45 protein-coding genes, 1 tRNA gene and 1 pseudogene (1 of these 47 only partly in view) are annotated in these 52,530 nt (G+C 67.8%); 20 read left to right on the top strand and 27 right to left on the bottom strand.

What is annotated here, in order from left to right; genetic code table 11:
* The 6 genes in view from mnhG to AC50YC_RS16735 are tightly spaced (each overlapping or abutting the next) and all read right to left on the bottom strand, a layout consistent with a single transcriptional unit that may run on beyond the window.
* Nucleotides 1-226, bottom strand: the 5' portion of a protein-coding gene (gene mnhG, locus AC50YC_RS16710; protein ID WP_494954422.1) for a monovalent cation/H(+) antiporter subunit G. 191 nt of this gene lie to the left of the window's left edge; the window shows 226 of its 417 coding nt (coding positions 1-226); it begins with the start codon at nt 224-226; its stop codon lies beyond the left edge, outside the window.
* Nucleotides 216-494, bottom strand: a complete 279-nt coding sequence (locus AC50YC_RS16715; RefSeq protein WP_494954423.1) for an MrpF/PhaF family protein — start codon at nt 492-494, stop codon at nt 216-218. Before AC50YC_RS16715 ends, mnhG begins: the two co-directional genes overlap by 11 nt.
* Nucleotides 491-1,036, bottom strand: coding sequence for a Na+/H+ antiporter subunit E (locus AC50YC_RS16720; protein ID WP_494954424.1), 546 nt, complete (start codon nt 1,034-1,036; stop codon nt 491-493). The genes AC50YC_RS16715 and AC50YC_RS16720 overlap by 4 nt, the downstream gene beginning before the upstream one ends.
* Entirely contained in the window at nt 1,033-2,646 is a 1,614-nt protein-coding gene (locus AC50YC_RS16725) for a Na+/H+ antiporter subunit D (protein ID WP_494954425.1), read from the bottom strand. The genes AC50YC_RS16720 and AC50YC_RS16725 overlap by 4 nt, the downstream gene beginning before the upstream one ends.
* Complete coding sequence (locus AC50YC_RS16730) at nt 2,643-3,218, bottom strand: Na(+)/H(+) antiporter subunit C (protein WP_494954426.1); 576 nt, start codon at nt 3,216-3,218, stop codon at nt 2,643-2,645. Before AC50YC_RS16730 ends, AC50YC_RS16725 begins: the two co-directional genes overlap by 4 nt.
* A complete protein-coding gene (locus AC50YC_RS16735; RefSeq protein ID WP_494954427.1) occupies nt 3,215-6,280 on the bottom strand; it encodes a Na+/H+ antiporter subunit A in 3,066 nt (1,021 codons plus the stop codon). The genes AC50YC_RS16730 and AC50YC_RS16735 overlap by 4 nt, the downstream gene beginning before the upstream one ends.
* A gap of 152 nt (nt 6,281-6,432) precedes the next feature.
* Between AC50YC_RS16735 and AC50YC_RS16740 the strand changes: the two genes are divergently transcribed.
* Genes AC50YC_RS16740 through AC50YC_RS16750 form a run of 3 tightly spaced genes read left to right on the top strand, consistent with a single transcriptional unit; the run spans nt 6,433 to nt 9,559 of the window.
* The gene (locus AC50YC_RS16740; RefSeq protein ID WP_494954428.1) at nt 6,433-7,836 is read left to right on the top strand and encodes an MFS transporter; all 1,404 of its coding nucleotides are present in this window, start codon (nt 6,433-6,435) and stop codon (nt 7,834-7,836) included.
* A 39-nt stretch (nt 7,837-7,875) separates the two neighbouring features.
* Nucleotides 7,876-8,358, top strand: a complete 483-nt coding sequence (locus tag AC50YC_RS16745; protein ID WP_494954429.1) for a cation:proton antiporter regulatory subunit — start codon at nt 7,876-7,878, stop codon at nt 8,356-8,358.
* A gap of 4 nt (nt 8,359-8,362) precedes the next feature.
* Entirely contained in the window at nt 8,363-9,559 is a 1,197-nt protein-coding gene (locus AC50YC_RS16750; protein ID WP_494954430.1) for a cation:proton antiporter, read from the top strand.
* Nucleotides 9,560-9,630: 71 nt separating this feature from the next.
* On the opposite strand, the gene dcd is transcribed toward AC50YC_RS16750, so the two are convergent.
* From dcd to AC50YC_RS16770, 4 genes are all read right to left on the bottom strand, one after another.
* Nucleotides 9,631-10,206, bottom strand: coding sequence for a dCTP deaminase (dcd, locus tag AC50YC_RS16755; protein ID WP_494954431.1), 576 nt, complete (start codon nt 10,204-10,206; stop codon nt 9,631-9,633).
* Between the two features lie 64 nt (nt 10,207-10,270).
* Nucleotides 10,271-10,714 carry an SRPBCC family protein gene (locus AC50YC_RS16760; protein WP_494954432.1) on the bottom strand — a complete coding sequence of 148 codons (444 nt, stop codon included), beginning with the start codon at nt 10,712-10,714 and terminating at the stop codon, nt 10,271-10,273.
* 186 nt (nt 10,715-10,900) lie between these two features.
* Nucleotides 10,901-12,211, bottom strand: a complete 1,311-nt coding sequence (locus tag AC50YC_RS16765) for an MFS transporter (protein WP_494954433.1) — start codon at nt 12,209-12,211, stop codon at nt 10,901-10,903.
* A 141-nt stretch (nt 12,212-12,352) separates the two neighbouring features.
* A complete protein-coding gene (locus AC50YC_RS16770) occupies nt 12,353-14,152 on the bottom strand; it encodes a thiamine pyrophosphate-binding protein (RefSeq protein ID WP_494954434.1) in 1,800 nt (599 codons plus the stop codon).
* 80 nt (nt 14,153-14,232) lie between these two features.
* On the opposite strand from AC50YC_RS16770, the gene AC50YC_RS16775 reads away from it, so the two are divergent.
* Entirely contained in the window at nt 14,233-14,682 is a 450-nt protein-coding gene (locus AC50YC_RS16775) for an acyl-CoA thioesterase (protein ID WP_494954435.1), read from the top strand.
* A gap of 67 nt (nt 14,683-14,749) precedes the next feature.
* Here the strand turns inward: AC50YC_RS16775 and AC50YC_RS16780 are convergent, their stop codons facing one another.
* From AC50YC_RS16780 to AC50YC_RS16800, 5 genes are all read right to left on the bottom strand, one after another.
* Nucleotides 14,750-17,131, bottom strand: a complete 2,382-nt coding sequence (locus AC50YC_RS16780) for a bifunctional salicylyl-CoA 5-hydroxylase/oxidoreductase (protein WP_494954436.1) — start codon at nt 17,129-17,131, stop codon at nt 14,750-14,752.
* A 10-nt stretch (nt 17,132-17,141) separates the two neighbouring features.
* Nucleotides 17,142-18,791 carry an AMP-binding protein gene (locus AC50YC_RS16785; RefSeq protein WP_494954437.1) on the bottom strand — a complete coding sequence of 550 codons (1,650 nt, stop codon included), beginning with the start codon at nt 18,789-18,791 and terminating at the stop codon, nt 17,142-17,144.
* 84 nt (nt 18,792-18,875) lie between these two features.
* Entirely contained in the window at nt 18,876-19,748 is an 873-nt protein-coding gene (locus tag AC50YC_RS16790) for an acyl-CoA thioesterase (protein ID WP_494954438.1), read from the bottom strand.
* Entirely contained in the window at nt 19,745-20,194 is a 450-nt protein-coding gene (locus AC50YC_RS16795) for a cupin domain-containing protein (RefSeq protein WP_494954439.1), read from the bottom strand. Before AC50YC_RS16795 ends, AC50YC_RS16790 begins: the two co-directional genes overlap by 4 nt.
* Nucleotides 20,195-20,239: 45 nt before the next feature.
* Nucleotides 20,240-21,121: a fumarylacetoacetate hydrolase family protein gene (locus AC50YC_RS16800; protein WP_494954440.1), complete on the bottom strand. Its 882-nt coding sequence runs from the start codon at nt 21,119-21,121 to the stop codon at nt 20,240-20,242.
* Nucleotides 21,122-21,360: 239 nt separating this feature from the next.
* Between AC50YC_RS16800 and AC50YC_RS16805 the strand changes: the two genes are divergently transcribed.
* Complete coding sequence (locus AC50YC_RS16805) at nt 21,361-21,789, top strand: RidA family protein (protein ID WP_494954441.1); 429 nt, start codon at nt 21,361-21,363, stop codon at nt 21,787-21,789.
* Here the strand turns inward: AC50YC_RS16805 and AC50YC_RS16810 are convergent.
* On the bottom strand, nt 21,786-22,706 hold the full coding sequence (locus AC50YC_RS16810) for a PaaX family transcriptional regulator (RefSeq protein ID WP_494954442.1): 921 nt from the start codon (nt 22,704-22,706) through the stop codon (nt 21,786-21,788). The two genes, AC50YC_RS16805 and AC50YC_RS16810, sit on opposite strands and share 4 nt — an antisense overlap.
* Nucleotides 22,707-22,819: 113 nt before the next feature.
* Entirely contained in the window at nt 22,820-22,951 is a 132-nt protein-coding gene (locus AC50YC_RS16815) for a hypothetical protein (RefSeq protein WP_494954443.1), read from the bottom strand.
* A 158-nt stretch (nt 22,952-23,109) separates the two neighbouring features.
* On the opposite strand from AC50YC_RS16815, the gene AC50YC_RS16820 reads away from it, so the two are divergent.
* From AC50YC_RS16820 to AC50YC_RS16830, 3 genes are all read left to right on the top strand, one after another.
* A tRNA-Gly gene (locus tag AC50YC_RS16820) sits at nt 23,110-23,183 on the top strand.
* Between the two features lie 115 nt (nt 23,184-23,298).
* Nucleotides 23,299-23,448: a hypothetical protein gene (locus AC50YC_RS16825; protein ID WP_192815748.1), complete on the top strand. Its 150-nt coding sequence runs from the start codon at nt 23,299-23,301 to the stop codon at nt 23,446-23,448.
* Between the two features lie 8 nt (nt 23,449-23,456).
* A complete protein-coding gene (locus AC50YC_RS16830; RefSeq protein ID WP_494954444.1) occupies nt 23,457-24,605 on the top strand; it encodes a N(5)-(carboxyethyl)ornithine synthase in 1,149 nt (382 codons plus the stop codon).
* An 82-nt stretch (nt 24,606-24,687) separates the two neighbouring features.
* Here AC50YC_RS16830 and AC50YC_RS16835 read toward each other — a convergent pair whose 3' ends face one another.
* Nucleotides 24,688-26,043, bottom strand: a complete 1,356-nt coding sequence (locus AC50YC_RS16835) for an MFS transporter (RefSeq protein WP_494954445.1) — start codon at nt 26,041-26,043, stop codon at nt 24,688-24,690.
* Between the two features lie 139 nt (nt 26,044-26,182).
* Here AC50YC_RS16835 and AC50YC_RS16840 point away from each other — a divergent pair, with 139 nt between their 5' ends.
* Both AC50YC_RS16840 and AC50YC_RS16845 read left to right on the top strand, forming a co-directional pair.
* Nucleotides 26,183-27,037 carry a LysR substrate-binding domain-containing protein gene (locus AC50YC_RS16840; RefSeq protein ID WP_494954446.1) on the top strand — a complete coding sequence of 285 codons (855 nt, stop codon included), beginning with the start codon at nt 26,183-26,185 and terminating at the stop codon, nt 27,035-27,037.
* A 259-nt stretch (nt 27,038-27,296) separates the two neighbouring features.
* Nucleotides 27,297-27,593 carry a hypothetical protein gene (locus AC50YC_RS16845; protein WP_494954447.1) on the top strand — a complete coding sequence of 99 codons (297 nt, stop codon included), beginning with the start codon at nt 27,297-27,299 and terminating at the stop codon, nt 27,591-27,593.
* A 110-nt stretch (nt 27,594-27,703) separates the two neighbouring features.
* On the opposite strand, the gene AC50YC_RS16850 is transcribed toward AC50YC_RS16845, so the two are convergent.
* The gene (locus AC50YC_RS16850; protein ID WP_494954448.1) at nt 27,704-31,225 is read right to left on the bottom strand and encodes a bifunctional proline dehydrogenase/L-glutamate gamma-semialdehyde dehydrogenase; all 3,522 of its coding nucleotides are present in this window, start codon (nt 31,223-31,225) and stop codon (nt 27,704-27,706) included.
* Between the two features lie 222 nt (nt 31,226-31,447).
* The gene (locus AC50YC_RS16855; RefSeq protein ID WP_494954449.1) at nt 31,448-32,911 is read right to left on the bottom strand and encodes an amino acid permease; all 1,464 of its coding nucleotides are present in this window, start codon (nt 32,909-32,911) and stop codon (nt 31,448-31,450) included.
* A gap of 142 nt (nt 32,912-33,053) precedes the next feature.
* Here AC50YC_RS16855 and AC50YC_RS16860 point away from each other — a divergent pair, with 142 nt between their 5' ends.
* The 4 genes from AC50YC_RS16860 to AC50YC_RS16875 all read left to right on the top strand — a co-directional run bounded on the left by AC50YC_RS16860 (nt 33,054) and on the right by AC50YC_RS16875 (nt 36,703).
* Entirely contained in the window at nt 33,054-33,965 is a 912-nt protein-coding gene (locus AC50YC_RS16860; RefSeq protein ID WP_494954450.1) for a LysR substrate-binding domain-containing protein, read from the top strand.
* A 64-nt stretch (nt 33,966-34,029) separates the two neighbouring features.
* Complete coding sequence (gene panD / locus AC50YC_RS16865; protein WP_197410622.1) at nt 34,030-34,458, top strand: aspartate 1-decarboxylase; 429 nt, start codon at nt 34,030-34,032, stop codon at nt 34,456-34,458.
* Nucleotides 34,459-34,590: 132 nt separating this feature from the next.
* Nucleotides 34,591-35,517: an AEC family transporter gene (locus tag AC50YC_RS16870; protein WP_494954451.1), complete on the top strand. Its 927-nt coding sequence runs from the start codon at nt 34,591-34,593 to the stop codon at nt 35,515-35,517.
* 55 nt (nt 35,518-35,572) lie between these two features.
* Nucleotides 35,573-36,703, top strand: a complete 1,131-nt coding sequence (locus AC50YC_RS16875; protein WP_494954452.1) for an FAD-dependent oxidoreductase — start codon at nt 35,573-35,575, stop codon at nt 36,701-36,703.
* A gap of 81 nt (nt 36,704-36,784) precedes the next feature.
* Here AC50YC_RS16875 and AC50YC_RS16880 read toward each other — a convergent pair whose 3' ends face one another.
* Nucleotides 36,785-37,111, bottom strand: coding sequence for a hypothetical protein (locus tag AC50YC_RS16880; RefSeq protein WP_494954453.1), 327 nt, complete (start codon nt 37,109-37,111; stop codon nt 36,785-36,787).
* A 103-nt stretch (nt 37,112-37,214) separates the two neighbouring features.
* Here AC50YC_RS16880 and AC50YC_RS16885 point away from each other — a divergent pair.
* Nucleotides 37,215-37,559, top strand: a pseudogene (locus AC50YC_RS16885) (HNH endonuclease family protein); the annotation flags it as partial.
* Between the two features lie 46 nt (nt 37,560-37,605).
* On the top strand, nt 37,606-37,875 hold the full coding sequence (locus AC50YC_RS16890; RefSeq protein ID WP_494954454.1) for an excalibur calcium-binding domain-containing protein: 270 nt from the start codon (nt 37,606-37,608) through the stop codon (nt 37,873-37,875).
* 32 nt (nt 37,876-37,907) lie between these two features.
* On the opposite strand, the gene AC50YC_RS16895 is transcribed toward AC50YC_RS16890, so the two are convergent.
* The 3 genes from AC50YC_RS16895 to AC50YC_RS16905 form a co-directional block, all read right to left on the bottom strand.
* On the bottom strand, nt 37,908-40,535 hold the full coding sequence (locus tag AC50YC_RS16895; RefSeq protein WP_494954455.1) for a trehalase-like domain-containing protein: 2,628 nt from the start codon (nt 40,533-40,535) through the stop codon (nt 37,908-37,910).
* A 321-nt stretch (nt 40,536-40,856) separates the two neighbouring features.
* Nucleotides 40,857-41,846 (bottom strand): LLM class flavin-dependent oxidoreductase, encoded by a 990-nt coding sequence (locus tag AC50YC_RS16900; RefSeq protein WP_494954456.1) that lies wholly within the window; start codon nt 41,844-41,846, stop codon nt 40,857-40,859.
* Nucleotides 41,847-41,986: 140 nt separating this feature from the next.
* Nucleotides 41,987-42,796, bottom strand: coding sequence for a glycoside hydrolase family 25 domain-containing protein (locus tag AC50YC_RS16905; protein ID WP_494954457.1), 810 nt, complete (start codon nt 42,794-42,796; stop codon nt 41,987-41,989).
* A 96-nt stretch (nt 42,797-42,892) separates the two neighbouring features.
* Between AC50YC_RS16905 and AC50YC_RS16910 the strand changes: the two genes are divergently transcribed.
* The 4 genes from AC50YC_RS16910 (at nt 42,893) to AC50YC_RS16925 (ending at nt 47,326) form a co-directional block, all read left to right on the top strand.
* Nucleotides 42,893-43,762, top strand: a complete 870-nt coding sequence (locus AC50YC_RS16910) for an aldo/keto reductase (protein ID WP_494954458.1) — start codon at nt 42,893-42,895, stop codon at nt 43,760-43,762.
* Nucleotides 43,763-43,813: 51 nt separating this feature from the next.
* The gene (locus tag AC50YC_RS16915; protein ID WP_494954459.1) at nt 43,814-44,515 is read left to right on the top strand and encodes a type 1 glutamine amidotransferase domain-containing protein; all 702 of its coding nucleotides are present in this window, start codon (nt 43,814-43,816) and stop codon (nt 44,513-44,515) included.
* Nucleotides 44,516-44,578: 63 nt separating this feature from the next.
* Entirely contained in the window at nt 44,579-46,261 is a 1,683-nt protein-coding gene (locus tag AC50YC_RS16920; protein ID WP_494954460.1) for a helicase HerA-like domain-containing protein, read from the top strand.
* 72 nt (nt 46,262-46,333) lie between these two features.
* Nucleotides 46,334-47,326, top strand: a complete 993-nt coding sequence (locus AC50YC_RS16925) for a hypothetical protein (protein ID WP_494954461.1) — start codon at nt 46,334-46,336, stop codon at nt 47,324-47,326.
* Nucleotides 47,327-47,438: 112 nt separating this feature from the next.
* On the opposite strand, the gene AC50YC_RS16930 is transcribed toward AC50YC_RS16925, so the two are convergent.
* From AC50YC_RS16930 to AC50YC_RS16940, 3 genes are all read right to left on the bottom strand, one after another.
* On the bottom strand, nt 47,439-49,400 hold the full coding sequence (locus AC50YC_RS16930; protein WP_494954462.1) for an NHL domain-containing thioredoxin family protein: 1,962 nt from the start codon (nt 49,398-49,400) through the stop codon (nt 47,439-47,441).
* Nucleotides 49,397-51,475, bottom strand: a complete 2,079-nt coding sequence (locus AC50YC_RS16935) for a bifunctional copper resistance protein CopD/cytochrome c oxidase assembly protein (protein WP_494954466.1) — start codon at nt 51,473-51,475, stop codon at nt 49,397-49,399. Before AC50YC_RS16935 ends, AC50YC_RS16930 begins: the two co-directional genes overlap by 4 nt.
* 229 nt (nt 51,476-51,704) lie before the next feature.
* Nucleotides 51,705-51,992 carry an HU family DNA-binding protein gene (locus AC50YC_RS16940; RefSeq protein WP_066436531.1) on the bottom strand — a complete coding sequence of 96 codons (288 nt, stop codon included), beginning with the start codon at nt 51,990-51,992 and terminating at the stop codon, nt 51,705-51,707.
* Nucleotides 51,993-52,530: the final 538 nt, after the last annotated feature.

A 52,530-nucleotide genomic window follows, 5' to 3' on the forward strand; every position in this document is an offset into this window, starting at 1 on the left:
CCAGCACCGGCCACACCCACCAGGTGCGCATCTGCAGGCCCAGCGCGAAGAGCAGCAGGAACAGCCCCAGCACCTGCGGCTTGGTGGCTGCGTGCATGCGGGTCATGAGGTCCGGGAAGCGGAGCAGGCCCAACGCCGCGGCGAGGGACATCAGGGCGCCGACCACCATAAAGACCGCCGAGACAGCGTCGATCACGGTATCGGCGGAAAATGTCTCAGGATTCACTGGTCTTCTCCCGACGGTCGGCAACGAAGCGGGCGACCGTGACGGAGCCGACGAACCCGATGAGGGACACCGCCACCAGCAGCATGAGGCTGTTCAGGTGCCGGTTCGCAGCCATGTCGATGCACAAGGCGGCGCCCACGATCGCCAGCAGCACGTCCGCGGCGAGCACCCGGTCCAGCAGTGACGGGCCGCGCGCGATCCGGATAATGGCGCCGCCGGCAGCCAGGGAGAGCACCACGGCGGTGACGGTCAGGACCAGCTGCATCATGCCGCCACCTCCTGGTTGAGTGCGGACAGTTCGGCTTTGGTGCCCATGATCCTGATCAGTCCGGCCTCCGTGTTGCGGACGTCCTTGCGCAGCTGCGCGGCGTCGGCGGCGTCGCGGATGTTGATGCCGTGGATGTAGAGCGTGGACGTGGAGCGGTCCACCTCCACGACCAGCGAACCGGGGATCAGTGCGGTGATGTGGCCGGTCGCGGTGACCAGCAGGTCGGAGTGGCTCCGGAGCGGGACGGCGACGACGGCGCTGATCACCTTGGGGCCGGTGACCACGGCCAGGTACAGGACCTGGAAGCTCGCTGCCGCCACTTTCGCCAGGAACATCAAGGCGAACGGAACTGCCCGGAGCACGTTGAAGCGCCCGCCGAGTTCCACCGGCGGCAGGTAGAACAGCCGGGCCACCAGGACGGCAATGAGGGCGCCGAAGAGCAGGTTCCCGGGGCTGAAGTCCCGCCAGAGGGCAACCCAGACAATCACAAGCCATACCAGCAGCGGGAGTTCCTGCCGCAGCGAGATCCGTTTCCGGCTCATTTGGACACCACCGGCGGCTCGGGCTGAGCGATCGCAGGAACCTGGGCTTCCTGGCCAAGGACCGCCTGGATGTACGAGGTCCGGTCGAGCATGTCCACGGCGGACTGGTCCGCCACCTTGTACAGCGGACCGGCGAAGATGGTCAGCCCGACGCCGAAGATGACCAGGCCCAGGGTGGAGCCCACCATGGTCCGCGGCAGCAGGGTGACGTTGGTCTTGCCGGCCCGGTCCCCCGTGGCCGAATCCTCGGGGGCGGCCAGCAGCACCGGATCGGGGTGTTCGGCGTCCTCGGGCTTGCGCCAGAAGGCGCGGTTCCAGACGCGCGCGATGGCCAGCAGGGTCAGCAGGCTGGTCAGCACCCCGCCGATCACGAGGGCACAAGCCAGCGGGGTTCCCAGCTGGACACCGGCCTGCAGCAGCCCCAGCTTGCCCAGGAAGCCGGAGAACGGCGGGATGCCGGCCAGGTTCATGGCCGGGACGAAGAACAGCACCGCCAGCAGCGGGGACAGCTTCGCGAGCCCGGCGACGCGGTCCATCGAGGAACTGCCGCCGCGGCGTTCGATCAGGCCGGTCACCAGGAACAGGCTGGTCTGGATGGTGATGTGGTGCGCCACGTAGAAGACGGCGGCGCCCAGCCCGGCCACCGAGGACATTGCGAGGCCGAACACCATATAGCCGATGTGGCTGACCAGGGTGAAAGACAGGAGTCGTTTGATGTCGCTCTGGGCCAGGGCGCCCAGGATCCCCACGATCATGGTCAGCAGGGCCGCGACCATCAGCGGGGTATTGAACGTGTCACCCGGGAACAGCAGTGTTTCGGTGCGGACGATCGCGTAGACGCCCACCTTGGTGAGCAGGCCGGCGAACACCGCCGTGACCGGGGCGGGCGCCGTCGGGTAGGAGTCCGGGAGCCAGAAGGACAGCGGAAACACGGCCGCTTTGATGCCGAACGCCACCAGGAGCATCACGTGCAGCAGGTTCTGCGTGCCCTGGTCCAGGTCCGCGAGCTTGATGGCGAGGTCGGCCATGTTGATGGTGCCGGTGGCGCCGTAGATCATCGCGATCGCGATCAGGAAGAGCACCGAGGACACCACGGAGACCACCACGTAGGTCACACCGGCCCGGATCCTCGGCCCGGTCCCGCCGAGTGTCATCAGCACATAGCTGGCGGTCAGCAGGATCTCGAACCCCACGTAGAGGTTGAACAGGTCCCCGGAGAGGAAGGCGTTGGACACCCCGGCCACCAGGATCAGGTAGGTGGGGTGGAAGATCGAGACCGGCGCGTCCCGGTCGCCGTCGGCCATGCCCTGCCCGGTGGCGTAAATCAGCACGGCGAGGCTCACGGAGGAGGAGACCACCAGCATCAGCGAGGAGAACTGGTCCACCACCATCACGATGCCCCACGGCGGGAGCCAGCCGCCAATGTTGACCGCCGCCGTTCCGCCGTCCCAGACGGAGGCCAGCAGCCAGCACTCCAGCAGCAGCGTCAGGGACAGCAGCGCGATGCTTACTGTCCGTTGAGCCCGTGAGTGCCGGATCAGCAGGAAGGTCAGGGCAGCGCCGAGGATGGGAAGGAGGACGGCGAGCGGGGCGAAACTGGCAATGTTCACTGTCCGCCTCCTTCCTTGGGTGGGGCAACATTCAGGGATCCGGGCTGTTCTTCCGAGGCGGCTTCCTCGGCGTCCAGCTTGCGGTCGGCGACCTTGACCGTGGCCTCGGCGCCGTCGGGAACGTCGGACACGGCTTGGCCGTCCGAGCCGATCATGGTCAGGGGGAACTCGGAGGTCTCCACCGGGATCACGGAGTCGTCCTCGACGTCGAAGCTGGGAGTCTTCGCGACACGGCGGTCCTCGGCGTCGTCCTGGATCTCATCCTCGCGGGCCAGCACCCAGGTCCGGTAGATGATGCCGAGCATAAATGCCGTGACGGCGAAGGAGATCACGATCGAGGTGAGGATCAGGGCCTGCGGCAGCGGATCGTTGTACTCACCCGCGGCGGTGTCCTTGCTGTACATCGGTGCCAGGCCGGCGTAGCCGCCGGTGGCGAGGATCAGCAGGTTGGTGGCGTTCGCGAGAAGCATCAGGCCCAGCAGGACCCGGGTCAGGCTGCGTTCCAGGATCAGGTAGATGCCGCACGCGTAGAGGGCGCCCATGACCGTCAGCAGGGTCAGGTTGACGCTCATGCTTGCCCCCCGGCTGTGGTTTCGGCCGGAATCCCGCCGGTTTCCTGCCCGTCGGCCTGCCCGTCGGTCTGCTCGTCGGCATGTACCTCCGGGTGTTCCTCGAAGTGTTCGTCGATTTCGGCGCCGAGGCTGCGCAGCACGTCCAGCACCAGGCCGACGACGACTATGTAAACGCCGATGTCGAAGATCGTGGAGGTGACGAACTTGACGTCGCCGAAGACCGGCAGCCAGAACTCGATGATGGCGCTCTGGAACACCTGGCCGCCGAGCAGCAGCGGCACCAAACCCGAGGCGGCCGCGGTGGCGAGGCCGAAGCCCAGCAGGGTGCCGGCGCTGATCGGGGTGGCTTCGCGCAGCTCGAACCGGCCGCCGGCGAGGTAGCGGACGGTGAGCGCCAGCCCGGCGGTGAGGCCGCCGGCGAAGCCGCCGCCGGGGGTGTTGTGGCCCGCCAGCAGCAGGTAGATGGAGAAGACGATGATGGAGTGGAAGACCAGCCGTGTGACGACTTCGAAGATGATGGAACGGCGCTCCGGCGCCATGGTCCGGCCGGCTACGAGCCAGGCGTCCCGGCTGGAGGCCGCGAACCGGCGGCTCATGGCCAGTGTGGCATCGTCACGGGTGTTCCCGCGGCCGGTAGCGGCGTTTCGGCGTCCGACGGTCCCCTCGGCCACGGTGGAGGAGGCCCGGATCCCCTCGCCGCGGCCCCGGACGAAGATCAGGCTGGCGACGCCGGTGGCCGCCAGGGCCAGCACCGCGATCTCCCCGAAGGTGTCCCAGGCGCGGATGTCCACCAGGGTCACGTTCACAATGTTCAGTCCGCCGCCGCCCTCGTAGGCCAGCTTGGGGAATTCGAGCGATACGGGCGTGGCCACCCGGGCGCCGAGGGCGTAGATGGCGACAAACACCATGGTGACGCCGAAGGCGGCGCCGATGATCACACGCACCACCCGGTACTTCCCGCCGGTTCGGTCGCGCAGTTCGGCCGGGAGGCTGCGCATGGCCAGGACGAAGGCCACCAGGATGATGGATTCCACCAGCATCTGGGTCAGCGCGAGGTCCGGGGCGCCCTGCAGCGCGAACATCAAGGCAATGCCGTAGCCGGTGACGGAGACCATCAGCACGGCCAGGAAGCGCTTGTTGGCGCGGACCGCTGCCAGCGCCCCGATCACAATTCCGGCACCCACGACGACCTGCAGCGGGGAGTTGGGGTCAATGAAGTAGAGGTCCTGCGGCAGCGGTTTGTTGGCCAGCACCAGCGCGGTGAGCGGCAGGACGAACGCCACGGTGAGGATGACGGTCAGGTAGAAGTACAGCGAGCCGCGCTGGGTCCGGCCGGTGATCCAGACCGCGGCGTCGTCGAGCGCACCTATGGTCAGCTGGTAGCTGCGGTCGCCGTCGATCCAGCCGGGGACCAGCCCCTGGAGCCGGGAGACCGCGTTGCGGCCGTAGAACATGGCCAGGCCGAGGGCGAAGGTGATGGCGGTCAGTCCCAGGGCCGGGGTCAGGCCGTGCCACAGCGCCAGGTGTCCGGCGGCGTCCGCCGGGTCCTCGCCGTCGGGCACGAACAACGCCGCGTAGGGCTGGATCCAGCCGTCGGCGGGGGCCGGCCACAGCCCGTAGACGATGGTCAGGAGGCTCAGGATGGCGGGGGCGGCCAGGAACGCCGGTTTGATCGGTGTGAACGGGGTGGGCTCGACGCCGGATTTGACGGCGAAGGCGCCCCACATAAACCGTGCACTGTAGGCGAAGGTCAGGATGGAGCCCAGGACCAGGCCGAGCAGGACCACCAGCCCCCACGGGCCGGCGGCGGGCTCGGCGCTGTAGTGGACGAAGGCTTCGAAGACCGATTCCTTCGCGACGAAGCCGGCCAGCGGCGGGATGCCGGCCATCGATGCGGCGCCGACGGCGGCCACGATGGCGAGGCCGCGGGCGGAACGGTAGACGCCCGAGAGCTTGCGGATGTCACGCGTTCCGGCCTGGTGGTCAATGATCCCAACCACCAGGAAGAGGGTGGCTTTGAACAGTCCGTGGGCGAGGAGCAGGGCAAGGCCGGCCAGCGCCGCATCGGGTTTGCCGAGGCCCACCACCATGGTCAGGAAGCCGAGCTGGCTGACCGTGCCGTAGGCCAGGATGAGCTTGATATCGGTCTGCCGCAGCGCCCGGTAGCCGCCGACCAGCATCGTGGCGAGGCCGAGGCCGAGGACCACCGGCAACCAGAACGCGGTATCCGCGAATCCCGGCGCCAGCCGTGCCACGAGGTAGATACCGGCCTTCACCATGGCCGCGGCATGCAGGTAGGCGCTCACCGGGGTGGGGGCCGCCATGGCGCCGGGGAGCCAGAAGTGGAACGGGACGAGGGCCGATTTGGTGATCGCACCGATCAGAATGAGTACGACGGCGGCGCCCACGGCTCCCGCGGCGGGCCCGGTGACGAGGCCGGGCGCCAGCTCGAGGAGCATCGAGATCCGGTAGGTCCCGGCGGTGAAGCCGAGGATGATCAGACCCACCAGCATGGCCAGGCCGCCGGCGGTGGTCACGATGAGGGCCTGCAAGGCGGAACGCCGCGCTGAGAGCCTGGTCCGGGCGTAGCCGATCAGCAGGTAGGACAGGACCGTGGTCAGTTCCCAGAAGATGAACAGCAGGAGCAGGTCATCTGCCGTCACCAGGCCGAACATCACCCCGGCGAAGGCCAGCAGCTGGGCACCGAATCCGCCGAGGTAGTCGTCCTTGTCCTTGAAGTACCGGGCGCAATAGACCAGGACCAGCGCCCCCACGCCCAGGACGAGCAGGGACATAATCCAGGCCAGGGCGTCCAACCGGAAGGCAAGCTCAATTTTCAGCTCGGGGATCCAGGGCAGGACCTCGGCCAGTCCCGTGCCGGCACCACCGCCGCCCTGGGCTTCTCCAGGGCCGGAGTAGACGGCGCCGTGCTGCAGGAGCAGCCAGACGAAGGAGCCTGCGGGTACCGCCGCGAGGGCGTAAAACGAATTCCGGCCGAACTTCCGGAAGAGAAATGGCGTCACAGCAGCCACCGCAAAGTGCACGGCAAGGACTGTGATCACTGGTATCTCCGCAACGTCAGGAATTCGATTGTCAAAAAGTTGGAGCAGGCGGGGCATTCGTTAGGTTCAGTCCGGACAGTTTACCAAGCGTGGACAAATTCTTTTCGCACGGTGCGCCGAGACCTCGACGCCCTGCGGATAATATTCACGCTATGAACTCCGCTGCTGCCCCCGAGGCCATGCGTCCCGCCTCGGAACTGGAATCCGGAAGCCAGGTCACCCACAAGGGCCGCATCCTCGCGTGGGCAGCCTGGGACTGGGGCTCGGCTGCCTTCAACGCGGTCATGACCACGTTCGTCTTTACTGTGTACCTGACCTCCAATGCCTTCGGCGGCGAGGACCAGGCCTCCGCGGTCCTGGGCGGCGCACTGGCCATCGCCGGTGCCGCCATCGCGCTGCTGGCCCCTGTCACCGGGCAGCGCTCGGACACCGGGGGGCGCCGGAAGCTCTGGCTGGGGGTCAATACTGCCGCGGTGGCGCTCCTGACCGCGCTGTGTTTCTTCGTCTTCCCGCGTCCGGAGTTCCTGCTGCTCGGCGTGACGCTGATCGCGCTGGCGAATGTGTTTTTCGAGTTTGCCGGTGTGAACTACAACGCCATGCTCGCCCAGATCTCCACCCGGGAGAACATCGGCAAGGTCAGCGGCTTCGGCTGGGGCATGGGGTACCTCGGCGGGATCGCAGCGCTGCTAATTGTGCTCCAGCTCTTCGTCCAGCCCAGCTTCGACTGGTTCGGCGCCTCGACGGAGGACGGCCTGAACATCCGCCTGGTCGCGGTGTTCTCGGCCTTGTGGTTCTTCATCTTCGCGTTGCCAGTGTTGTTCGCCGTGCCGGAGCTTCCCAGGACCAAGCAGGGCGCCGGTCTGGGATTGCTGGCTTCCTACGGCCTGCTGGTGCGGCGGATCAAAGCGATCTACCGGACCAGCCCGCACACCATCTACTTCCTGCTCGCCAGTGCCGTGTTCCGGGACGGGCTGGCCGCGGTGTTCACCTTTGGCGGCATCATCGCCGCCGGCACGTTCGGCTTCGAACTCAAGGACGTCATCTTCTTCGCGATCTTCGGGAACGTCGTCGCCGCCGTGGGCGCCATTTTGGGCGGCTTCCTCGACGACCGGATCGGGCCCAAGTCGGTCATCATCGGGTCGCTGGTGGGCCTGCTGATCGCCGGGTCGATGATTCTGGTCCTTGGCAACGCGAACCAGTCCTTCTTCGGCATGGAGTGGGCGGGCACTACCACGTTCTGGATCTTCGGCCTGTTCCTGTGCCTCTTCGTGGGGCCGGCGCAGTCCTCCTCGCGGGCCTATCTGGCCCGGCTCGCCCCGCACGGCGAGTCCGGCGAGCTGTTCGGGCTGTACGCCACCACAGGCCGGGCCGTCAGCTTCCTGGCCCCTGCACTCTTCACGCTGTGCATCGCCGTCGCCGCCCCGCTGGTCGAGCCCGGCGAGGCGCAGCGTTGGGGCATCCTCGGCATCATGGTGGTGCTGCTGGCCGGGCTATTGCTCCTGCTCCCGGTCAAGGCACCGGACAAGACCGACATCGCGGTGGTCCCCGCGGCCTGAAGCTGCCCGGAAAGCCGTCCGGCGCACTAGGCTGGAGGCATGAACGTGGATGAAACGGAACTGCCGGGGCTGGGCCGGCGCAAGGATTTCATGACCGCCTCCGGGCGGCGGATCGGCGTCGTGGAATACCGCGAAGGCCAAACCGAGCTGATCGTCTCCACGTGGGACGACCCGGACACCTGCCAGGCGTCCATCCCGCTGACCGCCGATGAAGCCGCTGCGCTGGGGAACCTGCTGGGCGGCCAACGGCTGGCCATGCAGCTTTCCGAAGCCCACCGCGAGGTCCCGGGAATCGTCACCCGGCAGTTCTCCATCGGGCCCGATTCGCCCTTCCGTGGCCAGCCGATGGGCAAGGCCCGCATCCGGACCAGGAGCGGTGCCTCGATTGTGGCCATCATGCGCGAAGGCGAAGTACTCCCCTCGCCGGGACCGGACGTGGTCATGCAACGCGGCGATCTCCTCGTGGCAGTAGGAACGCAAGAAGGCCTCGACACAGCAGCCGGCATCCTGCGCAACGGCTGACGGCATGGATCCGCTTGCACTGACCCTGATTGAACTCGGGGCCGTCGTCTTTTGCCTCGGCTTGCTGGCGAGGCTGGCGGGGCGGATCGGCATGTCTCCTATCCCGTTGTACCTCGTCGGAGGGCTGTTCTTCGGTGCCGGCGGGATTGTGAAACTTGAGGGTATGCAGGAGTTCGCCCATCTTTCGAGCGAGATCGGCGTCATTCTTCTCCTGCTTATGCTCGGATTGGAATATACAGCCGCCGAGCTGGTCACGGGTCTGCGCCGCTCCTGGCAGGCCGGCGTCCTGGACCTCGTCCTGAACTTCCTGCCGGGTGCCCTGCTGGCGGTCCTGCTGGGCTGGGGGGTCGTGGGAGCGATGGTGATGGGCGGGGTCACCTACATTTCGTCCTCGGGGATCGCGGCGAAGGTGATCACGGACCTGGGCCGGATCGGCAACCGCGAGACCCCGGTGGTGCTCTCGATCCTCGTGTTCGAGGACCTGGCCATGGCGGTTTACCTGCCGATCCTGACCGCGACCCTGGCCGGCGTCAGCTTCGTGATGGGACTGCAGACCGTAGGGATCTCGCTGGCCGTCGTCACCGTCGTGCTGCTGGTGGCACTGCGCCACGGGCACCATGTGTCAAAGGCCGTGCACAGCGAGAACTCCGAGGTGTTCCTGCTCAACCTGCTCGGGGCCGCGCTGCTCGTGGCCGGACTGGCCGCGGCCATGCAGGTGTCCGCGGCGGTGGGGGCCTTTATGCTCGGAATCGCCATTTCGGGGGCCACTGCGCACAGCGCCACCAGGATCCTGGAGCCCTTGCGGGACCTTTTCGCTGCGATCTTCTTCGTGGTCTTCGGCCTCAACACAGACCCCTCCACCATCCCGCCCGTGCTGGGCTGGGCCCTGCTGCTGGCCGTCGTCACTGCCGCCACCAAGATGATCACGGGGGTCTGGGCGGCCAAGCGGGCCGGGATCGGCCGGCCCGGGCAATTCCGCGCCGGCGCCGCCCTGATCGCCCGCGGGGAATTTTCGATCGTTATTGCCGGCCTTGCTGTCGCCTCTGGCGTGGTGCCCCAGGAGCTCGCGGCCCTGGCCACCGCCTACGTGCTGATCATGGCCGTGACGGGCCCGCTCGCAGCCAAGTTCATCGAGCCGGTGGTGGCGATGCTGCGCCGGCCGGCGAAACCGCCCACGGTGCGGACCGCGGACGGCGTCTAGCTCCGCCCTGGGCCGCGGTCCCAGCGTCCGTGCAGCGCGTCAGCGCGCGCGGTATTACCGCGCCACGGGGTTCAGATGTCCGTGCGGTGGAAGTTCAAGTGGCTGCGGCTCGCCGTCGGGCCGCGCTGGCCCTGGTAGCGGTTGCCGTACTCGCCGGAGCCGTACGGGTACTCGGCGGCGGAAGTGAGCCGGAAGAAGCACAGCTGGCCGATCTTCATGCCCGGCCACAGCTTGATCGGCAGCGTCGCCATATTGGACAGCTCGAGCGTCACGTGTCCGGAAAAGCCCGGATCGATGAACCCTGCCGTGGAGTGCGTGAGCAGGCCCAGCCGGCCCAGCGAGGACTTGCCCTCAAGCCGGGCGGCGATGTCGTCGGGAAGCGTCACCGTTTCGTAGGTGGAGCCCAGGACGAATTCCCCGGGGTGGAGGATGAAGGGTTCGCCGGACTCGACCTCGACCAGGCGGGTCAGCTCGGGCTGTTCCTCTGCCGGGTCGATATGGGCGTACTTGTGGTTGTCGAAGAGCCGGAAGAATTTGTCGATCCGGACGTCAACCGACGATGGCTGAACCATGGCAGGGTCAAACGGCTCCAGAACGATCCGTTGGGAGTCAATTTCGGCACGAATGTCGCGGTCGGAGATCAGCACAGTCTCAAAATTACCGTACTCGCCGGGGACAAAAGTGCGCGGGGCGAGTGTTACAGCACTGCCGTTACGGCGCTGCCTGTTCTTCCAGCACCGACTTGAGCTGCTCCAATTGGCAGACCTCGGCCTTCATCCGGCGGCGGAGGGGGGACTTCAGCCGGGCCAGGAGCCCCCGGGGCTCGCATTCCACGGCGAAGCGGACGCGGGTGCTTCCGCCTTCCGTGCTCAGGTAGTAGCCGCCGCGCGTCCGCTCCGGCCCGCCCAGACCCCGGTACTGGATTTCCGCCCCGGGCCGCGCCTCGGTGATCTCGAAATCTCCGCAGATGGCGCGTCCGCCGGGGCCGGTGACGGTCTGCCGGTACACGGCTCCCTTGGTTCCGGCGGCGCCCGATTCCAGTTCGATGCTGCTGACACCGGCACGCCAGGCCGGCAGGTTGCGGGCGTCGAGCAGGAAGTCATACACGCTCATGGCATCCCGCTTGATGACGACGTCGTATTCTGCGATTGCCACGGAAATCCTTGCTCGGCGGACGGCTGATGGGCGTAGCCCGCTTCCCCGGAACTGCAGCTAACTCGTTCAGGATAGACAGCAAGGCCCGCCCCGCGCGGCTGCGGGGACGGGCCTTTATCGAAGAGTTATGGGACTCCCCGGATTGTGTACTGCTCTGTGACTCCGTCGCAGGGGCTGGTGCGGGGCCTACTTTTCGGTAAGTTTCGGCACCGAGAACACCACAATGGCGCCGACCACGGCGAAGGCCGCGAACATGTAGAAGTTGAGCTGCCAGCCGAAGGCCATTCCGGCGATCAGCCCGCCGATCAGTGGCCCGCAGATGGCGCCGATGCGTCCAATGCCGAGCGACCAGCTCAGGGCGGTGGCGCTCAGGGACTGCGGATAATGCGTGGCGCAGTAGCCGCCCACCAGGATCTGGGTTCCCACGGAGCCGAGCCCGGCGAAGGCGACGATGACGAGCAGCATCGCCAGCGGGAGCTGGAGGCTCAGCATGAGGATGGACACGAAGGCCAGGAGGAAGGACGCCGTCACCACCTTGCGGATGCCGATCTTGTCCGCCAGGACGGAGGCGCTGATGGAGCCGACGATCGCGCCGGCATTGAGCACCAGCAGGAATGTCAGGGCATCGCCGAGCTGGAATCCGGCCTGCCGCATGATCTGCGGCAGCCAGGTGTTCAGCCCGTAGACCAGCAGCAGTCCGCAGAAGTTCGCCATCGCGAACAGGACGGTGGAGCGGATCCACTTGCGGGTGAACAGGGTCTTCATGGCCGATTTCGGCGCTTCTGTTCCGGTCTTGACGTCCTCCGCGGTGACGATGTCCGAGTAGATCAGGCCGTAGCGGTCTGCGGTCGCTTTGGCCTCCTCGATGCGCTGCTTCCGGGCGAGGTAGGCCACCGACTCGGGCAGGAGTTTCCAGGCGATGGGGAGCAGGGTGACGAGGGGCAGCGCGCCGATGGCGTACATCCAGCGGAAGTCGATGTGCTGCAGCAGGTTGATGGCGAGGAGGGAGGCGCCGACGCCGCCCACGGAGTAGCCGCTGAACATCACGGCGTTGGCGATCTGGCGCCGCTCCTTGCGGGCGTATTCGACTGTCAGCGCGATGCAAGTGGGAACGATGCCGCCCAGGCCCAGGCCGGTCAGGAACCGCAGGAGGCCGAAGACCTCGGCGGATGGCGCGAAGGCCGTGAGCAGCATGCAGGTGGAGAACCACGCGATGCAGGCAAGCATGATACGGCGGCGGCCCAGCTTGTCGGTCAGGATGCCGACGGAGAGCGTGCCGACGAGCATGCCGACCAGGGCGAGGCTGCCGATCAGGCCGGCCTGCGCGGGGGTGACGCCCCATTCCTGGAATTTCAGGATCGTGGGGACGGTGGACCCGTAGACCACCAGGTCATAACCATCAAAGACGATGGCCACGAAGCACAGGATCAGGACCGCGTGGCCCTTCCACCGGGGTGTGGCCTCGTTGCGCAACTCAGTCGGCATTGACTGCGTCATGGGTGTACCTCTCATTGAGATTTCGTTGGGATTTTGTGTGGCAGATCACATGCTGTGCCCACTGTGTCACGCATTGATTCCGACAGTAAACAAATCAGCATATTTAGTTTCTGTAACGATCGTCAGCGTTGTGCGCTGAAGTCAGTGGCCTTTGAAGGCCTCGGCGAGCCACCAGGCGCCGCCGTCGGACGCTATCTTGGCATCGATGACCAGCGGCCGGGCGGGGCCCGCCTGCAGCCAGGCGTGGACGGCCTCAAGGTCCGCCACGCTGCGGACCGTCACGGCGTCCGCGCCGAAACCCCGAGCGATCGCGGCGATGTCAGTGTCCGGAAAGGTGACGGTACCGAGGTCCACGGCGGGATCGACGGCTGGGCCGCCGTCGGACTCCGCACCCGCGCCGAAATGGTGGACCTCCGCCCCGTAGCCGGCGTCGTTGTAGATAATGCAGACGAGCGGCAGCTCCAGACGGACGGCAGTCTCCAGTTCGCTGATGCCCATCAGGAAGCCGCCGTCCCCGGCCCCGAGGACCGGCAGCCGGTCCGGCCGGGCCAGCGCGGCCCCGATCGCGGTGTAGAGACCGAGCCCGATCGATTGGAAGGCCTGGGTGAAGCAGAAGCCGAACTCATCCGGGACTTTGAGGTAGGTGCTGGGATAGCCCATGAAGTTGCCGGAGTCGATCGAGAGAATCCGGTCCGCGGGCAGGATCAGGTCCAGTTCGCGGCTCAGCACCCGCGGATCGATCCGCCCGCCGCCAGAGAGGTCCGGAGTTTCGACGTCGTTCCAGCGCGAGCCTGCTGCGATGGAGGCCGCGTTCTGCGCGGTGCGGTACCGCTGCGCCGGCGTCGGCTGGAGCGTCCGCAGTTCCGCGAGGACATCCGCCGCAGTCAGCGCGGAATCCCCCACCACGCCCAGGTCGATGGGCCGGTTGGCGCCAAGCGCGGAGTCCTCGACGTCGACCTGGACCACGGCGGTCCCGGCGGAGATCAAATGTCCGTGCCGCATGGTCCACATGTTCAGGGCGCAGCCCCAGCCCACGATCAGGTCAGCGCCCTGGATCAGCTCGGCGCTGAGCGGCGAGGAGAATCCGCCGGAAATCCCGAGCGCGAAGTCCTCGTCATGGAACAAGCCATTCGCCACCGCCGACGTGGCCACGAGCGCCCCGGAATGCGAGGCGAGGCTGAGCAGCTCCTCGCGCGCGTTCCTGGCCCCGCGGCCTGCCACGAAGACCGGGCGCTCCGCGGCGTTGATCAGGTGCGCCAGGCGACGGACGCCGGGGGCAGCGGGGCGGACCGGCTGGACGTCGGCGACAGCGGCCGGGCGGGCCGCCCCTGCCTGGGCGGCAGCCGGGGCCGACTGGACATCGAGAGGCAGGTTGAGCACTACGGTGCGGCGTTCGTTCCGGGCGGTGCGGAAGGCCCGGATGGTGTCCGCGACGGCGGTGGCGGGTGAATGGATCCGCTCGCTCACGGCTCCGACGCTCCGGGCGAGGGCATCCTGGTCGATTTTGAAGTTCGACCGGACAGCGGAGCCCTGGGTGTCGGCCGTCAGTACGATCAGCGGCGTGCGGCTCTTGGCCGCTTCCCCGATCCCGGTGACGGCGTTGCTCAGCCCGCAACCCTGGTGCGTGCTCACCACGCCCACCAGGCCGGACATCCGGGAATAGGCGTCGGCCATGGTGGCAGCGCCGCCCTCGTGCCGGGCAGCGGTGTAGGGCACCCCGGCCAGGCGCAGGGCATTGGTCACCTCGAAGTTGCCGCTGCCCACTACGCCGAAGACGTGGCCGACGCCGAGCTCCGCCAAGGTCCTTCCCACGAGCTGCGCGACGGTCGCGGACGGCTGCTGAACCTGGCCGCCGGGGACCTCCCGGGCCGCGTCGAGGGGCCCGAGGGCCACTTCCGGAGCGCCCGGGGCGCCGGGGGAAACGGATGAAGCTACTACCATGGACTTACCTTCCATTGAGTAATGCAGCGGTTGATTACTGCGCTGTTGCTAACTGCTCTACGAACTTCCAGGCGGCCTCCATGAACCCCCTTCAGTCCCTCCCCAGCACCGCCACGACGGCAACCCTGGAACGGACCATTGAATGGGTGGATACGGATGCCGCGGGGCACCAGCACAATTCGGCGGTGCTCCGCTTTGTCGAGGCCTGCGAGGCCAAGTTGTTCCGGGACCTGGATCTGCCGGAGTACTTCCCGTCGGCTCCGCGGGTTCGCCACGAACTCAACTACCGGGCGAAGTTGTACTTCGGCCAGCAGGTCACCACCACCGTAGTGGTGGAAAAAATCGGCCGCACGTCCATGACGTTCAGCTTTGAGGTGTGGGGCGAGGAATTCCGCGGCGAACCCCGAGCCCTCGCCGCCCACGGGTCCTTCGTCACGGCCCACGTCGCCCAGGGCGCCACGGCCGCCACCCCGTGGCCGGCGGAGCTGACGGCCAAAGTCACCGCCCGCGGCGTCTCCGGCCGGGACTGACCGGACCGCCCCGTCCGCTGCCCGGCACCGCGCCATCGAGGCACCGGGCAGCGATCCCGCACCGGCGCTAGACCGACGCCGGCACTTTCGCCGGTGTCCAGCGCAGGTGCGTCGGCAGCCCGGCAATCTCGGGCTCGCGCACCAGCGCCAGCCGGGGCCGGACCGCGTCGGTGCGGGCCGACGGCGGCTTCCGGCTGCCGGCCCGGAATTGCTGCGGCCAGTCGGCGCCGGGCCCGCGGTAGTCCTGCTCGATCGCCGCGTGCAGGGTCCACTGCGGATCAAACAGGTGCGTGCGGCCAAGGGCACAGAGGTCCGCCCGGCCTGCCAGCAGGATCGAGTTGACGTCGTCGTAGGAGGACACCGCCCCCACCGCGATCACTGCCACGCCTGCCCTGTGCGCCACCTCCTGCCGGATCCGGTCCGCAAACGGCGTCTGGTAGCTCCGGCCGTAGGCCGGCTTCTCCTCCTTGACCACTTGGCCGGAGGAGACGTCCACACCGTCGGCGCCGTGCTCCACGAACGCCCGGGCAATCGCAACAGCGTCGTGCTCGTCATTGCCGCCGGGTGACCAGTCCGTCGCGGAGAGCCGGACCGTCAGTGGCTTGTCCGCCGGCCAGGCGGCACGAACGGCGTCGAACACCTCCAGGGGGTACCGCAGCCGGTTCTCCAGCGATCCGCCGTAGTCGTCGGTGCGCCGGTTGGCCAGCGGCGAGAGGAACGTGGACAGCAGGTAGCCGTGCGCGCAGTGCAGCTCCAGCAGGTCGAAGCCCGCAGCCGCGGCGCGGACAGTGGCGGCGACGAACTCGTCCCGGACCTGGTCCATCTCAGCACGGCTGATTTCGCGCGGGGCCGGGCTCCCCGGGCCGTAGGGGATCGCCGAGGGGCCCACCGGCTCCCAGCCGCCCTCCGGCAGCGGCTCGTCGATCCCTTCCCACATCAGTTTGGTGGAGCCCTTGCGGCCGGAATGGCCCAGCTGGACACCGACGGCCGCCGTCGAACGGTGGTGCACGAAGTCGACGATCTCGCGCCAGCTCTCCTGCTGGACCTCGTTGTAGAGGCCGCTGCAGCCTGGCGTGATGCGGCCGGTCTCAGAGACGCAGACCATCTCGGTCATGACCAGGCCGGCGCCGCCGAGGGCCTTGCTGCCGAGGTGGACCAGGTGGAAGTTCCCCGGCACACCGTCGGTGGCCGAGTACATGTCCATCGGTGAGACGACGATCCGGTTCTTCAGTTCCAGCCCGCCGATCCGGTAGGGCTGGAACATGGCCGGGGCACTGCCCTCGATGCCCTGCGTGCGCGCGAATTCCTCGTCCACGCGGGCGGCGAACTCGGGGTCCCGCAGCTTGAGGTTGTCGTAGGTGATCCGGCGGCTGCGGGTGAGCAGGTTGAAGCAGAACTGGACCGGGTTCTGGTCCTTGTACATGCCGATATTCTCGAACCATTCCAGCGAGGCCTGGGCGGCGCGCTGGGTGGATTCGACGACGGGCCGGCGTTCCGTTTCGTAGGCTTCCAGCGCGGCCCCCAGCTCGGTGTGTTCGTGCAGGCAAGCTGCCAGGGCAAGGGAGTCCTCCATGGCCAGCTTGGTGCCGGAGCCGATGGAGAAGTGCGCGGTGTGGGCGGCGTCGCCGAGGAGCACGATGTTGCCGTGCCGCCAGGACTCGTTGCGGACCGTGGTGAAGTTGATCCACTTGGAGTTGTTGACCAGGACCTCGTGCCCCTCGAGCTCCGCGGCGAAGATGTCGCGGATCGCGTCGACGGCCGCCTCGTCACTTTCGCCCGGCCGGAAGGCCTGGTGTTCGGTGACGTCGAAGCCGGCGCTGCGCCAGACGTCCTCATGCATTTCCACGATGAAGGTGCTTCCCTCGTCCGAATAGGGGTAGCCGTGGATCTGCATGACGCCGTGCTCGGTGTCCTTGACGAAGAACTTGAACGCCTCGAAGACGAGGTCGGTGCCAAGCCACATGTACTTGGACTTGCGGACGTCGAGGCTGGGCTGGAAAACCTCGGCGAATCGCGAGCGGACGGCGGAGTTCAGGCCGTCCGCGGCGAGGACGAGGTCGTAGTCGCGGCTGAGTTCCTCGACGTCCGGCGCCAGGGTGCTGAAGTGCAGGTCGACGCCGAGTTCGGCGCAGCGGCGCTGCAGCAGCTCGAGCAGTTCCTTGCGGCTCATGGCGGCAAAGCCCTGGCCGCCGACGGTGTGCTGCTGACCCTTGAAGTGGATGTCGATGTCGGTCCAGCGGGCGAAGCGCTCGGACATGTACTCGGCGATCGCGGTGTCAGCGTTGCCGATGCCGCCGAGGGTTTCGTCGCTGAAGACGACGCCGAATCCGAAGGTGTCGGTCGCGGCGTTCCGTTCCCAGACGGTGACCTCGTGGTTCGGATCCAGCTGCTTCATGAGGGCGGCGAAGTAGAGTCCGCCCGGGCCGCCGCCGATGATTGCGATTTTCATGTGGTGCCTCTCAAGCGTTCTGGTGTTCGGGGGTAGCGGTGTCAGCGGCCAGCTGCTCGCGCAGCCGGAAATGCTGGAGTTTGCCGCTCGGGTTGCGGGGCAGTCCGTCGACGAAGTTCACCTGCCGCGGGTACTTGTACGGGGCGATGGTCCGCTTCACGAAGTCCTGGATCTCCTTGCGCTTCGCGTCATCGGCCTCGACGCCCTCGCGCAGCACGATGAAGGCGCAGACCACGCTGCCCCGGTCGGGGTCCGGCCTGCCGACGACGGCGTTTTCCAGCACGTCCGGGTGCTGGTCAATCGCGGCCTCGACCTCGGGTGCGCCGATGTTGTAGCCGGAGGACACGATCATGTTGTCGGAGCGTGCCTGGTAGTAGAAATAGCCGTCCTCGTCCCGGCTGAAGGTGTCGCCGGTGACGTTCCAGCCGTCGACGACGTAGTCCAGCTGGCGGGAGTCGTTGAGGTAGCGGCAGCCGGTGGGACCGATCACGGCGAGGCGCCCGACCGCGTTCGGGCCCAGTTCCCTGCCGTCGTCGTCAAGGATCGTGGCCCGGTATCCGGGGACGGCGGTGCCGGTGGCGCCGGCGCGGATGTCGTCCCCTGCCGCGGAAATAAAGACGTGCAGCATTTCGGTGGCGCCGATGCCGTTGACCAGCTTCAGGCCGGTGCGTTCATGGACGGCGCGCCAGGTTTCCGCCGGCAGGTGCTCCCCCGCCGACACGGCGGTCCGGAGGCTGGCGAGCAACCCCTCGGCGCCCTCCTTGAGGATGGCCTTGTACGCCGTCGGAGCAGTGAACAGAATGGTGGCTTTCGCCGCATGCACGGCTTGCGCCAGCTCGAGCGGGGTGGCGCGTTCAGTCAGCAGCGCAGCGGCCCCGAAGCGCAGCGGGAAGACCACGAGCCCGCCCAGCCCGAAGGTGAAGGCCAGCGGCGGCGACCCCGCGAAGACGTCCTCGGGGGTCGGCTGGAGGATGTGCCGGGCAAAGGTGTCCGCGTTGGCGAGGATGTCCCGGTGGAAGTGCATGGTGATTTTCGGTGTCCCGGTGGTGCCCGAGGTCGGGCCGAGCAGCGCGACGTCGTCCGCCGCCGTCGGGACGGTCGCGAACTCGCCGCTTTTGGCCGCGCAGCGGGCGGCGAGGTCCGTGCCGGTGCTGCCCCCCATGGCCAGCACCGGCACCTCGTCTCCGGCAGCCTCGGCCAGATCGTCCAGGAAGCGGCTGTCGCACAGGGCGGCGGCCGGCCGGGTCAGCTCCAGCAGCGTCCGGATCTCGTTGGCACGCAACGCCGGCATGATCGTGACGACCACGGCGCCGGCCTTGAGCACCCCGAGCCAGGCCGCGACGAGCCACGGGTTGTTCGGCGAGCGCAGCATCACGCGGTTCCCCGGGACAATTCCGCAGTCCTCCACGAGGACCTGGGCCACCTGGTTGGCGCGGCGCTGCAGTTCCCCGTAGCTCCAGGCGGTGCCGTCGGGGGTGAGCAGGGCCAGGCGTTCGGCACCAAAGCTGCGGACGGCGTCGTCAATCAGTGCGGTGGCGGCGTTGAGCTGCTGCGGGTACTGCAGTTCCGGGAGCGTGAACTCCAATTCTGGCCACTGCGATGCCGGGGGCAGGTTGTCACGCGCAAAGGTGTCCTGGTGCGCCGAGGGCGTCAGTTCCATTGCAAGCCTTTCGTATCGTCATTAAGAGGTGGTGGGGGCCATCGATTGCTCCGAAACGGCCGTTTTGGCCGCCCAAAAGGGCAGTTACGGAGCAACCGACTTCCGGATCATGCCTTCCTGGACCACCGTGGCGAGGAGCCTGCCCTGCCGGTCGTAGAAGTGCCCCTGGGCGAGGCCGCGGCTGGCCTGGGCCGAGACTGCTTCCTGGACATACAGCAGCCAGTCGTCCACCCGGCCTTCGCGGTGGAACCACATGGCGTGGTCCAGACTGGCCGTGACCAGGCCCGGGTCACCCCAGGCGTAGCCGTGCACCCGGAGCACCGGTTCGAGGATGGTGTAGTCGCAAACGTAGGCCAGCGCCGCCCGCTGCAGGTCCGGGTCGTCGGGGAGCCGGTCGAAAGCCTTCACCCAGACGGCCTGGTACGGAACCTGTTCCCCCTCAACGCTGAGATACACGGATCCCGGAACATGCCGCATGTCGAAGCTGCGGCCGCCGGACCAGTAGGCCGCAGCGTCACCCTCAACGCCGTCGAGCACGTCGGCGGAGGACGGCAGCGACTCCGGGTCCGGGATCCCGGCCGGCATGGCACGGGCGAATTCCTCGCCGGATTCCTCCGCCTGGAAGGATGCCATGGCCACATAGACGGTCTTGCCGCCCTGGTAGGCGCGAACCTGCCGGGTGGAGTAGCCCCGCCCGTCGCGAAGCCGCTCCACCTCGTAACGGACCTCGGCGCCGATGTCCACCGGCCGCATGAAGTAGCTGTGCATCGAGTGCAGCGAGCGGTCATCGCCCACCGAGCGCATTGCAGCGGCCGCGGCCTGGGCCACCATGTCGCCGCCGTAGGCTTTGGGCCAGGGCACGTACTGCGTCGTGGCGGTGTAGGCCTCGTCGAGGAATTCCGGCTCGACGGCCGTCAGCGCAAGGGCCGACAGCAGAATCTCGGAGGTGGGGTTCATACCCGGCGGTACCCTTCGAGCGTGGAGTCGTCGACGTCGTCCAGGTTCACCACAATGTTCTCCGGAGTGCGCGCTGTCAGCCAGACGAGTTCCTCGGTGACGCTCATGTTGGCTTCCACATGCGGCATGTACGGCGGGACGAAGACCCAGTCGCCCTCGGTCATGTCAATGAATTCCTTGTAGCCCTCGCCGAAGTAGATTCGGCCGTGGCCGCGCAGCACATAGCCGCCGGTTTCGGCTTCGCCGTGGTGATGCGGGAAGGAGCGGTAGCCCGGTTCGTTGCTGACCTGGCCGTACCAAATCTTTGTGGCAGGGGTGTGCTGGGTGCTGACGCCGGAGATCCGAACGGCTCCGCCGGACTGGCCGGTGTCGCGGTGCTCCGCGCCCTTGCGGGTGACGACGGGGACGACCTGTTCAGTCAACTGCTGGCTGATCTGTTCTGTCATGGTGATGCCTCTCTGTATGGCGGGTCGGAATGGCGGGGTGGTGGCTTAGAGACGGACGGTGTTGGTGAGCGTGCCGATGCCCTCGATCTCAGTGGTGACCACGTCGCCGTCGTGCAGGAAACGCGGCGGGGTGGCGCCCATGCCGACACCGCCGGGGGTGCCGGTGAGGACGACGTCGCCGGGGCTCAGCCTGGTGAAGGTGGAGATGTAGGACAGCAGGGCGGCTGCGGTGAAGACCAGCGTCTTGGTGTTGCCGTTTTGGACCTCTGTGCTGTTGACCAGGCAGCGGACCCGGACGCCGGCCTCGGGATCGCATTCGTCCGCGGTCACCAGCACCGGACCGAGCGGGGTGGTGCGGTCGAAGGCCTTGCCCTGGAACCACTGCAGGGTGCGGTTCTGCCAGTCGCGCATGGAGATGTCGTTGGCTACCGTATAGCCGGCGATCGCGGCGGAGGCTTCCTCAACCGAGGCGTTCTTGAGCGGGGCGCCGACGACGACCGCCAGTTCTGCTTCCCAGTCCAGCCTGGCGCCATGCCCGGCGGCGTCGATGACCTCGCCGTCCCCGATCAGGGTGTCCGCGTACTTGGCGAACAGGGTGGGGTATTCCGGCAGCTCCCGGCCCATCTCGGCGATGTGGTCCGCGTAGTTCAGGCCGCAGCAGATGACTTTGGACGGGCGCGGCAGCACGGTGGCGAAGCGGACGGCGTCGGCGGGGATGGTGTCGGCGCGGACGGCGTCGCACGCGCTGCCCGCCGTTTCCGCGGCGGCAACGGCGGCCGCTGCCTGCTCCTGCCAGCCGGCACTTCCCAGCAGTTCACTGAGGTCCTGCGCGGCCAGCAGCACAAAGCGGTCCCCAACCTGCACGGCGGCGCGGGTGGCGGGGCCACCGGCGTCGTGGGCTGCCGTAATGACGGTCGCAAGGCGCATGATTCTTCACTTCCGGTTCGACGGCGGAGCCGGCCCCTTTGCCGGTTCCGGTGACGTGCCCGCTGCGGCATCCCCGATTCGGGTATGTCGACATTTTTACGGTCGTCACATATGCTCAAGTTAACACGAATTCACCGGTTTGGGTAGACCGGCAGCGGTTCCGAATCCGCCCGCCGGTTGAACTCCGGACCCCGATTACCCACTAGTACGCAGCACCGCCGACTTATTGAGGAGCCACCATGAACCACAAGGTCATCAACCCCGCAGCCCTGGCCAAGCCCTCCGGCTTCGCCCACGGCGTCCTGGCCGGCAACACCGTGTACCTGGGCGGGCAGACGGCTATGGACAGCAACGGCGACATTGTTCCCGGCGGCATCGTGGAGCAGTTCCGCCAGTGCTTCTCCAACGTCCTCACGACGCTGACTGAAGCCGGGGGCGTGCCCTCGGACCTGGTCAATGTCAACATCTACTTGACCGACGTCGAGGACTACCAGAAGAACGGCCGCGAAATCGGGCGGATCTGGCGTGAGATGGCGGGCACCGACTATCCCGCGATGGCAGGCGTCGGCGTCACAAGGCTCTGGCAGGCCGAGGCGCTGATCGAAATCCAGGGGGTCGCTGTGGTGTCAGGCCAGGGCTTAGGCCCTGCCCGGCCCGGCCCGGCCTAAGTAGTACCGGAACTGCCCGTGGCCGCCAGCAGCCGCTCGGCATGCTGGCGGGCCGGGACGTTCAGGCGGCGGTGCAGCTCCGCGAAGATACGTTCTGCGGTGAGCCCGTGCCAGCCCGGCGGCAGGAACTCCGCCGGCAGGCCCGGATCCAGATACGGCAGCCGGCGCCACTGGGTGAGGAGCTGGATGTAGTCCGCGAAGGCCGCCCGGTCGGCATCGGGCCCGGGCTCTGCTGCGCCCGCCGACTCCCAGCGCGCCAGGACCGGCGCGAAGCGCTCGATGAATTCCGCGTACAGCGACTCCAGGGCCGGAAGGTCCCACCATCGGGAGACCTTGTCCTTGACGTCACCGGCGGTCAGGTGTTCGGCCTTGAAGAACTCCACGTATTCAGTCAGCCCGGTCCGCTCAAGCTGGTGCCTGATGTCGTCATAGGTGTTTCCCGGGGCAATCCAGAGGCCGGGGGTGACAGACCCGAAGCCCATCCGGGTTAGCATGCTGCGCAGCTGGTGGCGGAGGTGGCGCTGCGATTCCGGGACGGAGAAGGCGATGAGGAGCCAGCGGTCGGCAGCAGTCGCCCGGCGGGGCGAGAAGATGCGGCGGTCACCTTCCTGGAAGACATCCTCAAGATTGGGGGCCAGCCGGTAGGCGGCCACTCCGCCCTGCTTGACGCTTTCCAGCACTCCGCGGCGCTTGAGCCGGGACACGGAAGAGCGCACCCCCGAGGACTCGACGCCAAGGTCATCGAGCATGGAAATCAGCACCGAGACCGGCAGGGCGCCCCCGTTGGAGCGCCCGTAGAGGCCGTAAATCGTCACGATCAGCTGCTGGTGCCGCGGGGTCGCCCGCGGAACGGCGCTTCCGCCGGCAGGACCGTCATCCAGTCCGGCGCCCAGCGGCGTCGCGGGGTTCTCTAACACCGTCGGTCTTCCCTCAGCAGAACAGTCATGGATCTAGGCTATAGAGGTCTGCGTGCCGCCACAGCCAGGACGCTCCGCGAACCGTCGCCGTACCGCCGCAGGCGGGCTCCTGCTCAGTCCCTAAGTTGCGCGAACGCCTCGTCCACGGCATCGGACCCGCCGTCGTGTTCGGTCTCCGCGGTGCGCGCCACATGGCGCGCCAAGGCGGCTGACGGCGCAGGGAGGAGAGGGACGGGACGCGTCATGCATCCCGTCCCTCGATCTTCTCCCCCGACCTCGCCTGCCGTGTGCCCTGGACGCGATCGGAAACCGGTTCGAGTGTTCTGAGAAGGCTTCCGACTGGGGTAATGTAAATCTCGTTGTTTTCACCGGGACCAGGTCCGGCCTTTCGGACGGTCCCACTGCGGCTGTAGCTCAATGGTAGAGCGCTAGCTTCCCAAGCTTGATACGCGGGTTCGATTCCCGTCAGCCGCTCCAATTTCCCGCACGGCCACGCCCCGGACCCAGCCCGGCGGACGTCCCCGGGGCCGTTAGGTCAGTACCTGTATCGTTCGAAGTCAGGAACCTTTCCGGTTCCGCTACAGGAGCGATCATGGCTGACAAATCCCCCCGTCAAGCAGCATCCAAGAAATCCGGCAAATCCATCAAGGAAAAGCGGGCCGACAAGAGGACCGCTGCAGCGCCGCCCAGCTCCCTGGACAAGGCCACCAGCTCCAAGCCGGCGAGTCCCAAAAAGAAGTGAGCGGCACCATGAGCCACCTCACCCTCGGAGTCGTAGGCAGCACGCGGAAACCTAACGAGCGGCGCCTCCCGATCCATCCCCTCCACCTGGACCGCATCGCCCCGGAGCTCCGGCAGCAGCTGATCCTGGAAGAGGGCTACGGCAAGCGGTTCGGCCTCTCGGACGCCGACCTGGCACCGCTGGTGGGTCGCATCGTCCCCCGTGCGCAACTGGTGGCCGAGGCCGACGTCGTGCTCCTGCCCAAGCCGCAGCCCGAGGACCTCGCCGAACTCCGGGACGGTCAGGTCCTGTGGGGGTGGCCGCACTGCGTCCAGGACCGGGCCATCACCCAGCTGGCCATCGACAAGAAGCTCACGCTGATCGCCTTCGAGGCGATGAACCACTGGGCCAGCGACGGCGGCTTCGGCCTCCACGTCTTCCACAAAAACAACGAGCTGGCCGGCTACTGCTCCGTGCTGCACTCCCTGGCGCTGACGGGATCCACGGGGGTCTACGGCCGCCGCCTCAGCGCCGTCGTCATCGGTTTCGGGGCCACGGCCCGCGGTGCCGTCACTGCCCTCAACGCCCACGGCATCCATGACGTCCAGGTGCTGACCAACCGCGGGGTTGCCGCGGTGGGTTCCCCCATCCATTCGGTGCGGATCGCGCAGTTCGACCACGACGATCAGGCGCCATTCCGCAGCGAGGTCATCACCGACCGGGGCCGCGTGCCGCTCGCGCCGTTCCTCGCCGCGAGTGACATCGTGGTCAACTGCACCCTGCAGGATCCCAACGCGCCGCTGACGTACCTGCACTCCGAGGACCTGGATGCGTTCCGGCCCGGCAGCCTGATCGTGGACGTGTCCTGCGACGAGGGCATGGGCTTCAGCTGGGCGAAATCCACCACGTTCGCCGAGCCCATGTTCAAGGTCGGGGACCATATCGACTACTACGCGGTGGACCACAGCCCCTCCTACCTGTGGAACTCGTCCAGCTGGGAAATCAGCGAGGCGCTGCTGCCGTTCCTGGAAACCGTGATCACCGGCCCCGGGGCCTGGGCCACGAACGAGACCATCCGCCGCGCGATCGAAATCCGCGACGGCGTGGTCCTGAACCCGGACGTACTGCAGTTCCAGCAGCGGAAGCCGGAGTACCCGCACGCCCCGCTGGCCGTCTAGCGCCGGCCCAAGGTTTTCGCTGCTGAAACGGACAGCCCCTGCGTGGATCCACGCAGCGGCTGTCCGAAAACGGTGCGGAAAGCTAGGATCTGGCGTCCTTGCGGACGATCTTCACGAGCCGCCGCCGGTCCTTCACGTCCACTTTGAGCATCAGCTGGCCGCGGCGCGCCAGCACGACGGCGACCGTCGCCGCGGCCAGGGCCGGCACGCCGCCGGAGACCAGGATGGCGGTGTGCGGGTCCACATGCTCGGCCAGCCATCCGATCATCGGACCGCCAATGGCCTGCCCGCCGATCAGCACCATGATGTACAGGCTCATAACGCGCCCGCGGATGGCCATATTGGAGCTGATCTGGACCAGCTGGTTGGCCGCGGTCAGGAACATCAGGCACCAGAACCCGGCCAGGACCATCGCCGCCCCGAACCACACCATGGACGGCGCCAGCGAGGCGAGGCAGAGCATCAGCCCGTACATCCCGGCCCCCAACATCACCGAGCGCAGCCTCAGTTCCCGCCGGCGGGCGGAGGTGATGGCCCCGGCCAGCGCCCCGAGGGCCACCAGCGCGTTCAGCAGGCCATAGCCGCCGGCGCCGACGTCGTACACGTTGTCCGCGAAAGCGGCCAGCAACACCGGCAGGCTCATCGCGAATACGGCTATGAAGCCGGCCATCAGCCACGGCCAGTAGATGGTGGGTTTGCTCAGCGCATAGTTCAGCCCCTCCCTGAGCATGCCCTTGCGTTTGGGCACCGGCGCGGTGATGTGCAGCTGGTCCTTCCGCAGCGTGAGCAGCATCGCGACCGTGAAGCAGCAGGCAACGGCGTTCGCGGCGAACGCCCAGCCGGCCCCCACCGCGGTGAGCAGCAGCCCGGCGAGCGCAGGCCCGATCAGGCCGCCGAGCTGGAACGTCGTGGAATTCACGCTGATGGCGTTCCGGAGGTAGACCGGGCCGACGAGTTCATTGACGAAGACCTGCCGCGCCGGCTGGTCCAGAACGGTGACCAGGCCCAGGGCCAGGGCGATCACGTACACGTGCCAGACCTCGATCCGCTGGCTCAGCGCCAGCACCGCGAGGATGGCCGCCAGCACGGCTGCCGCCGACTGGCACAGCATCAGGATCTTCCGCTTCGCGAAGCGGTCCGCCATCATGCCCGCCCACGGGCCCAGGAACAGCGAGGGCAGGAACTGCAGCGCCACGGTGATCCCGACGGCGGTAACGGAGCCGGAGAGCTGGAGTACCAGCCAGTCCTGGGCGATCCGTTGCATCCACAGGGCGATCACGGCGATGAAGTGGCCGATCACGAAGATGCGGAAATTGCGGACTTTCAGTGAGATGAAGGTGTGGCGCCAGGGCAGCCGCTGGCTGACGACGGCGATGGGCGCGGTGTTCGTGTCCGGCAGTGCAGTTACGTTGGCCTCTAACGGCGGAGGGGGTGCCACGGAAAATCCTCAAAGGAGCGGGTGAGCGGGGATGCCTTAACGCTAAGCTGGCCGCAACAGATTGTGGAAGATTATTCACCGCATAACTCGCATTACAAAACGCAATGTGGCGCGAGATCGCCGCAGCTCAGGAGACCGCATGTTCGAACCCGCCCAGCTGCGATCCTTCCTGGCCGTGGCTGAAACACTGAGCTTCACCAAGGCGGCGGAACGGCTCGGCCTGGCGCAGCCGACGGTCAGCCAGCACGTGCGCAAGCTCGAGACCGCCGCGAAGCGGGTCCTTGTGGCCCGGGACACCAGGGACGTGCGGCTGACCGACAACGGGGACGCCATGGCCGGGTTCGCCCGCAGCATCCTGGCCGCGCACGACGCCGCCTCCCGCTATTTCTCCGGATCGGCCATGCGCGGACGGCTGCGTTTCGGCACGGCGGACGACCTCGCGATCACCGGGCTGCCGAGGATCCTGCGGGAGTTCCGGCAGGTTTACCCGCAGATCAACCTGGAACTGACAGTGGGCCAAAGCGATCAGCTCTACAAGCGGCTCAACGCCGGCCAGCTGGACCTTGTCTTCGTCAAATGGGTGGCCGGGGCCAAGGACGGCACCGTGGTGCAGCAGGACTCCTTCGCCTGGGTGGGCCTGGAACAGACCGCGCTGGACCCGGCCGAGTCCGTGCCGCTGATTGCCTACCCCGCTCCCAGCCTGAGCCGGAAGCTGGCCATCGACGCGCTCGAATCCGCCGGCCGGACCTGGCGGATCACCTGCACCACGCGGCAGATCAGCGGGGTGCTGGCCGCAGTCCGCGCCGGGATCGGGGTGGCGGTCATGCCGTCCTCGCTGGTGCCGGACGACCTGAAGATCATCACCCGGCGCTTCGACCTGCCGCCGGTGGGCGACGTCGATTTCACCCTGATCCGCAACCCGCTGGCCAACACCGAGGTGATCGAGGCCCTGACCCAGACCATCGCGGGCCGGACCCTGAAGCGCTCCGCCTAGGCGGCCGGAGGGCACCTGCGTACTCGTTGATGTACCTACTCGGATTGCGTACTTACGCATACCATTGATCCACTCGAGTTCGTGACATATCCTGAGTGTGTTGAAGGTCAAGCAGAGGCCTATGACAACGATTCAAAACACGAACGCTGTCCTTGTGTCTGCCATGCGGCAAGCCTGCGGAGGCGTTCGGGATAGGCCGACAATGACGCCAGCCGTAAACCGCCCCCACTCATCCGCATCAGCCCGCAGCCTCAAGCCAGTGGGCCCGCTTTCGCAGGTGGTGCAGCGCGGCTCCGCCGCCCATCACCCCAGCCGCGGACGTCTGGACCCGCACCCTACGACCCTGGTGGAGGCCGAGTACGTCGGCAGCCCCTATTGCGAACGCTGCGGAACCGACGAGTTCATCTATCTTGAGACTTTTGTCCCTGCCACTCACCACCGGGACGGTTCCATCAACAAGCTGGGCGAAGTCACGTACTTCTGCTCCGGTTGCGACGACTTCTCGGCCCACGCCGTGCCTGCCTCGTGGGTTCCACCCGGCTGGTACTTCGGCTGAGTCGGCAGGCTCCGAGCCACGAAGACACGAGCCGGGCGGCCACTATTGGAGGGTGGCCGCCCGGCTCGTTTTTGTTGCCCGGGGTGTGGTTGCCTCCGGGGAGGCGGTCGCTAAATCAGCCCGTCCGAGATGTGGTTCGGGGTGCCGAAGCGGTGCGCCGTGATGCTGACGGCCTGCTCGTGCAGGAACGGCAGCAGTTCCACGCGTCCGGCTTCGGTGACGGGGTGGAAGTAGATCGCCAGGTCGGGACGTCCTCCGGTCGCCTCGGCCAGGGCCTCGGCGCTGCCGCCGATGAGCCGGATCCGCGAGGTTGCGAGCCTGGCCGCGCCGGCGAGTTTGCCCTCCGAGGCCAGCCAGTCGGCGTCGTTCTCGACGGTCACCTCAATGCCGAGGCCGGCGAGGACGGTGCGCAGCCGGGCCGGGAGTTCGACGGCGGTGGTCACCGTCAGCGCGGAGCCCGCCAGGACGCCGGCCGCCACGGTCCGGACCAGGTGGGCGAGAGGTTCGCCTTCGGAGAGCCGCACCGTGACCGGAAGTGACCGGTAGCGGAAGATGTTCCGCTCGGCGCTGAGCCCGGAGACATCCTTGGCGGTGCCGAATTCCTCGGCCCAGGCGAGGGCGTCGGAGGCCAGGGCGCGCTGCAGCGGTTCCAGCTCGCCGTCGGCCAGGAAGCCCTGGGCTGCCTGCTCCAGCCGGCGGACGCCGGCATGCGCGGCCGCCTTGCCGGCCGCGGCGCTGGGCTTGCTGACCCATTCGCCGAGCCCAACAAGGTAGTTGGGCCCGCCGGCCTTGGTGCCGGCGCCGACGGCGGATTTCTTCCAGCCGCCGAAGGGCTGGCGCTGCACGATGGCACCGGTGATGCCGCGGTTGACGTAGAGGTTGCCGGCCTGGACGGTGTCGAGCCAGACCCCCACTTCCTCCGGGTTCAGCGAGTGCAGGCCGGAGGTGAGGCCGTACTCGATCTGGTTCTGGATGGCGATTGCGTCCTCCAGGGTTTCGGCGGTCATCACGCCCAGGACGGGGCCGAAGAATTCGGTGAGGTGGAAGTAGGAGCCGCGGCGCACGCCGTAGCGCACGCCCGGGCTCCAGAGCTTGCCCGTCCCGTCCAACTGCTTCGGCTCGACCGCCCAGTTTTCGCCTTCGCCGAGGGTGGTGAGGGCGTTGAGGAGCTTGCCGCCGGCGGGTTCGATGATCGGGCCCATCTGGCTGGACGGATCCTCCGGGTAGCCGACCTTCAGGGACGTGACGGCGTCGATCAGCTGGTTGTGGAACCGCTTGGACTGGGCCACGGATCCCACGAGGATCACCAGCGAGGCGGCGGAGCACTTCTGCCCGGCGTGGCCGAAGGCGGAGTATGCGACGTCCTTGGCCGCGAGATCCAGGTCGGCACTCGGGGTGACGATGATGGCGTTCTTGCCGCTGGTCTCGGCGAGCAGCGGCAGGTCCTTGCGGAAGGAACGGAACAGTTCGGCGGTCTCGTAGCCGCCGGTGAGGATCACCCGGTCCACCGCGGGATGGGAGATCAGCTGCCGGCCAAGCTCACGCTCGCCCAGCTGGACCATGGTCAGGACGTCCCGCGGGACGCCGGCCTCCCACAGGGCCTCGATCATCACGGCAACGCTGCGGCGGGCCTGTTTGGCGGGTTTGATCACGACGGCGGAGCCGGCGGCGAGGGCGGCGAGGGTGGAGCCGGCCGGGATGGCGACCGGGAAGTTCCACGGCGGGGTCACCACGGTGAGCTTCGCCGGGACGAAGGTGGCGCCGTCGACGTCGTCGAGCTTGCGGGCCGCTTCGGCGTAGTAGTGCGCGAAGTCGACAGCCTCGCTGACCTCGGGGTCGCCCTGGTCGATGGTCTTGCCGGTTTCGCTGGCCATGACCTCCAGCAGGTCGGCGCGGCGGGCTTCCAGGACGTCGCCGGCGCGGTGCAGGATCGCCGCACGCTCGTCACCGGAGAGGGCGCCCCAGGCCTTGCCCTTTTCCACCGCGGTGCCGATCACGGTGTTGAGCGTCTGCTCGTCGTTGATGGTGGCCGCGTCCACGGCGTCGTTGCCGAGGGTCGAGAAGGGGACCCGTGCCAGGATGGCGCGGCCCCAGTCGCGGTTGGCGGGCAGCGAGGGGTCGGTGTCCGCGGTGTTCTCGAAGGAGTCGTGCGGCATGGGCTCGGGCGGAAGGCTGCGGTTCTGCCGGCGGTTGGGCGGCGGGACCTCGTCGTCGAGCTTGGCGAGGGAGGCGAGGAAGCGCTGCTTCTCGCGCTCGAAGAGCGTTTCGTTCTCGCTGAGTTCAAAAACGGCGGACATGAAGTTGTCCTGGCTGGCGCCTTCCTCGAGCCGGCGGATCAGGTACGCGATCGCGACGTCGAACTCGGCGGGGTGGACCACGGGGGTGTAGAGCAGGAGCGAGCCGACATCCTTCTTTACAGCCTCCGCCTGGCCCTGGGCCATGCCGAGCAGCATCTCGAACTCGATGCCGGACTCCACGCCGCGCTGCTTGGCCAGCAGCCAGGCGAACGCGATGTCAAAGAGGTTGTGGCCGGCGACGCCAACCCGGATGTTGCGGATCCGGTCCGGGTGCAGCGCGTAGTTGATGACGCGCTTGTAGTTGGTGTCCGAGTCCTGCTTGGTGCCCCAGGTGGCGAGCGGCCAGTCGTGCAGGGACGCTTCGACCTGTTCCATCGGCAGGTTGGCGCCCTTCACCACGCGGACCTTGATCGCGGCGCCGCCGTCGGCGCGGCGGGCGGAGGCCCAGTCCTGCAGGCGGATCATGGCGGCGAGCGCGTCTGGGAGGTAGGCCTGCAGCACGATGCCGGCCTCGAGGGTCTTGAACTCCGGCTTGTCCAGGATCCGGGTGAAGACCGCGATGGTCATGTCCAGGTCCTTGTACTCCTCCATGTCCAGGTTGATGAACTTGGCCTTTTGTCCGCCGGCGGCAAAGGACGCGGCGCGGGTGAAGAGCGGGGTGAGCTTCTCGACCACATGCTCCACGGCCTCGTCGAAAGCCCAGGCCGAGTGCGGGGCCACCGTGGAGGAGACCTTGATGGAGACGTAGTCGACGTCGGGGCGGGCGAGCAGTTTGTGCGTTCCCTCAAGGCGGCGCGAGGCCTCGTGTTCGCCGAGTACGGCCTCGCCCAGAAGGTTGACGTTGAGCTTGATGCCGTCCTTGCGGATCTTGGCAATGGCCGGGCCCAGCTTGGCGTCGGTGGCATCGACAATGAGGTGGCCGACCATTTCACGGAGCACCCGGCGGGCGATCGGGATGACCACCTGCGGCAGCGCCGGAGCCATGGTGCCGCCGAGGCGGACGGCGCCGCGCATGTACCAGGGCAGGAAGGCGGGGACCTTGGGGGCCAGCGCGGCAAGGTTGCGGGCGGCGACTTCCAGGTCCTCGGGGCGGACAACGCCGTCGACGAACCCGACGGTGAAGTCCAGGCCGTTGGGGTCCTTCAGGACGCCGGCGAGCTGCTCGGCGGAGGCGTCCACCGGGACCTTCGCCGCCTCGGTGAGCCAGCGGCGTACCAGCCCGATGGTCTCCTCGGCGAGGGCTGCGGCCTCAAGGACCGGTGAGCCTTCCGAGACGGGTGCGTGCGCGGCCGCGTTGCCGGTGTTCACACCGGACTCCGTTGAAATGTTGGTCATGGCTGGTACTCGTTCTTTCTCAAAATATGGACCGTTCTAGATTCAGTATGCGACCGGATTTTCATAAGATAAAGCGATGTTTTCCGAGCAATACTGGTTAGGAAAATCGAAGCTTCCCTGACCCGCTGCAACCATCCCCGAACACACGAATGCGCTATCACTTTTGGCCCCCAAACGGCTGTGATGGGAGCCAAAAGTGATAGCGCAACTCGGGTTGACCGGCTAGCCGATGGGGCGGTGCATCTCCACGAGCTCTTCGTGCCGCGGGCTGTCCGGGTTCATCAGCGAGTGCCTGCGGCCGTAGCCGAAGTAGATGATCAGGCCGATGACGAGCCAGACGCCGAAACGTGCCCAGGTCTCCCAGTGCAGCTGGAACATCAGGAACGCCGATGCCAGCACACCAAAGGCCGGAACCAGCGGCATCAGGGGAAGCCGGAAGGTGCGCGGGGCATCGGGCCTCTTGTAGCGGAACACGATGACCGAGAAGCAGACGACGACGAAGGCAGCCAGGATGCCGATGTTGGTCAGGTCGGCGACGGCCTTGATCGGGAACACACCGGCGAGCAGCGCGGAGGCGATTCCGGCGATCCAGGTGACGCGCTGCGGCGTGCCGTGGCGGTCCGTCTTGGAGAACCAGCCGGGGAGCAGCCCGTCGCGGCTCATCGAGAACCAGACGCGGGTGACGCCGAGCAGGAAGGTGAGCATGACGGTCAGGATGGACAGCACAGCAAAGACCGAGATGATCGTGGCGATGACCGGCAGGCCCACGCTGTTGAATGCGGAGGCGAAACCGGCCTTGGGGTCGATTTCCTGGTAGTTCTGCATGCCGGTGAGCACCAGGGTGGCAGCGACGTACAGGAGCATCGCGACAACCAGGGACATGATGATTGCCTTCGGCATGTGCTTCTTGCCGTCCTTCGCCTCTTCCGCGGCGGTGCTCATCGCGTCGTAACCGAACACAGCGAAGAACACCGTGGCCGCTCCCGCCACTACCGGACCGAATCCGCTGGGCATGAACGGGTTGTAGTTGCCGGTGTCGATGTAGAAGATGCCGAGACCAATGATGAAGAGGATCAGGATGACCTTGATCGCCACGGCAATGAGTTCGAAGCGGCCGAAAGTCTTGGTGCCGCGGGACAGGATCCAGGTCACGATCAGACAGACCACGATCGCCGGGATGTTGACGATGCCACCGGTGCCTTCATCCGGCGTCGCGGTCATCCAGACGGGCATATTGACACCGATGCCGGAGAGGAAGGCGTCGAAATAGCCTGAAATGCCGATGGCCACCACAGCCACGATCGCGATGTACTCCAGCAGCAGGTCCCAGCCAATGAACCAGCCGACGATTTCGCCAAGCGCCACGTAGCCATACGTGTAGGCCGAACCCGCCCGCGGGATCATGCCGGCGAATTCCGCGTAGGACAATGCGGCCGCCGCGGAGGCGAGGCCCGCGATCAGGAAGGAGAACAGCACGGCCGGGCCGACGCCGGGCTCGGTCTCGCTGCCGTGGGCGACGAGGCCCGCCAGGGAGAAGATGCCGACGCCGATGATGCCGCCGACGCCGATCGCGGTCAGCTGCCAGAGCCCCAGGCTCTTGAACAAACCGCTGTGTAGGTTTTCTTCCTCGATGTCGTCGATGGGCTTGCGCCGCATGATCGACCTGTCAATGTCTTTTGTGCTCATCAGGGTCTCCTGCTTAGGTGTGGCGCCCATCAATCCACCCTGTGATGGGAGTTACTCAACGACAACAGTATGCAAGCAGGATTGCATTAGATAAAGTGAATTCTCCTAATCAATAACCATTAGAATTCACAAAGGAATAGCGATGCTGGATGTCCGGCGGTTGCGCCTGCTGCGCGAACTGAAGATCCGGGGCACCCTGGCCGAAGTCGCGGAGGCGCTGCAGTACAGCCCCTCCTCGGTCTCCCAGCAGCTGGCCCTCCTTGAAAAGGAAGCCGGCGTCGAGCTGCTGCGCAAGACCGGACGCCGGGTCCAGCTCACCCCGCAGGCCGAAGTCCTGGTGGCGCACACGGCGCAGCTGCTGGAAACGCTGGAACAGGCCGAGGCTGACCTGGCCGCCTCGCTGACCACCGTGACGGGCACCGTTCGTATTGCCGTCTTCCAGTCCGCGGCGCTGGCCCTGATGCCGGACGCCCTCACCCGGATGTCGTCCCGCTATCCCGAAGTGCGGATCGAAATGACCCAGCGGGAACCTGAAACCGCACTTCATGAGACCTGGGCCCGGGACTTCGACCTGGTGATTGCCGAGCAATACCCCGGACACGCGGCACCCCGGTATGCCGAACTCGACCGGCTCCGGCTCACCAGCGACGCGATCCGCCTCGCCGTTCCACCAGGCTCCCCCGACCGGCCGCCGGTAACGACCCTCACGGACACCGCTGCACTGGCCTGGGTGATGGAACCGCGCGGGGCGGCGTCACGGCACTGGGCCGAGCAGGCCTGCCGCAGCGCCGGGTTCGAACCCGACGTCCGCTACGAGACGGCTGACCTGCAGGCCCAGATCCGGCTGATCGAATCCGGCAACGCCGTGGCCCTCATGCCGGATCTCGTCTGGACCGGGCGGGGGACGACGTCGCAACTGATCACCCTGCCGGGCGATCCGCACCGGACCATCTTCACCTCGGTCCGGCGCTCCAGCACCAGGCGCCCGGCGATCCTGGCGGCAAGGGAGATCCTGGCCGAGACAGCAGCCTCCATCCCGCCCGCCGGCCCGTGACGTGGCCGGCGGTGTTGGCTGGCTCACAGCGCCGGCGGCGGGCCGGCGCTAGACTGGTCCCGTTATGAATCGCACAATATTCAAGTCCAAAATCCACCGCGCCACGGTCACGCACGCGGACCTCCACTATGTCGGTTCGGTCACCGTGGACCTGGATCTGCTGGAAGCGGCCGACATTCTTCCCGGCGAACTGGTGTCCATTGTTGACGTCACCAACGGCGCCCGGCTGGAGACCTATACGATCGCCGGCGAGCGCGGTTCCGGCGTCATCGGGATCAACGGCGCAGCGGCGCACCTCATGCACGAGAACGACATCATCATTCTCATCACGTACGCCCAGATGACCACGGACGAGGCCAAGGCCTACAGCCCCAAGGTGGTCCATGTGGACAAGGACAACAAAATTGTCCAGATCGGCAACGACCCGGCGGAGGGCCATACCCCCGGGATCATGCGACCGCCGTACGCGCTGAACAACGCCACGCTTAACTGACGTCCTCACACCACTGACGCCTTAATCCGCTGACGTTCCCCGGCCGTAACAGGCGCCAGGCTTAAATAAAGCTGATTAGTCTGGGAGGGTGACTGCCGCCCATTCCCCGCCTTCCCCGCCGCGGGCTGCCGCGTGCTAGGGGTCCTGGCCGGCTTCTTTGTGGTCTGGTGCATCATCCTGGTGGGCATGTTCGTCGGCCGGCGCGGCATCCTGGGCGAGAACGCCAGGTCCGTGCTGAGCGCCCTGACATTCTTCGTCGCCAGCCCCGCCCTCCTATTCGAGACGCTCAGCAAGGCCAAACTGCACGACGTCTTCGCCGCGCCGCTCCTGGTCACAGCGGTCGGGGCCATCGCGACGGCGGCGCTCTTCTTCGTCATCGTCCGTTTCCTGCTCAAACGCTCGGTGCCGGAATCCCTGATGTCCTCCATGGGCGCGTCGCTGGCCAACTCCGCCAACCTGGGCATCCCCATCGCCGTTTTTGTCCTCGGGGACGCCAGTTACGTGGCCCCGCTGCTCATCTTCCAGCTGGCCTTCTTCACGCCGCTGTTCCTGATGGCCCTCGACGCCACTACCAGCAGCCACCGGACCACACTGCTGGGGTTCGGGGTCATGATCCTGCGGAATCCGATGATCGTGGGCTCCGGCCTCGGCCTCCTCGTGGCGGGGACGGGCTGGAAGGTCCCGGAGCTGGTGATGCAGCCCATCCACCTGATCGGCGGCGCCGCCATTCCGGCCATGCTGCTGGCCTTCGGCATGAGCCTCAATGACTCCCGGCCCCTGCAGGCCTCGGCCGGCCGGCGCCTCGACACCCTGCTGGCCAGTGGCTTCAAGCTCTTCGTCCATCCGGCGCTGGCCTACGTTTTCGCCCGCTTCGGCCTCGGCATGGAGGACCAGGCCCTCTTCGCGGTCGTGGTTACCTCGGCCCTGCCCACGGCGCAGAACGTGTTCGTTGCCGCCAGCCGGTACCAGACCGGCCTCACGGTCGCCAAGGACACCGTCCTCATCACCACCATTGTCGCCGTGCCGGGCATGATCGGCGTCGCACTGCTTCTCGCCTGACGCCCACCCCAACGAACGCTCGCTCACCTCAGCACCAACACCCTCCGGAGGACCCATGACCGCCAGCCTGGACACCGTCGTCATCGGAGGCGGGGCCATGGGCTCGGCGGCCACCTGGGTCCTGGCCAGCCGCGGCCGGGACGTCACCCTGCTGGAGCAGTTCGGCCCCGGACACCGCAACGGCGCGTCGCACGGCGCCACCCGGAACCTCAACCCCGGCTACGCAGATCCGGACTATGTGGCAATGCTCGCCGAGGCCGTCCGGCTGTGGGACGAGCTCGAGGCTGACGGTGGTGAGCGTCTCCTGGCGCGCACCGGCGTCGTGAACCACGGCACCGACCCGCGGCTGGGCGAGGTGCGCAGCGCCCTGCACGGGGCAGGGCTGCGGGCCGAGTTCCTGAGTGCCACGGAAGCCGCCGAACGCTGGCGCGGCATCCGGTTCGACCAGCAGGTGCTGCACATGCCCGACGGCGGGCAGCTGAATCCCGATGCCGCCCTGCCGGTGCTGCAGCGCCTCGCCGCGGGCCGCGGGGCCGAGATCCGGCACCGGGTCAAGGTGCTGGACCTCGCCGTGGAGGCCGGCGGCGTCCGGCTCACGCTCGACGCCGGGGGCCGCACCGAGGTTCTGACCGCCCGGCAGGCCGTGGTCACGGCCGGTGCCTGGACCTCGAAACTGCTCGGCACGGCGGCGTCCCTCCCCCAGCTCACCGTGACGCAGGAACAGCCGGCGCACTTCGCCATTGCGGACGAGGGTGCGCTCTGGCCCGGGTTCAACCATGTTCCGGGCCAGGGTGTGGAGTTCGCGGACTGGTACTCACCGGTCTACGGCATGCAGACTCCCGGGGAGGGCATCAAGGCCGGCTGGCACGGCGTGGGGCCGGTGGTGGACCCGGACCGGAGGTCGTTTACGCCGGAGCCGGCGCAACTGGCGGCGCTGCAACGCTACGCGCGGTCCTGGCTGCCCGGCGTGGATGCGGACTCCCTCACGGACATCAGCTGCACCTACACCACCACCGTGGATGAGAACTTCATCCTCGACCGCATCGGGCCCCTCGTGATCGGCGCTGGCTTCTCCGGCCACGGGTTCAAATTCACGCCCGTGATCGGGCGGATCCTCGCCGACCTCGCCACGGGCGAAGGGCCGGCGCCGGCGATGTTCTCGGCGTCCCGCCCGCGGCTCCGCTGACCCCGAGCCCGTGGCCGCTGCCACGTCATGGGCGCGATATGGCCCCGCGGTGCTGTGGACGCCGGTACGCTGGGACCGGTCTCAAGCTGCTCCGCGGGGGCCCGGGGCAACAGCATGAAGTGGGGAAGAATTGCACAGGGTCACACTACGCAGCACTGCGGGATCCAGGACCGCCAGGTCCGGCGCCGTCGACTGGATCGCGGCCGGGCTGGCAGGGCTGCTGCTGGTCTCCGCCACTGCCTGCGCCAGCCCCGGGACGGCACCGGCCGCCGCGCCGGCCCCCGCCGCGAGCGCCTCTGCCCCCGCTGAGAGCTCCACCGCCCCGGCCCCTGTGGCGAGTCCTCCGCCCACCGCCGAGGGGGCCGCACCGGACCCCGCCGCCAGCAAAGCCATGGACGTGCTGGCCACGATCCCGGTCAAGGGCCGGGCCCCGAAGACGGGTTACTCGCGCGATCAGTTCGGCCAGGCCTGGGCCGACGTCGACCGCAACGGCTGCGACACCCGCAATGACATGCTCCGCCGGGACCTGACCGATCTCGCCCTCAAGCCTGGCACCCGGGACTGCGTTGTCCTCTCCGGCATCCTGAACGACCCCTACACGGCAAGCCTGGTCAACTTCCTCCGCGGCAACAGCACCAGCGCCGCCGTGCAGATCGACCATGTCGTGGCCCTCAGCGACGCCTGGCAGAAGGGCGCCCAGCAGCTTACCGAGGATCAGCGGCTTTCCTTCGCCAACGATCCGCTGAACCTGCTCGCGGTGGACGGCCCCACCAACCAGCAAAAGAGCGACGGCGACGCCGCCACCTGGCTGCCGCCGAACAAGTCCTACCGCTGCGACTACGTTGCCCGCCAGATCTCGGTCAAGGCCAGCTACGGGCTCTGGGTCACCCGGGCGGAACACGATGCGATGGCTAGGGGTCCTGGCCGGATGCCAGGACACCACCACCCCCGCCGGCCCGGAAGCACCGGCACCAGCCAAACCCCAGCCGGCACCCGACGCCGCACCTGCCCCGGCCGACGCCGCACCCCCGGCCGCCCCACCCGCTTCGACGGCCGTGCACTACGCGAACTGCGCCGCCGCCCGTGCCGCCGGGGCCGCTCCGCTGCGGGCCGGCCAGCCGGGCTACCGCGAGCAGATGGACGGCGACCGCGACGGAGTCGCCTGCGAATAGCGGGCATTCCGCTTCACCCCCAGGGGAGCCCCCTAGTTCTTCGGCAGCGCGTCCAGCAGCCGCGCGCAGCGGATGAAGCCCAGATGCGAGTACGCCTGCGGGTGGTTCCCCAGATGCGTCTCGGTGCCCGGATCGTACTCCTCCGGCAGCAGCCCGGTGGGCCCGAACAGGTTGACCAGCTGGTCGAACAAGTCCCACGCCTCCTCGATCCGGCCCACCGCAACGTAGGCCTCGATCAGCCACGTGGTGCAGATGTGGAAGCCGCCCTCCAGGCCCGGCAGGCCGTCGTCGTACCGGTAGCGGAACACGGTGGGCCCTACCCGCAGTTCCCGTTCCACCGCCGTGACGGTGTCCAGGAAACGCTGGTCGGAGACGTCCAGGAGGCCGGAGAGCCCGATGTGCAGCACCGCGGCGTCCAGGTCCGGGCTGTCGTAGGCCACGGTGTAGGACGCGGCACTCTCATCCCAGCCTTCGCGCAGGACTTCCTCCCGGATGATCGCCGCCGTCGGCTCCCACTCCGGAAGCGGCGTCCGGCCGTGCCGGACGGCGGTGCGCAGCGCCCGGTCCAGCGCCACCCAGCACATCACCTTGGTGTAGATATGGTGCCGGGGTGCCCGCCGGGCTTCCCAGATTCCGTGGTCCGCCTCGTGCCAGCGGGCCAGGACGGCCGAAGCCATCTGGACCATCAGCTCCCAGTTCGCATCATCCAGCGCCCCCTGCCGGGCGCTCAAGGCATCGATCAGCTCGGCGACCGGCCCGAAAACGTCCAGCTGCACCTGGTGGTCCGCGGCGTTGCCGATCCGGACCGGCCGGGACCCCGCATAGCCGGGGAGGCTCTCGATGATGGCTTCGGTGGACAGCGGCGCCCCGGTGACGGAATACAGCGGATGCAGCCACTCCGGGCCGGGGGCGTGGGCCAGGATCCGCCCCAGCCAGCCCAGGAACCCTTCCGCCTCCGACGTCGAGCCGAGGTCCACCAGCGCGTTGACCGTCATGGAGCCGTCCCGCAGCCAGCAGTACCGGTAGTCCCAGTTGCGGGTGCCGCCGATCCCCTCCGGCAGCGACGTGGTCGGCGCCGCCAGCACGGCGCCGGTGGGCTCGTGGACCAGGGCTCGCAGCACCAGGGCGGACCGGCGGACCAGGGAGGGCTTCACGGAGGGCAGCTGCAGTGCCTGCACCCAGCGCCGGGAATGATGTGCGACGGCGGCGCGGCGCGAGTTTTCCTCCGGCGGCTCCGCGCGCTGGTGTTCCGTGTCGCCGCAGCGCAGGTTCAGCACCACCGGGCCGTGCCGCAGTTCGACGTCGGCCGTGGCGGTGGCGTGGCGGCCGTCCGACGTGATGGTGAAGCTGACGCCTGGAGCGAGCAGGATGATCGGGTCAGCGGTCCCCACGACGTGCAGCTCCTCGCCCCGGGGCTCCATGCTGAAGGGCGCGTTCGCGTAGTCCGGCCGGGGCGCGAAGACTATCCGCGCCGTTCCCGTGCCCGAGAGCACCCGGACCAGGCTGGTCACCCCGTCCGGCGCCGGTTCCAGATAGTCAGTGACGGTAACGTCGGCCCAGCGGGTTTCCACGATCATGGTGCTGTCTACATAGCGCTGGCCCAGGACCTGCGAGGCCTTCACCGGCTCGACCGAAAAGTGGCCGGCCGCGTCGCCGCCGAGGAGATGCGCGAAAAGGGACCCCGAGTCCGGCAGCGGATGGCTCATCCAGCAGATCTTGGCGTCCGGGGTGATCAGCGCCGTGGAGGAGCCGTTGCCGATCAGCGAATGCCGTTCCAGGCCGACGGCGTCCTCCCCGAACAGCCAGGCCCGGCGCAGTTCAAAGAGGATGGCCAGCACCCGGGCAAAGGACTCAGGGTCCCGCAGCCGGTGCGCGGCCAGCGTGGGGCCTTCCCCCACCCGCAGGGCCATGTCCGGCCCGCGCAGGGTCGCCATGGCCAGCTCATCGCTGGCTGCGTCCCCTGCGTAAAGGGCGGCACTGACGCCGAGCATGGAGCGCAGGTGTTCCAGGGCGGTTGCCTTGGCCGGCTCCACCACGGACAGGTCCAGCACCGAACCGTCCACGATGAAGGACAGCCCGTGCGCCCGGGCGATGGCCTCCGCCTGCTCGGTGGCCAGCGCGACGACGTCGGGGGCGGCCGGGCGGGTGTGCACTGACACGGCGACGGGCTTCCGCTCGATGGTGATGCCGCGGTAGGCGCCCACGGTTTCGGCGAGTGCCTGGCTGGCCTGCTGGAGCACGGACTCGGTGGCCAGGGACAGTCCGTGGGCGTAGCCCATGTCGAACTCGGCGCCGTGCGAGCCGACCAGGTGCACCTCGGCCGGGAGCCGCGAGACGGCGGCCAGGTCGCGCAGGGAACGCCCCGAGATGACGGCAGCGTGGGTGTTCGGCAGGGCAGCCAGTGCCCGGAGGGCAATCGCGGCGCTGCCCAGCGGCAGGGTTTCGGTGGAGATGCCTTCCGCGGCGCAGAGGGTACCGCCGTAGTTGCAGGCCACCAGCAGCCCGGGGGCGCGGGCCAGGATCTTGAGTTCGGCCAGCAGGTGCGGCGTCAGCCCGTCGTCGGCGGCGTTGGTCTGTACAAAGGCGCGGAGCAGGCCCAGCGGCAGGGATTTCGTCAGGAGGGCAGAATCGGCCAGGGACTGGTTGAGCGGAGTGGGCATGTGCGGAGTCCTTCGAGTAGTCCCCAATGCCTGCGACCGTCCGTGGAGGACGTACTTCCAGTATCCTCCCGGCACGATTTCCCGCGGGTGTCCCGGCTGTTGCAGCTATGTAACATCCGCAACCGCAACGTCCTGCACGCCCTACCGATGTTCACCAACACGCGTGGCGTTGACGTCGTCCCCCGCCGGACCGCGTCACGCAGGGCGGGTTATTGGCACCGGACGGGCCGTCGGGCCGCGCCAATCCGCGGCGGGACGGCGTCGAGCCTCGCTAAAGCCTGCCGTGCGTGACGGAGCCCCTGCTTGACGGACCCCTGGCGCCTAGACCCGGACCAGTCCGGCGACGTCGGCCAGCAGCTGCACCGAGCGCAGCCGGGCCTCGGTGCCGGTGCTCTGGTGCGCGACGATGAGCTCGTCGGCGTCGGCGTGGGCGGTGAATCCGTCCAGGTATTCCAGCACGGCGTCCGGGGTGCCCACGGCGGAATACTTCATCATCTGGGCCACGTGCTGGCCCTGCGGCGAGTCCAGGATCATGTCCGCCTCGTCGTCGCTGAACTCCCGGCCGTTGCCGAAGAACAGCGAGACGCGGGCGCGTTTGGTGGCGTGGAACATCTCCTGCGCCTCGGCCGCGGAATCCGCCGCGATCACGTTGACGCCGGCGATCACATGCGGGGCGTCCAGCTGCGCGGACGGCTGGAAGTCGCGGCGGTAGAGCGCGACGGCGTCCTGCAGCGCGTTGGGCGCGAAGTGCGAGGCGAAGGCGTACGGCAGCCCCAGCTGCGCGGCAAGCTTGGCGCCGAACAGCGAGGATCCCAGGATGTACAGCGGCACGTCGGTGCCCTTGCCGGGGGTGGCCTCCACGCCCTGAATGCGGGTGGGGCCGGTCAGGTAGCCCTGGAGTTCCAGTACGTCCTGCGGGAAGCTGTCCGAGGACATCGGGTCGCGGCGCAGGGCCCTCAGCGTGTTCTGGTCGCTTCCGGGCGCCCGGCCCAGGCCCAGGTCGATCCGGCCCGGGTGGAGGGTTTCAAGGGTGCCGAACTGCTCGGCGATGGTCAGCGGCGAGTGGTTGGGCAGCATCACGCCGCCGGCGCCGAGACGGATGCTCGCGGTCTGCGCGGCGACATGGGCGATCAGCACGCTGGTGGCCGAGGAGGCGATCGCCGACATGTTGTGGTGCTCGGCGTACCAGACCCGCCGGTAGCCCACCTTCTCAGCAAGCTGCGCCATCGCGACGCTCCCCGCGAGGCTCTCTGCCGCCGTCTGGCCCTTGCCGATGGTTGCCAGATCAAGGATGGAAAGCGGAACAGTCACGGAAAAGCCGGCCTTTCGTAGCGGGGAAGTCTCGGGTGCCGCGCCGGATCCCGGCATGGGCACACTGTCGACAACGACGCCGGGCTCCGGGTTATTTCTGCCTCAGCTGTGCCGCTCCCCATGTAGCAGCCCGTGGCGGCTCAGGGGCACGAGTAGTTGTAGTCCAGCCCGCCGGAGACGAACTGCGTCAGGGCGACGCGGCTGCCGGGGGTGAGCGCCGGCAACGAGCAGTGGGACTTGGCACCCGTCAGCGACCGCGCCCCCGCCAGCCAACTCGGCAAGCCCGCGAGCGGGCTGCTCGCCGCGACGGTGCCGGCAATCTGGCTCCACTGGTAGCCGGTGGAATACAGGCCGACCTTGGCGTTGATGCCGGTGAAGTAATCGGTCATGCCTTCGAGGACCGCGACATTGGCGGCCTTATCCGCCTGCCAGCTGTTTTCGGTCTCCACGTCCAGCCACCACAGGTAGTCCTCCGGATTCTCGACCCCGCGGATGGTGGCGTCGTCGTGGGCCTTCGCGTAGCCGTACATGTAGGAGCAGGCCCGGAAGGCGTCCGCCCCGCTGCCGCACACACCGTACGGGTTGGGTACGTCAACGCCGCCGTAGTGGTTGGAACTGGGCCACCACGAACCCTGCCGGCCGGGGTTGGCCGTATTGACGTACAGTGCCACCCGAGGCTGGGCGGTGAGCGCCGGGGACGGGGCGGTGTCTGCCCAGGCGAGTTGGCTTGCCAGGCACGGGTTGGTGGTGTTGGCGAGACCGTTGTTCACCCCGACGATCGCGAACGCCGGCTGTTTGGGGAGGGTCTTGCCGCACTGGGGCCAGGACACGTCGATGCCGACCCGCTCGGCATTTCGGGGCGGCGCTGCCGCGGCCGGCCCTCCGCCCAGCAGAAGCAGGCCAAACGTGATGGCGGCGGAAACAACTTTTCTCAATACCCGGGTGGCCATACCCCAGCTTACTTCCGGGCCCTGCCCCGTGCCGGGAAACCCGCCGTGCGGGCCGGCGGTTGGAATACTCAGCAGGCTGAGGGAGTTGCCGCCCCTATGAGCCATGACAACTCACCGCATCCGGAAACGTCCGCCACGATCGATCTCAAGGACCTGGGAACCGTCCACCGCCTGGGGTTCGGGGCCATGCGCATTGTTGGGGACGGCGTCTGGGGTGAGCCTGCGGACCGCAAGGCCGCCCTCGCCGTCGTCCGCCGTGCAGTCGACCTGGGCGTCGATTTCATTGACACCGCCGATTCCTACGGGCCGAACATCAGCGAGGAGATCCTTGCCGAGGCCCTGTACCCCTACAAGGACGGTCTGCGGATCGCCACCAAGGTCGGTTTTACGCGCACCGGCCCCCATGAATGGGTGCCGCTGGGCCGCGCCGAATACCTCCGGCAGCAGACCGAGCTGAGCCTGCGCAAGCTCAAGGTCGACGCGCTCGACCTGCTGCAGCTGCACCGGATCGACCCCAAGGTGGATCCGGAGGAGCAGTTCACCGTGCTTCGTGACCTGCAAAAGGAGGGCAAGGTGAAGGCGCTGGGCCTGTCCCAGGTCAGCGTCGCAGAACTCGAGGAGGCCGGGAAGTACTTCACCGTCTCCACCGTGCAGAACCGCTACAACCTGACCGACCGCAGCTCCGAGGACGTGCTCGACTACGCCGAGGAGAACGGGATCGGCTTCATCCCCTGGGCACCGATCTCCGCCGGAGAGCTCGCCCAGCCCGGCGGCCCGCTGGATGCGGCCGCCAAACGACTCGGCGCCTCCACGTCCCAGGTGGCTCTGGCCTGGCTGCTGCGCCGCTCCCCCGTCATGATGCCGATCCCCGGCACCGGCTCGGTCCAGCACCTCGAAGAGAACCTGGCCGCTGCCGGCATCGTCCTGGATGACACGACGTTCTCCGAACTCGAAGCCGCACGCTAGAACCCCTACTAAGCACCGCCGGCCGCGTGGCCGGCAGAACAGGAGCCTGACATGGCTAGCATTCTGATGGTTGTATCCGCCGCCGATTCCCTCACCATGCGTGACGGCAGCGAACACCCCACCGGCTACTGGGCCGAGGAGCTGGTGGTTTCGCACCAGACCCTCCGCCATGCCGGACACACCGTCCACATCGCCACGCCCGGCGGCGCGAGGCCCACGGTCGACGAGGTGAGCCTGGCGGCCGAGTCCGCAGGCGGCCAGGACCGCGCCGACAGCTTCCGTACGTACCTCGCCGAGATCGACGCCGAGCTGTCCGCGCCGCTCGCGCTGGCCGACGTCGACCCCTCCGGCTACGACGCGATCGTCCTGCCCGGCGGCCACGGCCCAATGACCGACCTCTACCAGGACGCCGCCCTCGGCAGGATCCTGGTCTCGGCGAACACGGCCGGCAAGATCATCGCCCCGTTCTGCCACGGCCCGGCCGGCCTGCTGAGCGCCACGGACGACGCCGGATCGTTCGCCTTCGCGGGACGCCGCCTCACCGTTTTCACCAATGAGGAGGAACTCAACGGAGGCACCGGCCCCAACACACCTTGGTTCGTGGAGGACGCCCTCAAGGACAAGGGCGTGGTCATCGACAACGCTGCCGCGTGGAGCTCACATGTGGTGCGCGACGGTAACCTGATCAGCGGCCAGAACCCGCAGTCCAGCGAGGACGTGGCGAAGGAAGTCCTCAAGGCCCTCGCCGAATAGCACCGCCGCAACACCACCTGCCGAAGCCGGGTCCGGGTTGCCGGACCCGGCTAAGCTGTCCGCATGGCCATCAAATCCACCGCAGACAAAGTCGCCACCATCCAGAAGGGGTACACCCTCGAGGGACCCACGATTGAGCTCGGCGCCGCGATCATCGACGGCGAAGTCCACAAGGATGCCCCCGTCCGGCTGCCGCTGTCCATGATGAACCGCCACGGGCTGGTGGCCGGGGCAACCGGCACGGGCAAGACCGTCACCCTGCACATGATGGCCGAACAGCTCTCCGCTGCCGGGGTCCCGGTATTCCTGGCGGATATCAAGGGCGATCTGTCCGGGCTGGCCACGGCCGCCACGGGCAGCGAAAAACTGATGGAACGCACGGCGGGGATCGGCCAGCCCTGGACCGGAAAGACATTCCCCGTGGAGTTCCTGGCCCTGGGTGGCGACGGCAACGGCATTCCGGTCCGCGCCACCGTCACTTCCTTCGGCCCGATCCTGCTCTCCCGCGTCATGGAGCTCAACGACACGCAGGAATCGAGCCTGCAGCTGGTCTTCCACTTCGCGGACAAAAACAACCTCGAACTGATCGACCTGAAGGACCTGCGCGCCGTCATCCAGTTCCTCACCTCCGCGGAAGGCAAGGACGAGCTCCAGGAACTCGGCGGCCTGTCGAAGTCGACAGCCGGCGTGATCCTCCGTGAACTCATCACGCTCGAGGCGCAGGGCATGGAAAAGTTCTTCGGCGAACCCGAGTTCGACACCGCCGAACTGATGCGCACCGCCCCGGACGGGCGCGGCGTCATCACCTGCCTGGAGCTGCCCACCCTGCAGACCAAGCCGATGCTGTTCTCCACCTTCCTGATGTGGCTGCTGGCGGACTTGTTCGAAGACCTGCCCGAGGCAGGCGACCTGGACAAGCCGAAACTGGTGTTCTTCCTGGACGAGGCCCACTTGCTCTTCAACGGCGCCTCGAAGGCGCTCCTGGACGCCATTAACACCACCGTGCGGCTGATCCGGTCCAAGGGCGTCGGCATCTTCTTCGTCACCCAGACCCCCAAGGATGTCCCCGCGGAGGTCCTCGGGCAGCTCGCCAACCGGGTGCAGCACGCCCTCCGTGCCTACACGCCGGAGGATGCCAAAGCACTCAAAGCCACCGTCTCGACGTTCCCTCGGAGCGACTACGATCTCGAGGAAACCCTCACCTCGGCCGGGATTGGCGAGGCCGTCATCACCGTCATGAACGAGAAGGGCGCCCCGACGCCGGTCGCCCTCACCCGCCTGCGCGCGCCGGAATCCGTCATGGGCCCCAGCGCCGACGCCCTGATCTCCAGCACCGTGGGGGGCTCGGCGTTGCTGCCCAAGTACGGCACCGCCGTCGACAACGTCTCCGCCTACGAGAAGATCTCCGGGAAGGCCGCGGCGGACACGGGCCCGGCGGCCCCCGCTCCGGCCCCCGGCGGCACCTCCGACGTCGACGCCGAGGCACGCCGGATCGAGGAGGAAATCCTGGGCCGCCCCAGCAGCCGGCCCGCTGCGGCGTCCGACCGCCAGGAATCCAGCCAGGAACCCCGGCAGCCTCAACGGCAGCCGGCGGACGACGGCGGCATGGCCGGAGACCTTGCCGGGGCCCTGGGCGGCGCCCTCGGCGGCGGGCTCAAGAGCATGGCCCGCTCGCTCGGGACCCAGCTCGGCCGCGAACTGCTGCGCGGTGTCTTCGGCACCGCCCCCAAACGCCGCCGCCGCTAGGCGGACCTGTCACATGGGGTCCACGTGACAAGGGAAATCCTGTGGGGTGCAGGTAACGTAAGGTAAGTGCAAATGAGTCAGGCGTTGGTCAGGATCGCAGCCGCATGGCTGCTGGTCCTCATGCTTGCCGTGGCCGGAGCCATCGTCGCGGTCAACGTCGTGAACAACACCCTGGCCAGCCCGCAGCAGCCTGTCCGTGAATATATCGATGCCCTGCAGAAGGGCGAAGGCGAGAAAGCCCTCGGCCTGCTGCGCGCTTCCGTTCCCCAAAGCAACGCCGCCATGCTGGACGGGACGGCGCTGCAGACCGCCACCGCCCGGATCAGCGGCATCAAGTACGGCGAGGCCGAGGACCGCGGCAACAACCAGGTCATGGTGCCGATCGACTACACGATTGACGGCAGCGAGCTGCGGACCGAGTTCCTGCTGGAGAGGTCCGGCACGGAATGGCTGTTCTTCCACACATGGGCCATTGTGCCCGCCGCCCTTCCGGTCCTTGACGTCACGGTGGTCAATGCCAGCGAGGCCACCCTCAACGGGGTTCCGGTGAACATGCCCAACGGCCGCAACTCCTTCGCCGTCCTCTACCCCGGCGAGTACGAGGCCTCCCTGGCCGGTGAGTACTTTTCCGCTGCACCCACCACGGCCACTGTGCCCGGCCGGGACGTCCCCGTGACACCGCTGAACCTGATGACGGAAGCCACCGATGGGCTGAAGGAGGCGGTGGGCAACAAGGTGAACGAGTTCCTGGACACCTGCGCCGACACCGCCGACAAGGAGCAGAAACTCCAGCCGGACTGCCCGTTTTACCACACCACCAACAACCGGGTCATAGACGGCACCATCGACTGGAGTATCAGCGAGTACCCCACCGTCAGCATCGAACCTTTCGGCGGACGCTGGGTCGTGGCGCCCCTGAACGGCAAAGCACGAATCGAGGCCCAGCAGGTGGATCTGTTCACCGGGGCCGTGACGTATGTCAACAACGTCCACGATTTCAGCTTCACCACGCGCCTGGACGTCGACGCCGACACCGTCAAAGTCACCCCGCTCCTGAGCTACTAGCCCCCGCGCCAGCGGCCTGCCGCGGGTCCGGGGCCCGGTAAAAGCCAAAAGGCTGCTGTCCGTGACACCGAGGTCACGGACAGCAGCCAAAACCGGGCACCTTCGGCGGAGGTCAGTCCATTCCGCGCAGGTCCAGCACCAGTTCGGTGTCGCCGTCGGCCTGCAGCAGCACCGGGATGCCCCAGTCCTGCTGGTACAGGTGGCACGCAGCGTGGTCCGGGATCTCGCCGTCCGCGTCCTCCGGGCCGTCGCAGGCAGCGGCGCGGGCGGTGATGTGCAGCACGCCCTCGGGCACGTCGGCGGCGAGTTCCAGGGTGCGGAGCAGTCCCACCGACGTTCCGCCGCCGGCCAGCAGCAGTTCCGGCGGGGTGGAGGAGATCTTCAGCTGGGTCGGGTCGCCCCAGCGGTCGTCCAGTTTCTGGCCAGTCGGCGCGGTGAAGCGGACCGCCAGCTCCAGCAGCCCGGGGGCCACGGGGCTCTTGGGCCGGTGGGTCTGGACCGCGCCTTCATCCACCTGCTGCGCTTCCTTGGGGATCGGCACGTAGACCAGCTGGTGCTTGTTCGCCTCGACCACCACCAGCAGCGGCTCGGCGCCGGCAACGTGGGTGTGGTCCACAATGACGTCGGAGGGCTCGGACAGCCCGCGCGCCAGGGTGGAGACCGTGCCCGAGGCGGGATCGTAGCGGCGGACGGCACCGTTGTACGTGTCGGCAATCGCCACCGAGCCGTCCGGCAGCACGGTGACACCGAGCGGGTGCTGCAGCCGGGCCTCGGAGGCCTCCCCGTCGCGGAAGCCGAAGTCGAACAGGCCCTTGCCGACGGCGGATTCAACGGTGATGGCGCCGCCGTCGCCGATTACGAGTTTGCGCAGCGCCGAGGTTTCGGAGTCCGCCACCCAGACGTTGCCGTCGGCGTCCTCGGCGAGGCCGGAGGACTGGGCGAACCACGCTTCCTCGGCCGGGCCGTCGAGCAGGCCCTCGAGGCCGTTGCCGGCGATGATGGACACGGCGCCGGAGCGCGGGTCGAAACTGAAGATCTGGTGCACGCCGGCCATCGCGACGACGACGGCGTGCAGTTTGGTGGACCAGACCACGTCCCAGGGCGAGCTGAGGGAAACCTGCAGCGGATCCGCCTCCAGCCGGGCACCGTACGCGGCCCCTTCTTCGTCCACCCGGGCCGGCCCGGTCTCCAGAAGCCGCTGCACACCGTTGCCGGCCAGGGTCCTGACGGATCCGTCCGCGAGGGACAGCCCGCGCAGGCGGTGGTTCACGGAGTCTGCAATCACGACGTCGTAGCCGGTCTCGGCGGCGACGTCTTCAGGGAGCAGCACCAGGCCCTGGGGTTCGTTGAAGCGTGCCGAGGCGGCATTGCCATCGGCATGGCCCTTGTCGCCGGAGCCATAGGTGGCCAGCACGGTCTGGAAATCGGTGGAGAGCTCCACGAGGCGGTGGTGCCCGGTGTCGGTGACCAGCCAGGAACCCGCCTCCGACGCGCTTCCGACGCCGCGTCCGTCGGGGAGAAACAGGGCCTTGCCGGGGAACCGCAGGGTGCCCGACGTCGGCTCCGGCGCCACATACGGCCCGTCGCCGCGGTGTAGGGTGCCCTTGGCCTCGTGCTCGGCGATCAGCTCCGGGATCAGCACGGCGAGGCCATCGGCGTGGCCTTCACCGGAGAGGTGCGCCACGATGTAGCCCTCGGGGTCGATGACCACCAGCGTGGGCCAGGCCCGTGCCGTGTACGCCTTCCAGGTGTCCAGCTCAGGATCGTCCAGGACCGGGTGGCGGATCTCGTAGCGCTCGACGGCGGCGGCCAGGGCCACCGGATCAGCCTCGTGCTCGAACTTGGGCGAGTGCACACCGACCGTCACGAGGACGTCGGAGTACTGCTGCTCGAGCGGGCGGAGTTCGTCCAGCACGTGCAGGCAGTTGATGCAGCAGAAGGTCCAGAAGTCGAGCAACACAATCTTGCCGCGCAGGGATTCCAGGTCCAGGGACTTTCCCCCGGTGTTGAGCCAGTTGCGGCCCACCAGTTCGGAGGCCCGGACCCGGAGGTGGGTGCGTACGGTTTCGGTCATGAGCGTCCTTCCAGCTTTGAGTTGCGTTCGGCCAGCCGGGCATCGCGCTCGGCCAGCTTGGCAAACATATTGTTGTAAGCGGTGAGATCGGCGTCGTTATTCCTGTCCGCCGCCCGGTCGGTGCGCTTGGACTCGCGCGCGTCGGACCGGGACCACATGACGGCGACGCCAATCGCCACCAGCAGCGTGGGCACTTCGCCGATACCCCAGGCCACTGCGCCGCCCATCTGCTGGTCCAGCAGGGCTGACGGGCCCCAGGTCCGGCCGAGGTTGCCGAAGTAGTCCGCGGCCAGCAGTCCGGTGCCACCCATGATCGCGACGCCGAAGAAGGCATGGAAACCCATCGTGGCCAGCAGGAGCAGCAGCCGCATGGGGTACGGCGCACGCCGGGGCAGCGGGTCGGTGCCGATCATGGTGAGCACGAAGGTGTAACCGGTGAGGGCGAAGTGCAGATTCATCAGCTCATGGCCGATGTGGTCCCGCATCGCGTAGCCGAACGCGTCCGAGTAGTAGAACAGCACGATCGAGCCGGCGAAGTTCGCGGCGGCGAACAGCGGATGCGTCACCAGCTGGGAGAACTTCGAGTGGATGACGATCAGCAGCCATTCGCGTGGGCCGCGGGAGCTGTCACGGCGCGCCGTGAGCGCACGGAGGGCCAGCGTCACGGGGGCGCCAAGGACCAGGAAAATGGGGGCCACCATGGTCAGCGCCATGTGGTCCACCATGTGCGCCGAGAACAGTACCCGGCCGTAGACCGCCGGCGGACCGGAGGTCACGTACGTCAGGACACCGAGTCCGATCACCCAGTTGACGGCCCGGAACCAGGACCAGGAGTCCCCGCGCCGGAGGACCTTGCGCATGCCGAGGATGTAGGCAACCAGGCCAAAGACCGCGACGGCGACCCAGAGCCAGTCCGGGCGCCATTCAGTCAGCCAGCGTTCCGGCGTCAGTTCCGGCGGCAGTTCGTACCCGGAGATGATGAAGGCCGGGGAGGCGTCCGGCGCCAGCGCCTGCTCCTGCGGCGGCGCCGAGCGGCCGAGCGCGACGGCGACGCCCGACGTCGCCCCCATGATCATCAGCTCCGCAACCACCAGCTGCCAGAGCACGCGGCGGGCGGACAGCCCCCCGCCTTGGCTGCCCAGCTGGGGGATGACCCAGCTCCGGTGCATCAGGCCGATGCCACCAAGGACGAGGGTGGCCGCTGCTTTGGCCAGGATCAGCTGCCCGTAGGCCGAGCCGAAAAGGTCGTTCCAGGACGTCAGGCGGATGCTGGAGTTGATCACCCCAGAGGCGAAGACAAGGACGAAGGCGAAGCCTGCCAGGGAGGAGAAACGCCGGAACGTCGGCTCGGTGATATCGGGCCGGCTGCCGGACTTAGGGCCGGAGCCGGTGCTTCCCAGGAGGCCGGAAAGCAGGGCAAGCGTGATGATGCCGCCGACCCAGGCTGACACCCCGACCAGGTGCAGGCCGAGCGAGTTGATGGCACCTTCGTGGTCGGCGGAGCTGGCGGAGTGTCCAATCAGCGCTGACGGGACGAGCCCGATGAGGGACAGTACCAGGGTTGCCGCCAGGGCGACCTGGGAACGGACGCCAAACAAGGCCGTGGTGACCACGGCGGCGATAATGACGACGGCCAGCCACGCGCGGCCGGTCTCGATGTCCGTCATGAAATAGACCAAGGAACGGGTGAACTCCGCGTCCCCGGAGATCCCCTGGCCGGCGATATCCGAGTAGCTCAGCACCAGCACGGCAATCGCTGAGAGCGTCCAGACGGCCCCGGCGGCGGCGGCAATCGCCAGCGTCCGGGTGAAGGCCGGATGTTCCGGGACGTCCCGGTCCTTGGATCGGGAGCCGGCAAGGGTGCGGGGCAGGATACCGACGGCGAAGAGCAAGGCGCCGATCACAGTGGCCAGGGCGGTGTTATGCACAGCCTTGCTGACCGGCAGGCCCCAGCGGACCAGAGCGCCCGGGTCGGAGACCTCGCGGGCGGCTGCGGCGCCGGAGAACACCAACGCGGCAACTAGCCCGAGGAACAGGGCTGCAACGCCAGCGAACAACCAGGGCCGGGAGATCATTCCGGAGCCCGCTACGGAGCCCCGCGGTCCCCCTGTCGGGGTGGGAGCGGCGGCGGTGGTACGAGGATTTGCTGCGGAAGGCACAGTTCCATTGTCCGCTACGCCCCGCCTGCCCGCCGAATCGAGCGATACCCGCCAGCTGCCTGGGCGCTGCGGGCGGACGCAGCAGTTAACGAAAAAGGAGCGGCGACCCAGAGGGTCGCCGCTCCTTTCAAGCGTTCACAGAAGACTACTTCTTCTTGGAGACCGCAGCCTTCAGCTTCGAGCCGGCGGTCAGCTTGACGCTGTGGCCTGCGGCGATCTGGATGGTCTCGCCGGTCTGCGGGTTGCGGCCGGTGCGGGCTGCGCGGTCGGTGCGCTCAACTGCAAGCCAGCCCGGGATGGTGATCTTTTCGCCCGCGGCGACAGAGGTCTCGAAGACCTCGAACATCGCATCCAGCACGGAGTTGACGGCTGCCTGGCTGGTGCCGGCCTTGCCTGCTACCTCTGCAACAAGTTCACTACGGTTCTTAGCCATTTATGTCCTCCTGGACGGTCATAATTTCTGGAGCCTGCACACGGCATGCGCACAAGCCACTGTTCGAAAACTTACCAGCTTGCCGCCGCGGAGGTGGCAAATTCCGCGTGTTTTCGGCCTTTTTTGGGGAAAAACCCGGGAAACGACGCCTTTCGGGGCATTATTTCGCCATCAGCGGACGCCCCCTCAGCCGGGGCCGTGTCCGCCCACCGGCTCCCTCAGATCCCGCCAGATCCGGGGCAACGCTTCCGGCCCCTGGAGCCGGCCGACGACGGCATCCTGCCGCGCCGGGGCCCGCCCCCGGCCCCATGGACGCCGTCTGGCTCCTGCGACGCCGGGCCCGGAACTCGGGCGCCGGGATCCTCCGGCGGGCGCTGAGGGCGGCTGGACGGCACGCAGGCAGCTATCGGAGGTTGGCCTGCGGTAGGCCGGGGCCCTGTGGTGCTGTTTGGGGGGTTAAATGCGGGAGAGCCCCGACCGTGTGGTTGGGGCTCTCGACCGTTTAATGATGTTCCGGCGGTGACCTACTCTCCCACAC

The sequence above is a fragment of the Pseudarthrobacter sp. MDT1-56 genome, from assembly GCF_059383555.1.

Bases quoted from the DNA above. Each gene is read 5' to 3' on its own strand.
- AC50YC_RS16715 (WP_494954423.1), bottom strand. From the start codon at position 494: ATGATGCAGCTGGTCCTGACCGTCACCGCCGTGGTGCTCTCCCTGGCT.
- AC50YC_RS16720 (WP_494954424.1), bottom strand. From the start codon at position 1,036: ATGAGCCGGAAACGGATCTCGCTGCGGCAGGAACTCCCGCTGCTGGTA.
- AC50YC_RS16730 (WP_494954426.1), bottom strand. From the start codon at position 3,218: ATGAGCGTCAACCTGACCCTGCTGACGGTCATGGGCGCCCTCTACGCG.
- AC50YC_RS16740 (WP_494954428.1), top strand. From the start codon at position 6,433: ATGAACTCCGCTGCTGCCCCCGAGGCCATGCGTCCCGCCTCGGAACTG.
- AC50YC_RS16745 (WP_494954429.1), top strand. From the start codon at position 7,876: ATGAACGTGGATGAAACGGAACTGCCGGGGCTGGGCCGGCGCAAGGAT.
- AC50YC_RS16750 (WP_494954430.1), top strand. From the start codon at position 8,363: ATGGATCCGCTTGCACTGACCCTGATTGAACTCGGGGCCGTCGTCTTT.
- AC50YC_RS16765 (WP_494954433.1), bottom strand. From the start codon at position 12,211: ATGACGCAGTCAATGCCGACTGAGTTGCGCAACGAGGCCACACCCCGG.
- AC50YC_RS16770 (WP_494954434.1), bottom strand. From the start codon at position 14,152: ATGGTAGTAGCTTCATCCGTTTCCCCCGGCGCCCCGGGCGCTCCGGAA.
- AC50YC_RS16775 (WP_494954435.1), top strand. From the start codon at position 14,233: ATGAACCCCCTTCAGTCCCTCCCCAGCACCGCCACGACGGCAACCCTG.
- AC50YC_RS16780 (WP_494954436.1), bottom strand. From the start codon at position 17,131: ATGAAAATCGCAATCATCGGCGGCGGCCCGGGCGGACTCTACTTCGCC.
- AC50YC_RS16785 (WP_494954437.1), bottom strand. From the start codon at position 18,791: ATGGAACTGACGCCCTCGGCGCACCAGGACACCTTTGCGCGTGACAAC.
- AC50YC_RS16790 (WP_494954438.1), bottom strand. From the start codon at position 19,748: ATGAACCCCACCTCCGAGATTCTGCTGTCGGCCCTTGCGCTGACGGCC.
- AC50YC_RS16795 (WP_494954439.1), bottom strand. From the start codon at position 20,194: ATGACAGAACAGATCAGCCAGCAGTTGACTGAACAGGTCGTCCCCGTC.
- AC50YC_RS16800 (WP_494954440.1), bottom strand. From the start codon at position 21,121: ATGCGCCTTGCGACCGTCATTACGGCAGCCCACGACGCCGGTGGCCCC.
- AC50YC_RS16805 (WP_494954441.1), top strand. From the start codon at position 21,361: ATGAACCACAAGGTCATCAACCCCGCAGCCCTGGCCAAGCCCTCCGGC.
- AC50YC_RS16815 (WP_494954443.1), bottom strand. From the start codon at position 22,951: ATGACGCGTCCCGTCCCTCTCCTCCCTGCGCCGTCAGCCGCCTTGGCG.
- AC50YC_RS16825 (WP_192815748.1), top strand. From the start codon at position 23,299: ATGGCTGACAAATCCCCCCGTCAAGCAGCATCCAAGAAATCCGGCAAA.
- AC50YC_RS16830 (WP_494954444.1), top strand. From the start codon at position 23,457: ATGAGCCACCTCACCCTCGGAGTCGTAGGCAGCACGCGGAAACCTAAC.
- AC50YC_RS16840 (WP_494954446.1), top strand. From the start codon at position 26,183: ATGTTCGAACCCGCCCAGCTGCGATCCTTCCTGGCCGTGGCTGAAACA.
- AC50YC_RS16850 (WP_494954448.1), bottom strand. From the start codon at position 31,225: ATGACCAACATTTCAACGGAGTCCGGTGTGAACACCGGCAACGCGGCC.
- AC50YC_RS16855 (WP_494954449.1), bottom strand. From the start codon at position 32,911: ATGAGCACAAAAGACATTGACAGGTCGATCATGCGGCGCAAGCCCATC.
- AC50YC_RS16860 (WP_494954450.1), top strand. From the start codon at position 33,054: ATGCTGGATGTCCGGCGGTTGCGCCTGCTGCGCGAACTGAAGATCCGG.
- panD (WP_197410622.1), top strand. From the start codon at position 34,030: ATGAATCGCACAATATTCAAGTCCAAAATCCACCGCGCCACGGTCACG.
- AC50YC_RS16875 (WP_494954452.1), top strand. From the start codon at position 35,573: ATGACCGCCAGCCTGGACACCGTCGTCATCGGAGGCGGGGCCATGGGC.
- AC50YC_RS16890 (WP_494954454.1), top strand. From the start codon at position 37,606: ATGCGATGGCTAGGGGTCCTGGCCGGATGCCAGGACACCACCACCCCC.
- AC50YC_RS16895 (WP_494954455.1), bottom strand. From the start codon at position 40,535: ATGCCCACTCCGCTCAACCAGTCCCTGGCCGATTCTGCCCTCCTGACG.
- AC50YC_RS16905 (WP_494954457.1), bottom strand. From the start codon at position 42,796: ATGGCCACCCGGGTATTGAGAAAAGTTGTTTCCGCCGCCATCACGTTT.
- AC50YC_RS16910 (WP_494954458.1), top strand. From the start codon at position 42,893: ATGAGCCATGACAACTCACCGCATCCGGAAACGTCCGCCACGATCGAT.
- AC50YC_RS16915 (WP_494954459.1), top strand. From the start codon at position 43,814: ATGGCTAGCATTCTGATGGTTGTATCCGCCGCCGATTCCCTCACCATG.
- AC50YC_RS16920 (WP_494954460.1), top strand. From the start codon at position 44,579: ATGGCCATCAAATCCACCGCAGACAAAGTCGCCACCATCCAGAAGGGG.
- AC50YC_RS16925 (WP_494954461.1), top strand. From the start codon at position 46,334: ATGAGTCAGGCGTTGGTCAGGATCGCAGCCGCATGGCTGCTGGTCCTC.
- AC50YC_RS16930 (WP_494954462.1), bottom strand. From the start codon at position 49,400: ATGACCGAAACCGTACGCACCCACCTCCGGGTCCGGGCCTCCGAACTG.
- AC50YC_RS16935 (WP_494954466.1), bottom strand. From the start codon at position 51,475: ATGATCTCCCGGCCCTGGTTGTTCGCTGGCGTTGCAGCCCTGTTCCTC.
- AC50YC_RS16940 (WP_066436531.1), bottom strand. From the start codon at position 51,992: ATGGCTAAGAACCGTAGTGAACTTGTTGCAGAGGTAGCAGGCAAGGCC.